52 protein-coding genes, 1 tRNA gene and 1 pseudogene (1 of these 54 only partly in view) are annotated in these 56775 nt (G+C 68.3%); 23 read left to right on the top strand and 31 right to left on the bottom strand.

Features of this window, described 5'->3' with window-relative positions:
• On the top strand, positions 1-821 hold the 3' portion of the coding sequence (locus ON41_RS30410) for a lipase family protein (RefSeq protein WP_040751527.1). Its footprint begins 568 nt before the window's first position; 821 of the gene's 1389 nt are visible here — the last part of the coding sequence; its start codon lies off the left edge, out of view; the stop codon is at positions 819-821.
• Between the two features lie 78 nt (positions 822-899).
• Here ON41_RS30410 and gnd read toward each other — a convergent pair whose 3' ends face one another.
• Positions 900-1928, bottom strand: coding sequence for a phosphogluconate dehydrogenase (NAD(+)-dependent, decarboxylating) (gene gnd, locus ON41_RS30405; protein WP_040751549.1), 1029 nt, complete (start codon positions 1926-1928; stop codon positions 900-902).
• A 291-nt stretch (positions 1929-2219) separates the two neighbouring features.
• Between gnd and ON41_RS30400 the strand changes: the two genes are divergently transcribed.
• Positions 2220-2873: a trimeric intracellular cation channel family protein gene (locus tag ON41_RS30400; RefSeq protein ID WP_051162824.1), complete on the top strand. Its 654-nt coding sequence runs from the start codon at positions 2220-2222 to the stop codon at positions 2871-2873.
• 325 nt (positions 2874-3198) lie between these two features.
• Positions 3199-4254: a hypothetical protein gene (locus tag ON41_RS40700; RefSeq protein WP_174411377.1), complete on the top strand. Its 1056-nt coding sequence runs from the start codon at positions 3199-3201 to the stop codon at positions 4252-4254.
• A gap of 96 nt (positions 4255-4350) precedes the next feature.
• On the opposite strand, the gene ON41_RS30390 is transcribed toward ON41_RS40700, so the two are convergent.
• From ON41_RS30390 to ON41_RS30380, 3 genes are all read right to left on the bottom strand, one after another.
• A complete protein-coding gene (locus ON41_RS30390) occupies positions 4351-4749 on the bottom strand; it encodes a hypothetical protein (RefSeq protein WP_040751525.1) in 399 nt (132 codons plus the stop codon).
• A gap of 198 nt (positions 4750-4947) precedes the next feature.
• Positions 4948-5373: a PPOX class F420-dependent oxidoreductase gene (locus ON41_RS30385; protein ID WP_040751523.1), complete on the bottom strand. Its 426-nt coding sequence runs from the start codon at positions 5371-5373 to the stop codon at positions 4948-4950.
• A gap of 27 nt (positions 5374-5400) precedes the next feature.
• The gene (locus ON41_RS30380) at positions 5401-5910 is read right to left on the bottom strand and encodes a dihydrofolate reductase family protein (RefSeq protein ID WP_276325761.1); all 510 of its coding nucleotides are present in this window, start codon (positions 5908-5910) and stop codon (positions 5401-5403) included.
• 145 nt (positions 5911-6055) lie between these two features.
• Here ON41_RS30380 and ON41_RS43510 point away from each other — a divergent pair, with 145 nt between their 5' ends.
• A complete protein-coding gene (locus ON41_RS43510) occupies positions 6056-6181 on the top strand; it encodes a hypothetical protein (RefSeq protein WP_276325760.1) in 126 nt (41 codons plus the stop codon).
• A gap of 113 nt (positions 6182-6294) precedes the next feature.
• Here the strand turns inward: ON41_RS43510 and ON41_RS30375 are convergent, their stop codons facing one another.
• The 4 genes from ON41_RS30375 to cynR form a co-directional block, all read right to left on the bottom strand.
• On the bottom strand, positions 6295-6822 hold the full coding sequence (locus ON41_RS30375) for a DUF4822 domain-containing protein (protein WP_040751522.1): 528 nt from the start codon (positions 6820-6822) through the stop codon (positions 6295-6297).
• A 75-nt stretch (positions 6823-6897) separates the two neighbouring features.
• Complete coding sequence (locus ON41_RS30370) at positions 6898-7398, bottom strand: nucleoside deaminase (protein WP_040751521.1); 501 nt, start codon at positions 7396-7398, stop codon at positions 6898-6900.
• 20 nt (positions 7399-7418) lie between these two features.
• Complete coding sequence (gene cynS, locus ON41_RS30365; protein ID WP_040751520.1) at positions 7419-7889, bottom strand: cyanase; 471 nt, start codon at positions 7887-7889, stop codon at positions 7419-7421.
• Between the two features lie 146 nt (positions 7890-8035).
• The gene (gene cynR / locus ON41_RS30360; protein ID WP_040751519.1) at positions 8036-8923 is read right to left on the bottom strand and encodes a transcriptional regulator CynR; all 888 of its coding nucleotides are present in this window, start codon (positions 8921-8923) and stop codon (positions 8036-8038) included.
• Positions 8924-9030: 107 nt separating this feature from the next.
• Between cynR and ON41_RS30355 the strand changes: the two genes are divergently transcribed.
• Positions 9031-9822, top strand: coding sequence for an ankyrin repeat domain-containing protein (locus ON41_RS30355; RefSeq protein WP_040751518.1), 792 nt, complete (start codon positions 9031-9033; stop codon positions 9820-9822).
• Between the two features lie 300 nt (positions 9823-10122).
• Here ON41_RS30355 and ON41_RS30350 read toward each other — a convergent pair whose 3' ends face one another.
• Positions 10123-10995: a DUF3592 domain-containing protein gene (locus tag ON41_RS30350; protein ID WP_040751517.1), complete on the bottom strand. Its 873-nt coding sequence runs from the start codon at positions 10993-10995 to the stop codon at positions 10123-10125.
• 90 nt (positions 10996-11085) lie between these two features.
• Positions 11086-11565, bottom strand: coding sequence for a hypothetical protein (locus ON41_RS42785; protein ID WP_218003579.1), 480 nt, complete (start codon positions 11563-11565; stop codon positions 11086-11088).
• Positions 11566-12378: 813 nt separating this feature from the next.
• Between ON41_RS42785 and ON41_RS30340 the strand changes: the two genes are divergently transcribed.
• Positions 12379-12449 (top strand) — tRNA-Gly (locus ON41_RS30340).
• Between the two features lie 763 nt (positions 12450-13212).
• Positions 13213-13779: a dihydrofolate reductase family protein gene (locus ON41_RS30335; RefSeq protein WP_040751515.1), complete on the top strand. Its 567-nt coding sequence runs from the start codon at positions 13213-13215 to the stop codon at positions 13777-13779.
• A 46-nt stretch (positions 13780-13825) separates the two neighbouring features.
• Here ON41_RS30335 and ON41_RS30330 read toward each other — a convergent pair whose 3' ends face one another.
• Complete coding sequence (locus tag ON41_RS30330; RefSeq protein ID WP_040751514.1) at positions 13826-14683, bottom strand: oxidoreductase; 858 nt, start codon at positions 14681-14683, stop codon at positions 13826-13828.
• Positions 14684-14812: 129 nt separating this feature from the next.
• Here ON41_RS30330 and ON41_RS30325 point away from each other — a divergent pair, with 129 nt between their 5' ends.
• Positions 14813-15364 carry a TetR/AcrR family transcriptional regulator gene (locus ON41_RS30325; RefSeq protein ID WP_040751513.1) on the top strand — a complete coding sequence of 184 codons (552 nt, stop codon included), beginning with the start codon at positions 14813-14815 and terminating at the stop codon, positions 15362-15364.
• Between the two features lie 5 nt (positions 15365-15369).
• Here the strand turns inward: ON41_RS30325 and bfr are convergent, their stop codons facing one another.
• Together bfr and ON41_RS30315 are read right to left on the bottom strand one after the other, a co-directional pair.
• Entirely contained in the window at positions 15370-15852 is a 483-nt protein-coding gene (bfr, locus tag ON41_RS30320; RefSeq protein WP_040751512.1) for a bacterioferritin, read from the bottom strand.
• Positions 15853-15933: 81 nt separating this feature from the next.
• Positions 15934-16128, bottom strand: a complete 195-nt coding sequence (locus ON41_RS30315; RefSeq protein ID WP_040751511.1) for a (2Fe-2S)-binding protein — start codon at positions 16126-16128, stop codon at positions 15934-15936.
• Positions 16129-16362: 234 nt separating this feature from the next.
• Between ON41_RS30315 and ON41_RS30310 the strand changes: the two genes are divergently transcribed.
• Positions 16363-17874: an alpha/beta fold hydrolase gene (locus ON41_RS30310; protein ID WP_040751510.1), complete on the top strand. Its 1512-nt coding sequence runs from the start codon at positions 16363-16365 to the stop codon at positions 17872-17874.
• A gap of 51 nt (positions 17875-17925) precedes the next feature.
• On the opposite strand, the gene ON41_RS30305 is transcribed toward ON41_RS30310, so the two are convergent.
• From ON41_RS30305 to ON41_RS30290, 4 genes are all read right to left on the bottom strand, one after another.
• Positions 17926-18111, bottom strand: coding sequence for a hypothetical protein (locus ON41_RS30305; protein WP_040751509.1), 186 nt, complete (start codon positions 18109-18111; stop codon positions 17926-17928).
• Positions 18112-18270: 159 nt separating this feature from the next.
• Positions 18271-18597 (bottom strand): hypothetical protein, encoded by a 327-nt coding sequence (locus tag ON41_RS30300; protein WP_040751508.1) that lies wholly within the window; start codon positions 18595-18597, stop codon positions 18271-18273.
• A 93-nt stretch (positions 18598-18690) separates the two neighbouring features.
• Entirely contained in the window at positions 18691-18987 is a 297-nt protein-coding gene (locus ON41_RS30295) for a hypothetical protein (protein ID WP_040751507.1), read from the bottom strand.
• Entirely contained in the window at positions 18974-19198 is a 225-nt protein-coding gene (locus ON41_RS30290) for a hypothetical protein (protein WP_040751506.1), read from the bottom strand. The genes ON41_RS30295 and ON41_RS30290 overlap by 14 nt, the downstream gene beginning before the upstream one ends.
• Before the next feature lie 70 nt (positions 19199-19268).
• Here ON41_RS30290 and ON41_RS30285 point away from each other — a divergent pair, with 70 nt between their 5' ends.
• The 4 genes from ON41_RS30285 (at position 19269) to ON41_RS30270 (ending at position 22818) form a co-directional block, all read left to right on the top strand.
• Positions 19269-20054, top strand: a complete 786-nt coding sequence (locus tag ON41_RS30285; protein ID WP_040751505.1) for an alpha/beta fold hydrolase — start codon at positions 19269-19271, stop codon at positions 20052-20054.
• Positions 20055-20086: 32 nt separating this feature from the next.
• Entirely contained in the window at positions 20087-20830 is a 744-nt protein-coding gene (locus tag ON41_RS30280; RefSeq protein WP_040751504.1) for a crotonase/enoyl-CoA hydratase family protein, read from the top strand.
• A gap of 125 nt (positions 20831-20955) precedes the next feature.
• Positions 20956-22062 (top strand): glycoside hydrolase family 183 protein, encoded by a 1107-nt coding sequence (locus ON41_RS30275; RefSeq protein ID WP_040751502.1) that lies wholly within the window; start codon positions 20956-20958, stop codon positions 22060-22062.
• Between the two features lie 36 nt (positions 22063-22098).
• Positions 22099-22818 (top strand): class I SAM-dependent methyltransferase, encoded by a 720-nt coding sequence (locus ON41_RS30270; protein ID WP_051162816.1) that lies wholly within the window; start codon positions 22099-22101, stop codon positions 22816-22818.
• On the opposite strand, the gene ON41_RS30265 is transcribed toward ON41_RS30270, so the two are convergent.
• The gene (locus tag ON41_RS30265) at positions 22804-23406 is read right to left on the bottom strand and encodes an alpha/beta hydrolase family protein (RefSeq protein WP_040751501.1); all 603 of its coding nucleotides are present in this window, start codon (positions 23404-23406) and stop codon (positions 22804-22806) included. The two genes, ON41_RS30270 and ON41_RS30265, sit on opposite strands and share 15 nt — an antisense overlap.
• A 223-nt stretch (positions 23407-23629) precedes the next feature.
• On the opposite strand from ON41_RS30265, the gene ON41_RS30260 reads away from it, so the two are divergent.
• From ON41_RS30260 to dcd, 3 genes are all read left to right on the top strand, one after another.
• Positions 23630-25456 carry an acyl-CoA dehydrogenase gene (locus ON41_RS30260; protein ID WP_040751500.1) on the top strand — a complete coding sequence of 609 codons (1827 nt, stop codon included), beginning with the start codon at positions 23630-23632 and terminating at the stop codon, positions 25454-25456.
• 195 nt (positions 25457-25651) lie between these two features.
• A complete protein-coding gene (locus ON41_RS30255; RefSeq protein WP_040751499.1) occupies positions 25652-26734 on the top strand; it encodes a glycoside hydrolase family 183 protein in 1083 nt (360 codons plus the stop codon).
• Positions 26735-26787: 53 nt separating this feature from the next.
• Complete coding sequence (gene dcd / locus ON41_RS30250; protein WP_040751497.1) at positions 26788-27366, top strand: dCTP deaminase; 579 nt, start codon at positions 26788-26790, stop codon at positions 27364-27366.
• 72 nt (positions 27367-27438) lie between these two features.
• Here dcd and ON41_RS30245 read toward each other — a convergent pair whose 3' ends face one another.
• The gene (locus tag ON41_RS30245) at positions 27439-29091 is read right to left on the bottom strand and encodes a purine-cytosine permease family protein (RefSeq protein WP_040751495.1); all 1653 of its coding nucleotides are present in this window, start codon (positions 29089-29091) and stop codon (positions 27439-27441) included.
• Between the two features lie 130 nt (positions 29092-29221).
• Positions 29222-29749, bottom strand: coding sequence for a YdcF family protein (locus tag ON41_RS30240; RefSeq protein ID WP_040751494.1), 528 nt, complete (start codon positions 29747-29749; stop codon positions 29222-29224).
• 139 nt (positions 29750-29888) lie between these two features.
• Here ON41_RS30240 and ON41_RS30235 point away from each other — a divergent pair, with 139 nt between their 5' ends.
• On the top strand, positions 29889-31211 hold the full coding sequence (locus ON41_RS30235) for a UDP-glucose dehydrogenase family protein (protein WP_040751493.1): 1323 nt from the start codon (positions 29889-29891) through the stop codon (positions 31209-31211).
• Positions 31212-31449: 238 nt separating this feature from the next.
• The gene (locus ON41_RS30230) at positions 31450-32829 is read left to right on the top strand and encodes a DUF7159 family protein (RefSeq protein WP_040751491.1); all 1380 of its coding nucleotides are present in this window, start codon (positions 31450-31452) and stop codon (positions 32827-32829) included.
• A gap of 486 nt (positions 32830-33315) precedes the next feature.
• Here ON41_RS30230 and ON41_RS30225 read toward each other — a convergent pair.
• The 3 genes and pseudogenes from ON41_RS30225 to ON41_RS30215 all read right to left on the bottom strand — a co-directional run.
• Positions 33316-34587, bottom strand: a pseudogene (locus ON41_RS30225) (YibE/F family protein); the annotation flags it as partial.
• 400 nt (positions 34588-34987) lie between these two features.
• Positions 34988-36247, bottom strand: a complete 1260-nt coding sequence (locus tag ON41_RS30220) for a pyridoxal phosphate-dependent aminotransferase (protein ID WP_051162812.1) — start codon at positions 36245-36247, stop codon at positions 34988-34990.
• A gap of 22 nt (positions 36248-36269) precedes the next feature.
• Positions 36270-37598 (bottom strand): NsdA family TPR-like regulatory protein, encoded by a 1329-nt coding sequence (locus ON41_RS30215; RefSeq protein ID WP_083905737.1) that lies wholly within the window; start codon positions 37596-37598, stop codon positions 36270-36272.
• 255 nt (positions 37599-37853) lie between these two features.
• Between ON41_RS30215 and ON41_RS30210 the strand changes: the two genes are divergently transcribed.
• Positions 37854-38303 carry a hypothetical protein gene (locus tag ON41_RS30210; RefSeq protein WP_040751487.1) on the top strand — a complete coding sequence of 150 codons (450 nt, stop codon included), beginning with the start codon at positions 37854-37856 and terminating at the stop codon, positions 38301-38303.
• Between the two features lie 217 nt (positions 38304-38520).
• On the opposite strand, the gene ON41_RS30205 is transcribed toward ON41_RS30210, so the two are convergent.
• Complete coding sequence (locus tag ON41_RS30205) at positions 38521-39366, bottom strand: lytic polysaccharide monooxygenase (protein ID WP_246829628.1); 846 nt, start codon at positions 39364-39366, stop codon at positions 38521-38523.
• A gap of 481 nt (positions 39367-39847) precedes the next feature.
• Complete coding sequence (locus tag ON41_RS30200; RefSeq protein WP_040751485.1) at positions 39848-43045, bottom strand: (Fe-S)-binding protein; 3198 nt, start codon at positions 43043-43045, stop codon at positions 39848-39850.
• A gap of 471 nt (positions 43046-43516) precedes the next feature.
• Here ON41_RS30200 and ON41_RS30195 point away from each other — a divergent pair, with 471 nt between their 5' ends.
• The 3 genes from ON41_RS30195 (at position 43517) to ON41_RS30185 (ending at position 46251) form a co-directional block, all read left to right on the top strand.
• A complete protein-coding gene (locus ON41_RS30195; RefSeq protein ID WP_051162810.1) occupies positions 43517-44293 on the top strand; it encodes a DUF8020 domain-containing protein in 777 nt (258 codons plus the stop codon).
• Between the two features lie 127 nt (positions 44294-44420).
• Positions 44421-45251: a DUF8020 domain-containing protein gene (locus tag ON41_RS30190; protein WP_051162808.1), complete on the top strand. Its 831-nt coding sequence runs from the start codon at positions 44421-44423 to the stop codon at positions 45249-45251.
• Between the two features lie 343 nt (positions 45252-45594).
• Positions 45595-46251: a DUF8020 domain-containing protein gene (locus ON41_RS30185; protein ID WP_040751541.1), complete on the top strand. Its 657-nt coding sequence runs from the start codon at positions 45595-45597 to the stop codon at positions 46249-46251.
• 7 nt (positions 46252-46258) lie between these two features.
• Here the strand turns inward: ON41_RS30185 and ON41_RS30180 are convergent, their stop codons facing one another.
• From ON41_RS30180 to ON41_RS30155, 6 genes are all read right to left on the bottom strand, one after another.
• A complete protein-coding gene (locus tag ON41_RS30180; protein WP_040751483.1) occupies positions 46259-47098 on the bottom strand; it encodes an NRDE family protein in 840 nt (279 codons plus the stop codon).
• A gap of 135 nt (positions 47099-47233) precedes the next feature.
• Positions 47234-48577, bottom strand: coding sequence for a S1 family peptidase (locus ON41_RS30175; RefSeq protein ID WP_051162806.1), 1344 nt, complete (start codon positions 48575-48577; stop codon positions 47234-47236).
• 145 nt (positions 48578-48722) lie between these two features.
• Entirely contained in the window at positions 48723-50090 is a 1368-nt protein-coding gene (locus tag ON41_RS30170) for a S1 family peptidase (protein WP_040751482.1), read from the bottom strand.
• A gap of 178 nt (positions 50091-50268) precedes the next feature.
• Positions 50269-51447, bottom strand: a complete 1179-nt coding sequence (locus tag ON41_RS30165) for a hypothetical protein (RefSeq protein WP_051162804.1) — start codon at positions 51445-51447, stop codon at positions 50269-50271.
• 47 nt (positions 51448-51494) lie between these two features.
• On the bottom strand, positions 51495-54128 hold the full coding sequence (locus tag ON41_RS30160; RefSeq protein ID WP_040751481.1) for a LuxR C-terminal-related transcriptional regulator: 2634 nt from the start codon (positions 54126-54128) through the stop codon (positions 51495-51497).
• A 6-nt stretch (positions 54129-54134) separates the two neighbouring features.
• Positions 54135-55805, bottom strand: a complete 1671-nt coding sequence (locus ON41_RS30155; RefSeq protein WP_040751479.1) for an Hsp70 family protein — start codon at positions 55803-55805, stop codon at positions 54135-54137.
• 278 nt (positions 55806-56083) lie between these two features.
• Here ON41_RS30155 and ON41_RS39380 point away from each other — a divergent pair.
• The coding region (locus ON41_RS39380) for an IniB N-terminal domain-containing protein (protein WP_218003578.1) at positions 56084-56775 on the top strand (692 nt) is incomplete at its 3' end.

Below are 56775 nucleotides of genomic sequence, written 5' to 3'. Positions count from 1 at the left end.
GGTCGGCGCTGGGACCGCTGGCGCTCATGTTCGGCAAGGGCCACGCGGTGATGATCTCCGACGTCGGCAACGACGCGGATCGCAAGCCGCACGGCGTCTTCGCGGGTAAGTTCGCCGCGCACACCCAGCTCGACGGCGCCCGCGCGGCGCTGAACTTCCGCGAGGCGGGCCTCGATCCGCAGGCGCAGATGGCGCTGTTCGGTATCGCGGGCGGCGGCGTCGGCGCGGCCTTCTCGGCGGAACTCCAGGGCGACTACGCGCCGGAACTGAACGTGAAGTCGACCGTGCTCGAGGGCATGGTCGTCAATCAGCGCAACTTCATGCGCGTGGCCGACGGCGGCGTCGGATCCGGATTCGCCTTCGCCACCCTGCTGGGCCTGGAGCCGAAATATCCGGAGATGGCCCTGGATTCGCGGCTGAACCCGGCGGGTCTCGGCGTCGCCAATCTTTTCCGGACGCAGTGCCAGGACGCGTACTTCGGCATGCCGTTCGTCCCGCTGAACGCGCTGTTCAACTCCGGGGTCAACCCGGCCGACGAACCGGCGTTCCAGCACGTGTTCGACGACAACGAACTCGGTAGATCGGGCGCGCCGAAGTCCAAGGTGCTCATCACCTCCTGCGCCAAGGACGACTCGTTCATGTCGCTGGTGCCCGCCGCGGACTCCCGCCACCTCGCCGACACCTACCGAGCCCAGGGCACCGACGTCACCTATCAGCCGACCGACTGCTCCATGGTCAAGATGCTCACCGACATGTACGGCTGGGGCACCGACCTGTTCGGCATGCAGACGATCGACTGGCTCGACAGCAATTTCGACTAGCTCACCCTTTTCCGGTACGCCACCACCCAAAGGAACGGCCCCCGATCAGCGGATGATCGGGGGCCGTTCCTTATCTATCTACTTACCCGGCAGCTCGTTGTGCCCGCCGAACGCCTTGCGCATCGCCGACAGCACCTTGTCCGCGTACAGCGACTCCCCACGCGAGGAGAACCGCTGGTACAGCGCGGCCGACAGGACCGGCGCCGGCACACCCTCGTCGATCGCGGCGTGAATGGTCCAGCGACCCTCGCCGGAATCGGAGACCCGGCCGCCGAACGTGCTCAGCTCCGGATCGGCGTGCAGCGCCGCCGCGGTCAGGTCCAGCAGCCAGGACGCCACGACCGAACCGCGCCGCCACACCTCGGTCACCTCGGGCACGTCGATGTCGTACTGGTAGTGCTCGGGATTGTCGAGCGGCGTCTCCTCGGCGGAGTGCTTACCGGCGTCGGTCTTGCCGATATTGGCCTTGTGCAGGATGTTCATACCCTCGGCGTAGGCCTGCATGGCGCCGTACTCGATGCCGTTGTGCACCATCTTCACGAAGTGGCCGGCGCCGGCCGGGCCGCAGTGCAGGTAGCCCTGCTCGGCGGGCGACGGCTCGCCGGTGCGGCCGGGGGTGCGCTCGGCGGCGTCCACACCGGGCGCGATCGCCTGCAGCAGCGGCTCGAGGTGCTTCACGGTCTCGGCCTCGCCGCCGATCATCAGGCAGTAGCCGCGCTCCAGGCCCCACACGCCGCCCGAGGTGCCGATGTCCACGTAGTGAATGCCCTTGGGAGTGAGTTCCTTCGCCCGCGCGATGTCCTCGTGGTAGCGGCTGTTGCCGCCGTCGATGATGATGTCGCCCGGATCGAGCAGCTCGGCGATCTGATCGATCACCGCACCGGTGGCGCCGGCCGGGATCATCACCCACACGATGCGCGGCTTCTCCAGCAGCGCGACGAAGGCCTTGTAATCGGTGGTGCCGGTGAAGCTCTCGCCCAGTTCGGCGGTGAACTCCTTGATCTGGTCCTCGTGCCGCGAATAACCGACCGCGGTGTGCCCGTCGCGGACGATGCGCCGCACGATATTGGCGCCCATCCGGCCGAGCCCGATCATTCCAAGCTGCATACTCATCTCCTCGAGTCGTCCGAGCTCCGGCAGGTCCGAGCTCTGCTGGCGATGCCTGGCGGCCCACCGTGACCCTACGTGGTGACCCAGGTGGCCGCCCGCACCGCAACCTCTTCGATTGTGCTCGGTGACTCCCCGGGGAATTTCTCAGGCCCATGTGTAACGCCCGAGCCGATGTACCGATATTCAGGTCGGCCCCGCGCTGTTGCCAGACCCCCGACCCGGCAACCGCGCGGGGCCTTTCTCGTGGACCCGGATTGTTTGCCAGGCGGCGGCTGAGATCATGTCGGCATGTTGCATGTGCTGTATCTGGTGGGTATCGCGGCCTTTGCCGCGAGCGGCGTGCTGGCCGCCCACCGGGCCGATATGGATCCGTTCGGCGGCCTGGCGCTCGCCTTCGCCGCCGCCATCTCCGGCGGCACGCTGCGCGACGTGATCCTCGACCGTCACCCGCTGTACTGGACGCACGACTGGGTGCTGCTGACCCTGATCATCGTCGTGGCCGTCGTGACGATGGCCTACCTCCGGTTCCGGCATCTGCCCCGCCGATCGCTGCTGGTGGTCGATGCCCTGGGCCTCGCGGTGGTGACGGTGATCGGCGCCCGCGCGGCCATCGAGTCCGAGGTGACCCCGCTCGCGGTCCTCATCCTGTCGGTGATGACAGGGGTGACCGGTGAGGTGATCCGCGACGTGCTCTGCGGTGAGTTCCCGCCCTTGCTACTGCGCGAGGAGGTCTACGCGGTCGCCGCGTTCGCCGGTGCCGGATGCTATCTGGCCATGCACGCGGCGGGCGTCTCCGACGGCCCCGCGGCCGTCGTCTCCGCCTGCCTGGTGTTCGTATTGCGTATCACCGCAATCTATTTCGGAGTGCAGCTGCCGCGCCCGCGGACCGGAGGCTCGATCCGGCTCGGCGGCCGGCTCCGGATCCGCCGTCGGCACGGATGATCGCCCTGGTGGGCACGGTCGCGGCGTCCTGACTCGTGTCCGGTGCGGACGCAACGGTTTTCACCCCTACGCGGGGCGAATTGATAACCTCGGCCGCTCCGGACCGACACTTCGCTCAGCGAATTCGCTTGATGCGTGGCAGAATTCGCCGCACTGCGGGTCGGGACCTAGCAAGATCATGAATGTGGTCTCGATCACATTGATTTGCGTTAACGTGTTGCCGCAAGGATACGATCACTCGCGCACGTGGCCACCCGGCTGCGGGGGGCCGTCGAGTAAAAACGGATGAGGGTGGTGTGACGACGTGCAAGGTCGGCATCGGAAATTGAACGCAACGACGCGACGGGTCCTGCTGCCCGCGGTCGGTGCCATCCCGCTCGCATTGGCGGTAGTCGCCTGCTCGAGCTCGACCGACCAGGCCGTCAAATCCTCTACGTCCACGGCGTCTTCGACAGCGGGTACGCCGTCGACCCAGCAGTCCACCTCGCCGAAGCTCCCCGATACGGCCGTCCCGCCGCCCCGCGACGAGTCGGTGAAGCCGGACCGCCCCGGCCCCACCAGCACCTCGCAGCCCGGCGTCGCGCCGCGCAGCCCCGGCGCCGACAGCCTGTTCTCCCCGCGTCCCGGCGGCCAGGTCCAGCCCGGCGTCACCACTCCGGCCCCGCCGCGCCCCGCCCCGCCGGCCCCGGATTACGTTGTCCCCCCGAACTTCCGGCCCATCCCCAAGGACAGCGCGCCGGGCCGCTCGGCCCCGGGCATCAACTGGCAGAACCTCCACGCTCCCGCCCCGGTGGAGCCGGTCGCCCCGATCGCCCCGCCCCCGCGCACCCTCCGCGTCGGTGATTTCACCTCGCCGGTGCCCGACAATGTGCCGGACGATGCGCTCTACGGCTTCAACACGACCGTTGCCCAGGGCGAAGCGGATATTGCTACCGGCCTGAAATCCGTTGGTATCAGCGGCACTCGGTCGGACAAGGTAGCCGCAGGCACCCTGGCGGGTGCCGCCGCCGGAGCCGCTGCTGCCGGTATTCCGGCGGCCGTCGTCGGCGCGGTGCCGGGTGCGGTGGTCGGTGCGGCCGTCGGCGGGCTCATCGGTGCCGGCGCAGGCCTGGTGGCTGGACTTCCAGCAGTTCCTGTTGGCGGTGTCGGCCTGCTTGCGAGCCCCGCGGGTGCCGCAATCGGTGCCGGTGTCGGTGCTGCTGTTGGTGGCGCGATAGGCGCTGCCGCTCTGGGGATTCCGGCCGCGGTCGCAGGTGGCGTCGTCGGGGGTGCCATCGGTGGCGCGATCGGTGCGGGTGTGGATAGCGCACCCGTCAACGAGGTCCCGACGCCTGACGATGCCCCGGCTCCCGTCGATGTCCCGGTCGAGGCTGGCGTCTGATCCGCTTCTGCAAGTGACACATTGACTGAGGGCGGTCCGAAAACGGGTCGCCCTCAGTCGTTTTCACACCATCTGCGCTCATGAAGCTCTCGGCGCTCAGAAGATCTCGACCGACAAATTCGAATCGTCTTGAGCCTCGAGAACATCGTGGAGCATCGTGACGACGACATGCACGACGTGGTCGCGGTCGAGCCCGGCTTCGTCCGCCCGCAGCACGTAACCCGCGCCGGAATCCACGAACCCCGCACTGCCGATCACCGCGAGCTGCCTCTCGGTGAGGGCCGACTCCGGCTCCGTCCGCATCCGCCCGCGCAGCCGCTGCCGCCAGGACCGATGGCTCTCCCGATTCGGCAGCACCACTTCGATGTCGAAGACGCCCTGCGCCGACGAAAGCCATTGCACGATGCCGGAACCCGCGTCGATCACCGCCGTGCCGTCGCCGAGCGCGACCGAGCGATCCACCGCGTCGCCCACGAAATCCTGTAGCGAGCCCATATCGTCCTCCCCCGCGCCGGTCGACCGGCATCCTCACCGAACCGGTCGACTCATCCTTCCCCGCGCCGGTCGATCGTCCATGACCGTCGGCCTCGCTGCCGATGCTAGCTCGCCCGCCGCCCCCGACTCCACGCCCGGCGGGCCACCAGTTACGGGGGCACCGCGGCGTAGCCACCACGCCCGCGGATCGACCCGCTGTCAGCGAATCCGCTCGCCGTACACATGCTCGACGGCCAGCCGCATCAATACCCGCCGATCGGCCACCATGACCGACCGATACTCCTCCCAGTCGGGATGTTCCCCCGCGGCGGCCCGGTAGTAGTCCACCAGCGCCTCGACCTCCGGCCCCTGCGGATCGGTCCCCGGCCCCGTCAGCGTCACCGCCCCCTCCGCCGTAGCCCACGACCACCCATCGGCACTCGTGACCTCCAACGCCGCCCGCGGATCCCGCCGCAAATTCACCGTCTTGGCCCGCCCCTCGGTCATGGACACATAAATAACATCGGCGTCCCGGTCGTAATACGGCGTCACAGGCGAAAGCTGCGGCCGCCCATCCGCCTTGATGGTCGCCAACACACCCAGCCGGCTCTCCGCCAGCAACGAACGAGGATCGAAGGAGGTCATACCGAGATCATGCCCTGCGCTTCGACGTCAGTCCTTGCGCACCCGATAGATGATTTCCACCCCACCACCCTCCAGCGGCCGCGAACTCTCGAATTCCAGGCCGGTCGCCGGATTCAGTGACTCGGTCAGCCGCATGCCTCCGCCGACGAAGAACGGCAGCACCACGATCTCCAATTTATCGAGAGCGCCCAGGGCCCGATAGGTCTCGATCGTGCCCGGCCCACCGATGAGATGCACATCGCCCCCGCGATTGACCGCCCGGATCTTCTCCAGCAGCCGCACCGGATCCTCATCGACGACGACATCGTCCGGAGTCCCCTCGGGCCGATGCGACCCCAGCACGAAAACCTCCAACTCCGGCCACGGCCACCGCTCCGCGCTCAACGCCGGCTCGAACGTCGTCCGCCCCATCAACGCCGCCTCACAAGTCCGCAAGAACTCCGCAACCCCATGACTCCCGGGCCCGTGCACCGGATCGATAACCTGCGGCGGCCACCCATCCGGAGTAGTCACATACCCATCCGCCGACATACACATCCGAGCCAAAACCTGCATGAGTCCATCCTTCTGCCGAGTTACAGAGGAGACCGCATCTCGCACCCGAACTCATCGGTACAAGGTAGGTATTACTCGCGGGCATGCGACCGCAGAATGGTTCGGTGAACGCGAGGAGCCTCTGGATATGAGGAGCTATGAGCGACTGGACCCGATCGAGCGCGGCGAAGCGATCGCGTGGGTGACCGAACGCGCCCTGGCCCTCTCGGACATCTCGCCCGTATCCACCGGGTTATCGACCGTGAGCGCGTAGTGCCTGTCCTGCAACATCTTTCGAACGACCCCGAGATCGGTGGCCGAGCCGACGACACCTTGGACGACATCGCGATGTTCGCAACACCTGGGCCGGGAGTCGCCTGAATCCCGTTACTTGGCCGGTTCGGCGTGTGTCGTGGGGGTGTGGACGATGTCGTAGTAGACGGTCTTGTCGTCGGCGGTCGGGTAAACGCGGTAGGTGAATTCCTTGTCGGTGAGGGTGACGATGTCGACGGTGCGGCGCGACTGTTCCTGGCCCGCATCGTTTTTCGCGATTATGGTGCGGGTCTTGCCGTCCGCGGGCACCGACCAGTCGCCGTGCATCTTCGGCGAATCGTCGAGATTGACCATGGTGAAGGTGCCGTCCGGCTTGAAGTAGGCGAATCCGACGTAGTTCTTGACGTGATCGTCGGTCAGCGCCACGGTCCCGCCCTGTGCGTCTCGTGCGGAGGTGGTCTCCCACGGAGTGGCGGCTAATGTCGCCGATGGCGAACGCGGGGCTACCAGCGTGGAGCCGGTGGCCACCGACGTCGCGGCAGCCGGGGTCGACGTCGAGTCGTCGCTGTCATTACTGCTGCTGCACGCGGCGAGAGCGCCCACCGCGGCGAGCGCGGCCAGGGCTGAGGCGAGTGTCTTCATGTGATGTCCCATCGGTATAGGGGAATTGTCAGCTAACTTACAGAGAATGGCCTGCGCGCAGCCGAACTCGCACGATCAACGCGCGGTCGGCGCGCCCGGCACGGTCCGCTCGCCGTTGTTGCGCTGCTGCCACAGCCGGTAGACGTCGACCGCGTCCGCGCGCGGCTCGTGCCGCATGGGCAGCCGGCGCTGATCCCAGGGCTTGCCGAACTCGTCGTAGAAGGTGTTGAACTCGAAGTACTTCCGGTTGTCGACGTAATGCGGCTCGTAGGCGTCGCGGGTGGTCAGGAAGACGACCTCGTCGGGGGAGCAGTAGTAGAGCGCGCCCAGGCACATCGGGCACGGCAGGGCCAGGATGTAGATCGTGGCGCCGGTCAGATGCTCGGTGCCCAGCCGGGTGCAGGCCTCGCGAATGGCGAGGATCTCGGCATGCGCGGTGGGATCGCTGGTCTGCGCGACCCGGTTCGGGCTTTCGGCGAGGATCTCTCCGTCCTTGACGACGACGGTCGCGAACGGCCGCCCGCCCTCCTCGACATTGCGCCGCGCCAAATCGATGGTGTGTTGCGCGAAATCCATTGTGGTCCTTATGCGATCGGTCAGTAGGGCCGGCTGGGCAGGTACTTACCGTCGAGAGTGATCACGGCGCGTTCGCCGCCCTCCGGATCGGCCACCTTGCGCACATCGAGCCGGAAATTGACGGCGCTGATGATGCCGTCGCCGAATTGCTCGTGCACCAGCGCCTTGAGCGTCGTGCCGTACACCTGCAGCATTTCGTAGAAGCGATAGATCGTCGGATCCGTAGGAATGCCACCGGGAATGGATCCGCGTGTGGGAATCGTCTGCAACAGTGCCGCGGCCTCGTCACCGAGGCCGAGGAGTTCGGCGACCGCGACGGCAGCGGACTCCGGCAGCGGATGCTGACCGAGCACCGCGGCGGTCACGAAGGCGGGCGAGTAGCCGGCGGCGTCGGCGATCTGCTGCCAGGTCAGATCCTTGGCGATCTTGGCCTCTACCGCCGTGGCGGCGAGCGCTTGCCGGGCCGCCGGGTCGAATTGTGCATGCACCATGGCGCGGGTCCTTTCGTTCCGGCGTACCGCCGACGGAAATATGCGGATCCGGCTTCGATGCGCCGAACCCCTGACCCATGGTCATCTGCCTGTAGCTATAGAGTCCAAGACTTGTCTTCCATGGTCGCGATTGTTCGTGACAATAGTTAGCGGTATTCGCCCGCGACCTCGTGGACGACCTGCGCGAACGCCCGGGCAGCGGCCGAGTGATACGCCGTGTGTCGCCGCAACAGCTCGACCGTCCGGCTGGGCAGGGCCGGGGAGAGCGGCACCGGCCGCAGCTCGTCGTACACGCGCGTGATCGCATCCGGCAACACGGTGGCCAGCGAACCGCGCCGGGTGAACTCGAGCAGCGCGCTGATCGAATTCGCCTCGACCGCGATATCCGGCTCCACCCCGCATTCCGCGAAATAGGCGTCGATATGCCCGCGCGTCGCGAAGTCGCTGCTGAGCAGGCCCAGTGAAGCGCGGGCGAGCCGCCCGACCGGAAGCGCGCCGGCCGTCTCCCCGAGCGGATGGGACGGCCCGACCACCAGGCCGAGCGTCTCGACGAACAGCGCGGTGTGCTCGATCCCCGCCGCATGCGGGCCACTGAAGGCGATACCCAGATCGAGCCGGTCGGCGATCAGATCGGCCTCGATCAGATCCTGGGTCGTCTCCCGGACGGTGAGGGCGATACCCGGATGCTCGGACCGAAACCGGTGCACCAGCGGCCCGACCAGATAGGCCGTGAAGGTCGGCGTCGTCGCGATCCGCAACTGCCCGCGGCTCAGATCCTGCACATCGTGCACCGCCCGCTCCCCGGCATCCAGATCCCGCAGCGCCATCCGCGCATGACCCGCATACACCTCACCGGCATCGGTCAACCGCACCGTCCGCCCCGACCGATCCAGCAACACCACCCCGAGCCCCCGCTCGAGCTGCTTGATCTGCTGCGACAACGTCGGCTGCGAGATATGCAACGATTCCGCCGCCCGCGTGAAGTTCCCATGATCCGCAACCGCGAGCAGATACCGAATATGCCGCAGCTCCATCGGTCGACTATAGGCCGTGTCGATCATCGTCATGGGATATCCGTCTTGGACGCTATAAGCGCTGCTCGGCATCGTGGTTGTGAGTGCTGAGCGGAAGGAACCGGACGATGAAACACCCCAACCCGCGCTTGGCGGCGACCGCCCTCGCGCTCGCCGTACTCGCCTTCACCGCTGCTTGCGATGCGAGCGGATCAGCCGAGCATTCGTCCACCTCCGCACTCTCGTCGGAGCAGCCGAACTCCACACCGGCCGACGGCGTTCCCGGGCCCGGCGATCCCGTCTCCACCCAACCTGCGCCCGACAACCCGGCGCTGGGCGGAGAATTGGTCGCCGCAGCCGCCGCCAATGACGCACCCCGAGTGCGCGAACTCATCGCCCGCGGCGCCCCCGTCGAAACCCGCGGCGACCACGGCAGGACACCGCTGGTCTCGGCCACCGAGAACCATGCCACCGCTGCCGCGCAAGTCCTGGTCGCCGCCGGCGCCGACGTCAACGCCAAGGACGACCTCCAGGATTCGGCCTACCTCTACGCCGGCGCCGAGGGCCTGGACGACATCCTCGAGCTCACCCTCACCCACGGCGCAGACCTGCGCAGCACCAACCGCTTCGGTGGCACGGCCCTCATCCCGGCCAGCGAGCACGGCCACATCACCACCGTCCACCGGCTCATCACCGCAGGCGTAGACGTCAACCACATCAACACCCCACGCTGGACCGCCCTCCACGAGGCCATCGTCTACGGCGACGGCTCTCAGCGTTATCAACAGGTAGTCACAGCCCTGCTCGACGCGGGCGCCGACCCCTCGATTCCCGACGGTTCCGGCCGAACCGCCCTCGACAACGCTCAGCGCCGGGGCCAATCAGCCATCGTCGCAATTTTTCACGATCGTTCGGACTGAGCGAAAAGCGGCCATACCGGTACCGGCGCTTATGGCACGAAATAAACTGTGTGCCAATAAAACTCGATGGGCAAACGCGGATGGTCGCGAATACTCGGTAGTTGCCGGGGCATTCGGGTGTTTCGATAGCCACTGTGGAGAATCTGCCTGACGAACTGCGCGAACGAGTATTGCGTCTCAATGCCGACCTCCTGCTGGGATTCTCCAGGCCCGATGAGGCCGTCTGGCCCTGGTTCGCGGAAGCGCTCAGGGCTGAGATGCGGAACCTCGCCGAAGGCGTTGTCCGCGCCGCGGATGCGATCATCGCCCGCCCCACAGCGCCCCCGCTCCGACCGAGACCGCAGCCACTCCTATGAGAAGAGCGCCGACAGTGCAGGCGATATCGATTGTGCGGGAGCGATATTCGGTTGTGAGGTCCAGGGTGAAGTCGGCCGGATCCTCGGGAACGTAATGGATCGTGACGTTGCGGCCGTATGACTTGGCGGGGTCGGGCAGCCCTTCGTCGCAGTAGGCGATCACTGCCGCGCCTTCGTGGGTGGTGAAGCTGACGACCGGCATGTGGCGGGTGAAGGTACCGCCGTCCTGGTCGGTGTCGATGTCCTCGAGGACGGCGATGACGCGGCCCGGGACGGCCGGTCGGGAGGCCAGCTTCTCGATCCGGTGGTTCGTCCGACGCGTGTTCTCGGGGAGGTAACGCGCGGCGAGGAAGGCCAAGGGAATGCCGAAGCCGAGCAGTGCCCACGGCCAGCCCCACTCGATCGCCGCCGCGACCACCAGCCCCCCGTAGATCAGGAAGACCGCGAAATTCGGCCAGCCGAGCCCATATCTGCCGTCCCAGGGATCGCTGGTGAACCGGTAGGCGTGCGGACTGCCGGGCGGGTAGAGAACGCCGATCTCCCGGCCGACCCAGGCTGCGTCGATCCGCTCCCCGCACTCGCCGTCGTTGGTCACGGTGACGTCCTGCCCGCTGTCCGGGTCACGAAAAGAGACCACCACGGATATCCCGTCACTCTGGGAGGTCCGGTGCCGCGGCTCCCGGACACGCTGAATCCGGCCCACAACCCGGACCTTCCGCTGGGCCCCCGTCACCCCGGCCAGCGACCGGCCGTACCCGACCAGCGCCACCATTCCCCACACCCCGCACCACAGCGCCGGATACACGTGCCAACCCATGCGCCCTCCTACCGATCTCGGAATATGGTTGCCGCGGAACCGATCCCACGCAATTCCCGGCCGAATGTGAGCGCCGATCGGGCGCTGGGATCAGCGTGCCGGGACGCGGCGCACCACCGCACCATGCTCATCCGCCTCCAGCAAGGCCGCACCGTCCGCACCGGTCACCGCGACCCTGATGGTGAGGCCGCCGGTGAGTCGTTCGACGGTGATCTGCCAGGTCTGCGGCGAGCCGACCCCGAGCCCGGTGGTGGCCTCCTCGACCAAGTCGGGAATGCGTTCGCAGGGAAGGGAATTCGGGTCGAACTGTCGAGCCGGCGTGCCGGACGGAGCGAACATGATCGACAACAGACGCTCCTGCACGACGACGACCAGAGCGGGGCGTCCGTCCTGCTCCCGGCCGAGTGACTCGATGGCTGGCCGCAGCGCGCCCTCCTTCAGCAGCGACTGCCCCGGCCCCAGCGTGATCGTGCCGGACCCCGACGACACGACCGTGGTCGACGACGTGGAGGACGGCGGCTGCGCCACGGCATCCCGATCGAAGAGATCCGCCCGGAACAACAGCACCACCCCGCGGCACCCAGCAGCAGACCGAGAAGCGTGACGAATCCGCCGGCACATCCTTCGGGAGCATCACCGTTCAGCGCAGGTCCGGACGCCGAATCGAGGCGCGCCCCGGCCGCCCGCTCCTCCCACTCCGGCGTCGGCCGCTTCACGATCCTCACCCGCCACGGCCGATCCGGCGGATACGTGACCACCACGATTCCGCGCGGCCGATAGTCCGGCAGCTCTACCAGATTGATGTCCTGCCGGATCTCCACCCGGTACGGCGTCTCACCGTCCGGCGCGACAGTGAGATCGAAATGCACCGGCACATCACTCGTCTCACCCCGCACCGCCCGCAACGACTCGATCATCGCGAGCGCGGTACGAGGCACAACAGCCGCCTCCCGCACCCGCCGCCGCCTCCCCACAAGGAAGAAACACAGCCCATACACCGAGGCCACCCCCACCCCCACCACACACAACAGCACGTTCTCGGCAATACAGCCCACGACGAACGCCGCCACCGACGCCCCGCCCACCCCACCCGTCAGAAACCCAACCCCAAGGGCCACAGTACTTTTGCGCGTGGGCGGCGCACCCACGGTGAGCGTCATACGCTGATTGTGACGTGCGCAAACGACCAGCGGTAGATCTCGGGATGATCATTCCACCCCGGACCAGCGTGATGACCGACAAGACCCCGGCGACGCCGGCCCACCAACCACTCCAAGCCGCTGCCCCCAACAGCATCCTCGCAGCTCACAGTCAGATTGATCAGGGATATTGCAACCAGCCCCCGCCGATCTGCTATCGTCTCTCCAGCGCCTTCAAGGCAGCGCCGGTGTAGTTTAGTGGTAGAACATCAGCTTCCCAAGCTGAGAGTGCGGGTTCGATTCCCGTCACCGGCTCTCTATTCCACTCATAAATCTTCGTAGGTCAGCCTTCGTGTGCGGGGCCTCTTGGCTCCGTGCACCGTTCGTATCGTGGCGATGCATGTCCTCCCTCGGCTGATGATGTTGTGGGAAGAGGCCCGCCCCTAATCCGGTTACTCACCGGTGAATCTATTCGCCCTGGCACGTACGCTTCGCTCCGTGGGGCCGACGCTTGTCCTGTGGGGCGTGGACAACACGATGATCGCGAATGGCGGGTGTCGAAGGATGGCTACGCCCGTGCAACAGATCTCGCTGCCCGTGGTCGGGCGCTGGCCGGAGTACGGGAAGCCCTGGATGCCCTCGCGCGGGCCCTCCGTTGGAATGGGGCATCGGAGCGTTCGGCGACGTGCGAGCTGGGCTCGAAGGAGGGGCCAAGGTCGCGGCTGTTGCTACCGGCAGCGATCGCGCAGACGTTCTCGCCGAGGCCGGCGCCGATGTAGTTCTGCCCTCTCTGGAGGACACAGCGGCGTTTCTCGCGACAATCAAACTAGTGTTGGAGGTCTGAGTTCGCCTCCGAGAACTTGCTCCAGAACGTCGATTCCGTGATCAGTGAAGCGGTCTCCCGGCCGGCTTCGGTTCCGTCGAGGAATTCGGCCGGATGCTCGACGTGGTTCTCGGCGGGATCCGAGACCCGTGCCTCCCGATAAAACTTCGGGTCCGATGTCGAGAACGTAGCGGCGGCTCCGTCCCAGGGTTACAGCGGCCGAATCGGGCCGCGTGACGAAGGAGGATCACCGCTATGCGCAAGCTCGTAGTCCAGCAGTGGGTTACCGTCGACAACATCGCCGCGGAGGAGGACGGCGGGCTGAGTTTCGTGTCGGGGGAGCCCTTTTCCGAGAAGACCGACAAGGCATTCGAGGCCAGCGTGATGGGGCTCATCGACTCGGTCGACACCCTGATTCTCGGAGCGAACACCTACGCCCAATCCAAGGATTACTGGCCGTCCGCCACCGAGCAGGGCGAGTACGGCGAGAAGCTCAACAACCTCACCAAATACGTCGCCTCGTCGACGCTGGACGATGCCCCCTGGGGCGATTTCCCCGCCGCGACCGTAACGCGCGATCCGGCCGCCACCATCCGGGAGCTGAAGGAATCGAGCGGCAAGGACATCTGGCTGTGGGGCAGCCTGACGCTCATGCAGTTCCTGCTGGACGCCGGTCTCATCGATGAGGTCCGGATGCTGGTCTGCCCGACCACGCGGGGCAAGGGCAGGCGAGTCTTCGAGGATCGGCGAGACCTGAAACTGGCCGAGGCCACCGCGTTCGACAACGGCCTGCTACTCCTGCGCTACGAGATCGACAAGTGATTCACTCACCGACCGCACGCGGGAGAAACCGTATCTGATCGAGGGGCTACCGCGATGTCGAGACCGGCTGGGCGGCAGGGAAATCGGTGGACCGGCTCACCTCGGCCCATGCCTCCGTCTCGGCGGCGCGCAGTTCGGCGGCCTTGCGGGCGGAGGTCAAGGCGTCGGTGCCGAGCAGGAGGCGGCGGGGTGGCTTGGGTTGTGTGACAACGTCGATGACGGCCTGGGCGGCGCGGGCGGGGTCGCCGGGCTGGGTGCCGTCGGTGTCCCGGCGGTAGCGGTTGACGGCGCCGACGGTCTGGTCGTAGTCGGGGCCGACGGGGTGGAGGGTCATCGAGGAACCCTGCCAGTCGGTGCGGAAGCCGCCCGGTTCGACGATGACGACCTCGATGCCGAATGGAGCTACTTCGGCGGCCAGGACTTCGGAGAAGCCCTCGACCGCGAATTTGGCTGTCTGATAAGCGCCCATGCCCGGCGTCCCGCCGACTCGTCCACCGATGGAGGAGAATTGGACGAACACACCGGACCGTTGGCCACGCAGTACGGGTAGCGCGGCCCGGGTGACATTCACGACGCCGAACAGGTTCGTCTCGATCTGCGCTCGGAAATCGTCCTCGGCCATTTCTTCGATGGGTGCGCTGTTGCCGTAGCCGGCATTGTTGACGACCACGTCGAGGGCGCCGAACGCGTCCGTCGCCTGCCGCACCGCGCGCGAGGCCGCGGCGGCGTCGGTGACATCGAGTGCGACGGGCAGGATCCGCGAGCCGTAGCGGGCCGCGAGATCGTCGAGGTCCTCGGGCCGGCGGGCGGTCGCGACTACCTGATCACCGTAGTCGAGAACCGCCTCCGTGAGTCGGCGTCCGATGCCGCGCGATGCTCCGGTGATCAACCAAGTCCTGGTCATGGTCCGTTCCTCTCCGTCCGTCGAGGCGCTGTATCGCCCATAAATGTCACGATGATGTGACTCTTATGAAAGCTATAGCCATACAAGGGCAGCGGAAATTCCCGAATCTGACACGAATATGGTGAAGCCATGAGAGCGGACGCCGCGCGCAACCTGGAACTGGTCCTGAGTACCGGGGCGCGCCTGCTCGCCGACGACCCCTCGGCCAGCATCGCCGCCATCGCCGCGGCGGCGGGGGTGGACCGCCGCACGGTCTATCGCCGTTTCGCGTCGCGTGAGGAATTGCTCGCGGCGGTGTATCGAGCGCGCTACGACGCGGTCGAGGAGGTCATCGCCGCGGCTCGGCTGCGCGAGGCGCCGGTCGCGGTCGCGTTGCATCGCTATGTGGAGGGAATCATCGCGGTCAATCGGCAATGGCCGGTGGAGACGTTCCGCATGATGTCCGAGAAGACGATTCGCGCGCGCAGGCAGCATTTCATCGACGAGGTCGACGCGTTTCTGCGGCGAGCGACCGACGAGGGACTGCTGCGCGCCGATCTCCCGCCCGGCTGGATAGGCGCGCTGTTACCGCAACTGATGCTGCGCGCCGCGGAGGATCTGCCGGATATGAGCGCTGCCCGCGCCGCAGACGTGGTCGTCGATACGATGCTCCACGGCCTCGGCGCGGGCGAACGCGCCTGAAGGGGTCAGTCCCCTTCCGGGGTGTCGGTGAAACGCTGCAGGTACAGCTGCTCGCCCAGCTTCTCGACCAGGTCGAGTTCGGTTTCCAGGTAGTCGACGTGGCCTTCCTCGTCCTCGAGAATGGTCTCGAAGATTCGGGCCGACGTGACGTCTCCGCGTGAGCGCATCAATTCGATGCCGCCGCGCAGTCGGGTCACCGCCTCCATTTCGATCTGCAGATCCGCCCGCAGCTGTTCGGGAACGGTCTGCCCGATCCGCAGGACATTGAGCTTCTGGTAGTTCGGGAGCCCCTCGAGGAAGAGAATGCGGTCGGTGAGGATTTCCGCATGCTTCATCTCGTCGATGGACTCGTAGCGGGTGTGCTTGGCGAGTTTGGTGAAACCCCAGTTCTCCTGCATCTTGGCGTGCAGGAAGTACTGGTTGATCGCCGTGAGTTCGGCCGTCAGCTGCTCATTGAGCAGCGCGATGATTTCCTTGTCGCCTTCCATAGCGAGTTATGGTGTCACGACTCACATTCGGCTTTTCTATAAGGCGAACCTGAGTATGGTAAGGCAGCCCTGAATACGGCGTCAGGCCGCCGGGGCCTCCGCGGTCGCCGACTCGGTGCGGGCGCGGCCGATCACCTCGGCCAAGCGGGAAGTGCAGGAGCCGCAGCCGGGCTTCCAGCCACACGCCGTCTTGACCTGACGGGTCGAGCAGGCGCCGGCGGCAACACAGCGGTGCACGTCGTTCTCGGAGACGGCGTTGCAGATGCAGACGTACACGGCGGGCCTCATAGCGCAGGAACAAGGTCGGCGAGGTTAGCCTCAACTTATCGAGGTAAGCCTCCCCTAAGATATAGCATCCCAGGGTCGGTGCCTGTCAATAGGCTGGGCGAATGTCACCGGCCGGTGAATCTGAGGCGGGGATGTTTCGAAGTCCCCTCGCGCTCTGGTCGTGGCCGAATACCGTTGGGGGCGTAGCGTTCCCTGTGGACTCGGACGGCGAGGGGAGAGGCGATGCGGGCACGGTGGGTTCGGCGGGTCGTTCTGGGGATGGTGCTGATCGCGGGTACCGCCACGCTCGTCGCGGTTCCGGCGACCGCGGACGACGTCCCGGCCGGTCTCGAGCGGTTCTACCACCAGGGGCTGGACTGGAAACCGTGTAACGACAAGGCGCTCGACGACGCCGGGGCGCAGTGCTCGACCGTGGTCGTCCCGCTCGACTACGCCCGCCCCGACGCGCGCACGACGACCGTCGCCCTCTCGCGCATTCCGGCCACGGATCCGGCGCGCCGCCGCGGGATCATGCTCTCCAATCCTGGCGGTCCGGGTGGTCCGGGGCTGAACATGATGGTGACGGTCAAGGACCGGCTGACCCCGGACGTGCGCGCGCAATACGACCTGATCGGCATGGACCCGCGCGGCATCGGCCGCTCGGACCGGATGAACTGCGCGATCCCGCTGCCGACCATGCTCTTCTCGGCCGGGTTCGACCTGTTCGGCTACGCCCGCGACACCACGCTGGCCGCGGCCCTGGCGACCTCCTGCGTGGCGCCCGATCCGGAGAAGGCGCGCTCCACCACTACCCGCAATATCGCCCGCGATATGGACGTCATCCGCGGCGCGTTCGGCGAGCGGACGATGAATTACTACGGCGGCTCTTACGGGACCTATCTCGGCGCCGTCTACATGCAGATGTTCGGGGCGCACGCCGACCGTTTCGTCCTGGACAGCGCGGTCGACCCGGAACGCTACTGGCTCGGCATGTTCCAGGACATGGGCCCGATCAACGAATACGCGCTGGACGACTGGGCGCGATGGGCGGCCCGCCACGACGCCGACTACCACTTCGGCGGTACCGCGCCGCAGGTCCGCGCGTATGTCGAGGACCTCGTCCACCGGGCGGCCGCGCATCCGGTGGTCAAGGATCTCTATCTCCTCGACGAGCACACGGTGCCGATGATGCTGTTCGCCCTGCTGGTGAATCCGAAGTTCAACGCGGATCTCGCCGATGTCCTGGGGATCATCGACGACGGCGTCTCCGGCCGGTTCACCGATATGCAGCGGCTGAAGTCGAAGATCACGGGCGCGGTGCCGACCGAGGTGCCCGGGATGGCGGGAATCATGTGCGGCGACAAGGCGGCCCCGCGCGATCCGGCCTGGTACTACCGCAATATCGACGCTGTCCGGGCGACGCAGCCGGTATTCGGCGCCTTCGCCAACAACATCACGGCGTGCGCGTACTGGCCGGATCCGGTCGAGCCGCCCACCGATGTGCACAACTCGGTGCCGGCCCTGATTCTGGCCACCGTCCACGACACGCGCACGGCGTATCCGGAAGGTCTTGCGCTGCACGAGGATCTGACCGGCTCACGGCTGGTGACCCTGGCCGACACCCGCATCCACGGCGCCTTCCGGGTCGGCCTGAGTCCTTGCGTGAGCGACAAGGTCAACACCTATTTCGCGGACGGAACCCTCCCCGCCGCCGATACGACCTGCGAGCCGGACCCCAGTTACTTCCCCGAGTAGGAATGGCGCGATAAAGCTACCGGCGAGTCTTCGGCAAACCGATCCGGAAAATCATCCCGCGCGGCGCGGGGGAATGACCCAGAAATCGGTGTCGGGGATCGGGGACAGCGGGCGGGTGTCCTCGACGGGGTCGACCCGGAGCAGGGCGATGAATTCGTCGAGGCTGTAGCCAGCTGCGCGGATAGTGGAGAGCAATTGCTCCGCGGGTGATACCGGGGCGATCGGTCCGAACATCATCCTCCCCCTGGGGACGTCGTCGAAGCGAGTGCGACAGCGGGCCGCGGGGGCAATCGCGGCCCGCCCTGCAGGTGTCTCCCCACGGAGACGCCGCCAGCTTAGCCAGTGTTCAGCTAACTGCGCGTCATTTTCGCCTGGAAATATTCGGGCGGCGCGAATCTACTTCAGGCAGTCCTCGACGATCTTCTTGGTGGCGTCGCGGGCCTTACCGGCGTCGTCCTCGCTCAGGCCCATCGCGGAGGGGTCCGAGGTCTGCGCATTGTTGCCGGGCTTGGTCATGATCTCCAGGCCGTCCTGCGAAATGCCCTGGTCGACATAGTGCTTGGCGGCGCAGTCGGCCATCTTCGCGTCCTTGAGGCCGCTGTCCTGCAGCGACTTGGACAGATCCGCCTCGGAGATCTTCGCGTGGTCCGAGTGGTCCGAGCCGCCGCACCCCGCCAGCAGCGGCAGGGCGATGAGCGCGGCGGCAAGCAGCGAAATCCTCAATGGTTCCTCGATTCTCGCAAGATGGTGTGTCGGGCGGCGGCACAACCGCCGTCGTGATCCTGCCGTATCGCGCGGTCCGGGAACAGTCGTGGCTCAAAGATCCATCGCGGCGCGCAGCGCGGTGTCGAGCCGCTCCTCGGTATCGGAGTCGATCTCGCCCACGCGGTCGGCCAGCCAGCCTCGGTAGATGCGGCCCAGATTGCCGGCGTGCACCCAGCCGTGTCCGGGCACGGAGACGGCGAGGATGTCGAGCGGGTCCTCGTCGAGGACCTCGGCGGCGATCAGCCAGGGGCGCGGGGACTCGTTGATGCCGTCACTCGAGATCAGGACGACGGTGCGGCGGCGGGGCGTGCCGTGCGGGTTGTAGATCCAGACCTCACCCCTGCGCACGCATCTCCTTCTCGGCCAGGGCCAGTTCGGCCTCGTCGGCGGCGGCGATCTCGAGCGGGTCGGGGCCGGGGGTACAGCCGGTGCGGACGGCCTCGCGCCGGGCCGCGCGAGAGATCCACGCGGACGGGGACATTCCGGCCCGGGCGGCGGCTTGTTCGGCGTACGACCAGGCCGCCGCGTCCAGGGATAACGTCACCTTACGGGTAGCCATACCATTTATCGTACCGCTTGCCGTCCGCTTCCTGTTGGCATCGTGCCAATCGTTGCTTAGGGTGGGCGCCATGCTGAACCACCGCCGTATCGGCGCGGGCGAACCGTTGGTCCTGGTGCACGGCGTGGGCAGCCACTGGCGGGTGTGGGAGGCGGTCCTCGACACGCTCGCGGAGTCGTTCGAGGTGATCGCCGTCGACCTGCCCGGATTCGGTGATTCGCCGCCCCTCGAGCGCACCACGGTCGACACCCTCACCGACGCGCTCGCGGCCTTCCTCGACGAGCAGGGACTGGACCGGCCGCATCTGGCGGGGAATTCCATGGGCGGGCTGATCGTGCTGAACCTCGGCGCGCGCGGCCTGGCGCGCTCGGTCACCGCGTTCTCGCCGATCGGGTTCTGGTCCACCGCCGGGCGGATATGGTGCCAGCGGTCGCTGGGCGGGTCCAAGGCGGCGGGCCTGCGCGTGAAACCCGCGCTGCCCGCGGTGCTCGGCACCCCCGCAGGCCGCACCGCCTTCCTCGGCCTGGTGTTCGGCAAGCCGTGGGCCGTCGAGACCCGGGTGGCGCTCGAGACCGCGCACGGCGCCATGTATGCGCCCGGATTCGATTGCGCCCTGGCCTCTTTCGCGGAGGCGCGGTTGCAGGACGGCGGGCGGCTGGATCGCATTCCGGTCACTGTCGCGTGGGGTAATCGCGACATCCTGCTCACCTACGCCACGCAGAGCCGGAGGGCGCGGACCCGGCTGCCCGGCGCCCGGCACGTGACCCTGCCCGGCAGCGGCCACACCCCGTTCTTCGACGATCCGGACCGGTGCGCGCGGATCCTCCTCGATCAATTGGACGCTCGCCCGGAATGAGAGACTGACCGAGACCGGGAGGAGGCCCCGCGATGAGCAACGTATCTCTGACGATCGACGGCGACCGCGCCTATGTCGCCCTGGATCGGCCCGACAAGCACAACGGCCTGACCATCGACATGCTGAGCGACCTCGTCGAGGTGGCCCGGGTCGTGGGCCGCCGCGACGACGTCCGCGCGGTGATCCTGTCCGGGAACGGGCCGAGCTTCTCGAGCGGCCTGGATATCGCGAAGGCCGTCGGCGATCCGCTGACCATCGTGCGCAACTTCGTGCCGATTCCCTGGCTGGGCACCAACACCTTCCAAGAAGCGTGCTGGGCGTGGCGGCGGCTGCCGCAGCCGGTAATCGCGGCGGTGCACGGCCACTGCTACGGCGGCGGGTTGCAGGTGGCGCTGGCGGCCGACATCCGGTTCGCCACTCCCGACGCGGATTTCTCGGTGATGGAGGTCAAACACGGCCTGATCCCGGATATGACCGGCGCCGCCACGCTGTCGCGGCTGATCGGCATCGACAAGGCGCTGGTGCTGACCATGACCGCCGATCCGGTGGACGCCGCCTACGCCGAGCGCATCGGCCTGATCACCGAGGTGGCCGCCGACCCGCTCGCCGCCGCGGAGAAGCTGGCCGACCGGATCGCCGCCCGTTCGCCGCACGCGGTGGCGAGCGCCAAGCGACTTTTCGACCGGAGTTGGCAGGCGGGCGTGCGGCGCACCCTCGGCATCGAGCGGGCCACGCAACTGCCGCTACTGGTGCGTCAGGCGCTGTCGAAGAAATAACAATTCCGGCCGGATTTTGTGCATTACCCCGAAACTCGGTGACGTAAACGCATTTCGCCGAGTTCCGCTGCTAGCATTCCCTCCGCTTCACCCCGTTTCGCTGCGAAACCGGAGGGCTACCGACCTTGACCAGGACTGTTTCCATGCTGCTCGCCGCGATGGCGGGTGCCTCGGCCGCGCTTCTGGCCGTCACCTCGCCGGCCGTGGCCAATCCGAATGCGATCAATCCGATACCGGTACTCAATGGCACCAACGGCCTGCCGCAGTTGCCCGGCCGGTCGCGGGCGGTATTTCAATTGACGGGTATGGCCTCGCCGAACAACACCGAGAACTACAACGTGCTCGGCACCGATCTGGGCATCATGTGGGACAACGGGAACGGCGAGATGCTCACCGCCTTCGGCGATACCGCCGGGGTGGGCCTGCCGAATCTGCTGGCCGGCAGTACCTGGGCGTGGCGCAGCAACATCCTGGTGCGCAGCCACACCCAGGATCCGTCGGGCGGCATCTATTTCGACAGCGTGGTGCGGGACGTCTTCGGCCAGGCCCGGGACCTGATCCCCAGCCCGAAGATCCCGTTCATCGAGATCAGCCGCATCCCGACCGCGGGGATCGCCGTGAACGGCGTGCAGTACATGAGCCTGATGTCGGTGCAGAGCTGGGACGAGGTGGGGCAGTGGACCACCAACTTCTCGGGACTGGCCGCCTCGGCCGACAACGGTGAGACGTGGGCGGACCTGGGCTTCACGCGGCGGCCCAACGAGGGCGGCAACGCGAAGTTCCAGATGAACGCCTTCACGAAATCGGACGGCTGGGTCTTCGAATACGGCACGCCGTCGGGACGCGACCACTCGGCCTATGTGGCGCGGGTGCGGGAGAACGACATCCAGAACCTCGGCGAGTACGAGTACTGGGACGGCGAACGCTGGGTCAAGGGCGACGTGAACGCCGCCGCCCCGATCGCCGGCGGTGTCGGCGAGTTGTCGGTGATGTGGAATCAGTACCTCGGCCAGTACGTCATGCTGACCACCGACCCGTGGAATTCGGTGGTGATGCGCAAGGCGCCGTCACCGGAGGGTCCGTGGAGCGATCCCGAGGTCCTGATCGACACCCGCGAACTCCCCACCGCCTACGCGCCCGCGATCTTCCCGTACCAGACCGGTCGCGACCTCTATTTCCTCACCACGGTCCACAGCCAGTACAACGTGGTCCTGATGCGCACCACGCTGTAGTCCGCTCCCCGGCGACGGCACCATAGACTCGGTTCCATGGAGGCGGCCGACTGGGACGCGCGGTATGCGCAGAGCGAATTGGTGTGGGGCGCACCGCCGAACGGCACCGTGGTCGAGCATGTGTTCGGGCTGGAGCGGCGGACGCCGTTGCTTCCGGACGCGCCCGGTGCGGAGCCGCCCGCCCTGCCGCGGGCGCTCGATCTGGGCTGTGGCGAGGGGCGCAACGCCCTGTGGCTGGCCACGCACGGCTGGGAGGTCCGGGCGGTGGACTTCTCGCAGGTCGGCATCGATAAGGGGCGGACGGTCGCGTCGCGGCTGTCGCGGTCGGTGCGTGGCCGCGTCACCTGGCAGTGCGCCGACGTCACCGATCCGGACGCGGCGGGCATCACCGGCCCGTTCGAGCTGATCCTGCTGGCCTACCTGCATCTGCCCGCCGAGCAGCGCCGCGGCCTGCTGCAGCGGCTGGCCGACATGCTCTCGCCCGGCGGCACGCTGCTCGTCCTCGGCCACGACTCCACCAACATCACCGAGGGGCACGGCGGGCCGCAGGACCCGTCGATCCTGTTCACGCCGAACGACATCATGGCCGACCTGGCCGAGGGCGTCGACCACATCCGCATCCGCGTCGCCGACCGCATCCTCCGGCCCACGGAGGCGGGCGATGCCATAGACGCCCTGGTCGTCGCGACGAGAACCGTCCCCGACCTGGAACAGCAGGCGGTGGAAGCCGGGCCCGCCGACTCACCCCTTGGCTGACCAGCGGCGCAACCACGGTTCGACAGTCTCCGTGATGAGGTCGAAGCCGCCGCGGAACGAATGGGGCTGGTTGGGGACGACGGTGACCTGGGCGGCGTCGGCGGCGTCCGGGATGCCGAACGGGTCGCGGGCGCCGTTGATCACCAGGACGTCGATCGGCCGCGCGGCCAGCAGCTCGTCGCGGCGGGTCTTCTCCGGCTTACCCGGTGGGTGCAGCGGGAATGACAGGGCCACAACGCCTTTCACGCGCGCCTGGACCGCGGTGCGGCAGGCGACCCGGGCGCCGTTGCTGCGCCCGCCCTGGATCAGCGGAACCCCGCGCACCCGCTTGCGCAGCGCGGCCACGACCTCGAGCCACGCCGCGTCCTGCACGGTCGCCGAGCCGGGCGCCCGGCGCCCCGCGACCCGGTAGGGCTGTACGACGCGGGCCACGGCCCCGCCGAGATCCACCGCGCGGTCCCGGACGGCGAGGAGATCCTTCGCGTCGACCCCGCCGCCCGAACCGTGTGTGAGCAACAGCAGAAACGCCGCCCCACGCGGCCGGTCGAGTTCGATCTCCGCAGGTCCCGCACTGGTTTCGAGGCGCACGCCTCACGGTAACTCGCCTCGCGGCGCGCGTCCGGGCGCACCGCCGTAACCGCACCGCACTGTTCATCGCGTCACATCGGTTGCGCATTCCTTGGAAACTTGCATTACCCGTCGGTAATATACGGTGTAAGTTACCCGCGAGTAGCAGGCTGACGGCTACCCGATGGAGACAACGGGCGGGAACGGCACAACCGGACCGCACCTAACCTCAACGGAGAGAAAAATGGGTCACTACAAGAGCAACGTCCGCGACCTGGAGTTCAACCTCTTCGAGGTCCTGGGCCTCGGTTCCATTCTGGACGGCGGGTCGTTCGGCGACCTGGACACCGACACCGTCAAGGAGATGATCAGCGAGGTTCGCCGCCTCGCCGAGGGTCCGCTGGCCGAGTCGTTCGCCGACGCCGACCGCAACCCGCCGGTCTTCGACCCGGAGACGCACACCGTGTCGCTCCCCGAGTCGTTCAAGAAGAGCTACCGGACCCTGCAGGAGGGCGGCTGGGACTCCTACGCCGTCGCCGAGGAGCTGGGCGGCATCAAGGTTCCGCGCGCCGCCTACTGGGCGATCGGCGAGCTGGTGCTGGGCGCCAACCCGGCCGCGTTCATGTACGCCGCGGGCCCGGGCTTCGCCAACATCTTCTTCAACAACGCCACCGAGGAGCAGAAGGGCTGGGCCAAGATCGCCGTCGAGAACGGCTGGGGCTCGACCATGGTCCTCACCGAGCCCGACGCCGGTTCGGATGTCGGCGCGGGCCGCACCAAGGCGGTTCAGCAGGAGGACGGCTCCTGGCACATCGAGGGCGTGAAGCGGTTCATCACCTCGGCCGATGCCGACGATCTGTTCCCGAACATCATGCATCTGGTGCTGGCTCGCCCCGAGGGCGCCGGGCCGGGCACCAAGGGCCTGTCGCTGTTCTTCGTGCCGAAGTTCCACTTCGACCACGAAACCGGTGAGCTGGGCGAGCGCAACGGCGTGTTCGTCACCAACGTCGAGCACAAGATGGGCCTGAAGGTCTCGGCCACCTGTGAGGTCACCTTCGGTGGCCACGGCGTCCCGGCCAAGGGCTGGCTCGTCGGTGAGGTGCACAACGGCATCGCGCAGATGTTCGAGGTCATCGAGCACGCTCGGATGATGGTCGGCACCAAGGCCATCGCCACCCTGTCGACCGGGTACCTGAACGCGCTGGACTACGCCAAGCAGCGTGTCCAGGGCGCGGACCTGACCAAGATGACCGACAAGGCGGCGCCGCGCGTCACCATCACCCACCATCCCGACGTACGCCGGAGCCTGGCGATGCAGAAGGCGTATGCGGAGGGGTTGCGCGCGGTGTACCTGTACACCGCGGCGCATCAGGACGCCGTTGTCGCCGAGCAGGTTTCGGGTGCGGACGCCGATCTGGCCGCGCGCGTGAACGATCTGCTGCTGCCGATCGTGAAGGGCGTCGGCTCGGAGCGGGCCTACCAGTACCTGACCGAGTCGCTGCAGACGTTCGGTGGTTCGGGCTTCCTGCAGGACTACCCGATCGAGCAGTACATCCGCGACGCGAAGATCGACTCGCTCTACGAGGGCACCACCGCGATCCAGGCGCAGGACTTCTTCTTCCGCAAGATCGCGCGTGACCGTGGTGTGGCGCTGGCGCACGTGGCCGGGCAGATCCAGAAGTTCATCGAGCGCGAGGGCGGCAACGGCCGGCTCAAGGCCGAGCGCAAGCTGCTGGCCACCGCGCTGGAGGACGTGCAGGGCATGGCCGCGACCCTCACCGGGCACCTGATGGGTGCGCAGGAGAACCCGGACGAGCTGTACAAGGTCGGTCTCGGGTCGGTGCGGTTCCTGCTGTCGGTCGGCGATCTGCTGATCGGCTGGCAGCTGCTGCAGCAGGCCGAGGTCGCGATCAAGGCCCTCGACAACGGGTCGACCGAGCCGTTCTACCAGGGCAAGGTGGCCACCGCGCAGTTCTTCGCGCGTAACGTGCTGCCCGAACTGACCGCGACGCGCGCGGTGCTGTCCAACCTGGACAACGACATCATGGAGCTCGACGAGGCGGCGTTCTGATCGCACGTCCGCGCTGAGCGCCGGAAAATAAGGCCCCGCAACCGGATTCGCACCGGCTGCGGGGCCTTGTTTTCGTAACGATTCACAGCTGTGACAGCGATGTGATCTATGTTGCCGTGGACACGCCTCACATCGATCACGCGGAACGGGCACAATACCTTCGGCGTGACCTGAAACCGGAAGGGGAACGGAAGCATGAATCGACTGACCGCACTCGCGGGAGCTTGCGCGGCGGTCGCGCTGCTGACCCTGTCGGCCTCGCCGGCGGGAGCCGACCCCAACAACATCAATCCGATCCCGGGGCTCAACGGTGTCAACGGGCTGCCCCATCTCGGCGGCGCCACCCAGGCCGTGTACCAGATGACGGGCATGGCCTCACCGAACCGCACCCAGGACAACAACGTGCTCGGCGCGGATCTGGGCATCATGTGGGACGACGGCCGCGGTCAGATGATGACCGCCTACGGCGACACCGCCGGCCTGGGTATGCCGAACCTGCTCGCGGGCAGCGTGTGGGCGTGGCGGTCCAATGTGCTGTTCCGCAGCCCCGCGGGCGCCGATCCGGCGGGCGGCATCCGCTATACGAGCTTCGTCGACAACCCCCTGCCCAGCCCGAAGATCCCGGGCATCGAGATCAGCTTCATCCCGACCGCCGGCATCTCGGTGGGCGGCGTGCAGTACATGAACATGATGTCGGTGCGGGAGTGGGGCGCGAACGGCCACTGGGACACCAACTTCTCGACGATGGCCGTCTCCGGTGACGGCGGGCAGACGTGGGCGCAGCTGCCCACCACCCGTCGCGCGGACGAGGGCGGCTTCCACAACTTCCAGCAGGCGGCGTACCTCAAGGCCGACGGTTACGTCTACCGCTACGGCACCCCGGCCGGGCGTGAGAACGACGGCTTCGTCTCGCGCGTCAAGGAGGCCGATATCGCCAATATCGACGCCTACGAGTACTGGGACGGCGGCGCCTGGAAGCTGAACGACGTCAACGCGGCCAAGCCCATCGTGGGCGACGTCGGCGAGCTGTCGGTCATGTGGAACCAGTATCTGGGCCAGTACGTCATGATGACCACCGACCGGAACAACTCGGTCGTGATGCGCACCGCGCCTTCGCCCGAGGGGCCGTGGAGCCCGGCGCGCGTCCTCATCGACACCCGCGAGCTGCCCACCGCGTACGCGCCGATGATCTACCCGTACCAGACCGGCAGCGACCTGTACTACCTGGTGACCATGCACAACCAGTACAACGTCGTGCTCATGCGGACGCCGCTGTAACCATCGGGCGTGCGGTTGCCGCGGCCCGCGGCGGGGTCATTAGGCTCTTCGGCGTGCTGCTATCCGATCGCGACATACGTGCCGAACTGGCCACGGGACGGCTCGCGCTGGAGCCGTTCGACGAGAAGCTGGTCCAGCCGTCGAGTATCGATGTGCGCCTGGATCGGATGTTCCGGGTGTTCAACAACACGCGGTACACCCACATCGACCCCGCCCAGCGGCAGGACGAGCTGACCAGCCTGGTCGAGCCCGGCGACGACGAGCCCTTCGTCCTGCATCCGGGCGAGTTCGTCCTCGGCTCCACCCTCGAGGTGTGCACGCTGCCCGACGACCTGGCGGGGCGCCTCGAGGGCAAGTCCAGCCTCGGCCGCCTCGGCCTGCTGACCCACTCCACGGCCGGATTCATCGACCCCGGCTTCAGCGGCCACATCACCCTGGAACTGTCCAACGTCGCCAACCTCCCGATCACGCTGTGGCCCGGCATGAAGATCGGCCAGCTGTGCCTGTTCCGCCTCTCCAGTCCGGCGGAGAACCCCTACGGCAGCAGCGCCGCGGGCTCGAAGTACCAAGGTCAGCGCGGCCCCACCCCCTCCCGCGCCTACCTGAACTTCGTTCAGCCGACCCGCCCCTGACCCCGCACACGGCGAACGCCGCAGTCGGCCGTCGGTACCGGCCGAGTGCGGCGTTCGCGCGTGTGGTCTGTGCTACCGCCCCTCATGGTCCGGCAGCACATGCCCGCCCGACTTGTCCGTCGACAACGCCAGCGAGCTGATGTATTGGATTTCGCCTTCCGGGCCCGGGATCGCGGAGGCGATCATGTCCGGGCGTTCGAAGTCCAGGCCCGTGACCGCGCAGGGGAGGGTTTCGCCGGAGGGGTTGCCGTGTTCGTCGAACATCGGGAGGTCGATTCCGTCGTCGGTGCGGCGGAGGTAGTACTTGCCCTTGGTGGCCAGGGCCGTGAGCGGGGTGGCGACGAAGGCGATGACCACGGCGACGATGGGCGAGTACGGCTTCAGGGTCTCGCCGAGGACGCCGAAGAAGGTCATGATCGACAGGACCGCGGACAGGCCGAAACCGACCAGGCCCACCGGGTTCACGTTGTAGAGCATGCCGCGGCGGAATTCCGGCTGTTTGGGGGAGATCTTCAGCAGGTATTTGTTGATCGCGATATCCGTTGCGACGGTGACGATCCAGGCGATACCGCAGTTGGCGTAGAAGCCGAGGATGTCGTTGAGGAAGTCGAACATATTGGCTTCCATCAGGATCAGCGCGATCGCCAGGTTCAGGCCCAGGAATACCAGCCGGCCCGGGTAGGTCTTGGTGACGCGGGTGAACGAGTTCGTCCACGCCAGCGAGCCCGAATACGCGTTGGTCACATTGATTTTGATCTGGCTGATGACCACCAGCACCACCGCGAGCGTCATTGCCAGCCAGGACGGCACCATATCCTTGTAGATCTCCAGGAACTGATGCACCGGCTGATTCGCGATGCCCTGCGCGCCGGGCAGATTCGCGATCAGATAGACCGCCAGGAATAGGCCGACCGCCTGCTTGATCGCGCCGAAGATCACCCAGCCGGGCCCGGCCAGCAGCATCCAGCCCCACCACCGGCGCGCGTTCTCCGGCGTCTTCGGCGGCATGAAGCGCAGATAGTCGATCTGCTCGGCGATCTGGGCGATCAGTGACAGACACACCCCGGCGGCCAGCAGCGCGCCGGTGATACTCACGCCGGCCCCGTCCTTACCGCCGTATTCGAAGAACGCGCCGACCGAATCCGGATGCCGCACAACGAGGAACAGGAACGGCAGCACCATCAGCAGCAGCCACAGCGGCGTCGTCCAGACCTGCAGTTTGGCCAGCGTATTCATGCCGTAGATCACCAGCGGGAAGATGATCAGCGTCGACGCCAGATAACCGAGCCACAGCGGGATGTGCAGGCCCAGTTCCAATCCCTGCGCCATGATCGAACCCTCGGTCGCGAAGAAGATGAACGTGAACGAGGCGAATACCAGATTGGTGACCACCGACCCGTAGTAGCCGAAGCCGCTGCCGCGGGTGATCAGGTCCAGGTCGATGTTGTAGCGCGCGGCGTAATAGGCGAGCGGGAACCCGGTCAGCATGATGAGGACGGCGAAGATGCCGATCCCGAGCAGGGCGTTACCGGTCCCGTTGGCGATGCCGATATTGGCGCCGATGGAGAAATCCGCCAGATAGGCGATACCGCCGAGCGCGGAGACGCCGACCACCGCCGGGCTCCATTTGCGGTAGCTGCGCGGCGCGAAGCGCAGCGTGTAATCCTCCAGCGTTTCCTTCGTCGCCGCGACGGAGTTCGCCGGGCGGGTATCTACGTCGACCACAAGTACTCCTCAATCCGGCTCGTTAGAGCAGGCTCGAAGACTGAGGGTCGTGGGTGAATGTAGAGTCGGCTTTTCGTCGCCGTTACGGACCCGTTACGTCACATCATGGGATGAGAAGCCGAGCTTCTGATCAGCAACTCTCGGTGAACGCCTTCAGATACCCCGCCGACTGGTAGGCGAAGTTGTACGCCCAGCGCGGGAGCGAGATGTGCGGCCGCGCGTCCGCCAGCAGGATGTCGCCGTCCCAGCACTTCCCGAGGATGTACCGCGCCCGCGAGATGTGCGGCGTCCACGTCACCACGATCACCCGATGCCAGCCGCCGGCCCGGGCCCGCGCCGCGAGTTCGCGCCCTTCGCCGAGGGTCGTGCGCGGCCGCGGATCGAAGCATTCGACCCGGAAGCTGTAGCCACCGTGACAGATCCGGTTCATCAGCGGGCTGTGCTCGTAGGGATCGGAGAACACCACCACCGGCGCGTATCCGTCGCGGGCCAGGCGCAGCCCCAATTCCTCGCGCCCATCGTGCGCCCCGCCCAGCACCAGAATCGCATCCGCTCGCGCGGGCTCGTCCACCTCCGGCCGCACATACACCGGCCACAACGCCACCACGAGTACGGCGACGACCACCCCCAGCACGCCCACCACCCGGCCCCACCGCACCCGCCGATGCTATCCCCACCACCGTGGTCGCCCCTCGCAAAGCCAGCTGAGCTGGGGGTTTCCTCGTGTACATCAATTGTTGCCCGGGGACTCGCCCAGATGTGGGGGTGCGGCCAACCGTGGCGCTTACCAATCGATCATGCGTCTCACGGTTTTCGGGACTGGATATCTGGGAGCCACCCATGCCGCGTGCATGGCGGAGCTCGGGCACGAGGTAGTGGGGGTCGATGTCGACCCCGGTAAGGTCGCGAAGCTGTCCGACGGTGTGGTGCCGTTCTACGAGCCCGGGCTCGAGGATGTGCTGCGCCGCAATCTGGACGCCGGGCGTCTCCGGTTCACCACGTCCTACGAGGAGGCGGCCGCGCACGCCGACGCGCATTTCCTCGGTGTGGGGACGCCGCAGAAGAAGGGCGAATACGCCGCCGATCTGAAATACGTCCATGCCGTGGTGGATTCGCTGGCGCCGATGCTGGAACGCCCCGCGGTGATCATCGGCAAGTCCACCGTCCCGGTCGGCACCGCCGTGGAACTGGGCCGCCGCGCCCGGGCCGCCGCGTCCGTCGACGTCGAGGTGGCGTGGAACCCCGAATTCCTGCGCGAGGGCTTCGCCGTGCGGGACACGCTGCGCCCGGACCGCCTGGTGCTCGGCGTGGACCGCGACCGCGAGAACTCCTCGTGGGTCGAGGAACTCGTGCGCGAGATCTACGACGACCTGCTCGTCGCCGAGGTGCCGTTCCTGCTGACCGACCTGGCCACCGCGGAACTCGTCAAGGTCTCCGCGAACGCCTTTCTGGCCACGAAGATCTCGTTCATCAACGCGGTCTCCGAGGTCTGCGAGGCCACCGGGGCCGACGTCACCGTCCTGGCCGACGCGCTCGGCTACGACGCCCGCATCGGCCGCCGATTTCTCAACGCGGGACTGGGTTTCGGCGGCGGCTGCCTGCCCAAGGACATTCGCGCCTTCATGGCCCGCGCGGGCGAACTGGGCGCCGACCACGCCCTGGCCTTCCTCCGCGAGGTCGACAACATCAACATGCGCCGCCGCGCGAAGGTGGTCGATATGGCGGCCCGCGCGTGCGGCGGCTCGCTGCTCGGCGCGAACGTCGCGGTGCTGGGCGCGGCCTTCAAACCGGAGTCCGACGACGTGCGCGACTCGCCCGCGCTGAACGTGGCCGGCATGATCCAGCTGAACGGCGCGGTCGTGACCGTGTACGACCCGAAGGCACTGGAGAATTCGCGCAAGGTCTTCCCGACCCTGAACTACGCCACCTCCGTCACCGAGGCGTGCGATCGCGCGGACGTGGTGCTCGTGCTCACCGAATGGGCCGAATTCACCGCCCTGCGCCCGCGGGATCTGGACCCCGTGGTGCGCGGACGGTCCATCATCGACGGGCGCAACTGTCTCGAACGCGCCAGCTGGCGCGACGCCGGATGGGTGTACGCGGGCCTCGGCACGTCGTAGGGTGGCGAACAGGTACAGTGACCCACACCGCGCGACATGAGCGATGGGCCGGAGGAGGCAGTCTACGCAACCACGAAGGCCCCGCTGACGCGGCAATATACTCGGTATGAGCGATGGGCTCGGAGGCAAGTTGTGCCTACCGCAGAGGGCCCGTGCACGCCACAATGAGCAGAGTGTGAAGCGCGCCGACCATCCGTGTTCCGAGGATCGGGGTGAGGTGAAACGAGATGGGCAGCAGATGAGTTCGGTACTGGGAGTCTCGGTGGGGGCGGGCGCCGTTCGCGTCGCGTGGCCGCATGCCGGGAATTCCGCCGACCATTTCGCGCCCGATCGTTTCGATCTGCAGACCGTGCCCGTGGGCGACCAGCGTATGGAGGATGTGGCCGCCGAGACGGTCGCCGGCGTGCTCGCCGCCGATCCCGATGTCGCGGCCATCGCCGTCACCTACCGCTCCGAACAGTACGCCAAATCCGTGCGCGCGGCGCTGGCCCGCCGCCAGCTCACCAACTACGAGCTGGTCCCGGAAGTCGTGGCGGCCGTGGAGTTTCTGCAGGCCTCGGGGGAACTGTCGGGCCTGCGCACCATCGCCCTGTACGACCTCGGCAGCGCCGGGTTGTCGGTGAGCGTCGTCGACGTCGCCAGCCGCCAGGTCCGCTACAGCGAGCGCACCAGCGATATCAGCGGCGACTATCTGGATTCACTGATCCGCGAACAGCAGATCGCCTCGGGGCGGATCGCCCATCCGGCCGATCCCGACGGCCTGGCCGCGCTGGACGAGCTGTGCCGGCAGGCGAAGGAGCAGCTGTCGGCGACCACCGCCGTGGCGCTGCCGTCCGAGCACGGCCTGGTACTGCTCTCGCAGGAGAACTTCGAGGCGCTGATCATGCTGGCCGTCGAGTCGTCGGCGCGGATGGCCCGCGATGTCATCATGCGCTCCGAGCAGGGCGTCCAGGCGGTGGTGGTGATCGGCGGCTGCGCCCGGATACCCATGGTGGCACGGGTTCTGGAGCGCTGGCTGAGTATGCCGGTCACGGTGCCCGCGCAGCCGGATTCGGTGGTGGTGCGCGGCGCGGCGCTGCTGGCCCGGCCCACCCGCACGGCCGCGCCGCCGGTGTCGTTCGAGGCCAAGACCGAGCAGCTGGCCATCGTCCGGCCGGAGGACACCGCGGCCAAGGGCAGGCGCGGCCTGTTCCGCGGCCGCGAGTCGGCGCGCGGTCCGGTGCGTGACCTGGCGCTCGGGCGCCGGCGCGAGCTGAGCGTGGCGGGAATCGCGGCGGGCGCCCTCGTGGTCGTCGCCGCCCTCGGGCTCGGCCTCGGCTGGGGCCCGCAAGTGCTGCAAGGGGATTCGCACAGCAACTCCGCCCCGAGTTCGGCCACCACGAGCGCCCCGCGCCCGGCGGCCCTCGAACCCTCGATCGCCCCGCCCCCGAGCGACACCACCAACGCCTCGATCGCCGCACCCCCGCCGGTACGCCAACAGGCGCCCACCACCGAAGCGGACGCACCCCCGCCCGGCCCCAACACCATCATGGTCCCGGGCCTCCCCCCGATCGTCGTCCCGACGATCCCCCCACTCCTCCCACAATTCCCCCCACCCGGCCAGCCACCCCGCCGCTGAGTTTTTCGTCGGCGCCGCTGTTCCCCAGCGCCGGGGCAGCGCTCGGCGGCCGAGCCGTTCACTTGCCGCCGAGCCATCGGCGCGTGGGCTCTCATTCCCGGTTCACGCACCCTTTGCGTGTTCTCGCACCCTTTCCAGCGTTATGGAGAGGGTGCGGGAGTGTGCAAAGGGTGCGGAAGTGGGCGGTCAGTAGGGGCCGGGGCGGTGGCCGTAGTCGGGGTCGTCTGTCGGGCGGGGGCGGTTGGGGTTCGAGTGGCGGGGGGAGTAGGGCGGGTCGGTGTGGGGTGGGTAGGTGCGGCGGGGGCCGTCTGCCGGAGGGCGGGTGGGGAGGCCCTCGGGTGGGGTGGCGTCGTCTTCGAAGGCGTCGAAGGATTTGATCGGGGCGGAGGTCGGGGCAGCTCGGCGGCGGGGGCGGTTCGCGGCCGGGCGGGCGGGGCGGCCGGTGTCGTTCGCCGAACGGCGTTGGCTCGCTGGGGGATTCGCGCCCTTCGAATGGCGGGAGCGGCGGGCGGCGGGTGCGGGGGCGGGGCGGTGGCCGAACGGGCGGGCGAGCAGGACCGCGATGACCGTGGTCAGGGGGACCGAGAGGGCCAGGCAGATGCCGCCGACCGCGGAGCGGCTGATCTCGATCGCGACCGCGTCGCCGGTCAGGACGTCGCGGAACGAGCGGCCCGCCACCGAGAACAGCAGCAGCAGCGGCAGCGCGCCGCCCGCGTAGGCGAGGACCAGCGTGTACACCGTGCTGGCGATGTGGTCGCGGCCCACGCGCATGGCCGCGGCGAAGATCTCGCGGCGCGAGGCCTGCTCGTCGAGGGCGGCCAGCTCGAACGCCGCCGACGCCTGGGTGATGGTGACGTCGTTGAGCACACCGAGCGAGCCGATGATGAATCCGGCCAGCAGCAACCCGGTGATGCTCACATGCTGGAGATAGGTGGCGACGTTGGCGTTCTGCTCCTCCGACAACCCGGTGAGATGGGTGACCTCCAGCGTCACCCACGACAGCACCGCCGCCAGCACCATCGCGCTCAGCGTCCCCAGCAGGGCCGAACTGGTCCGCAGGTTGACGCCGTGTGCGAGATAGAGCACCGCGTAGAGAATCAGCGCTCCCGACACCAGGGCGACCGGGACGGCCGGTTTGCCGTCGAGCATCGCCGGCAGCAGGAACACCACGAGCACACCGAACGCGAATCCGAGACCGAGCACGGCCCGCAATCCGCGCCAGCGCGCCACGGCCACGATCACCACGACGAAGACCAGCGCGATGACGGTCAACGGCAGGCCGCGCGCGTAGTCGTCGAACGAGTAGATCGTGGTGCCGCCCGGATCGTTCTGCCGGACGATCCGGAGGTCGTCACCGACGCGCAGGTCCGGTTGGCCTGGACCGGGCGCGATCTCGAACAGCGTGTGCTTGCCCTCGTCCGGTCCGGAGGTGATGGCCACCAGGCTGCGCTGGCAGTTGTATCCGGTGTTGCGCGGCGCGTTCGGGGTGTCGTCGAAGACGCGTCCGTTGGACAGGCTGCCGCAGGGGCCGAGGTCCTGCGAGGTCACGGTGCCGGCCTCGGTGTGCACCGCCCCGCCGCCGCCGTTCTGCATCGGCAGCGGGATGTCCACGTGCTGATTGCTGGGCCACAGCCAGACGGTGCCGATCAGCACGAGCACGCCGATGCCGGTCAGTAGCCCGACCACGACCCGCGCCGCGGTGGCGCCGATCGCGATCGGCCCGGAATGGTCGTGGTGGTGATGATGGTGGTCGCTCACCCGATCCCTGCCTGTCCGCTCGTATACCTGACCGCTGCGAGCCTAATTGGTATCGATTGTCGACATCGTCAGGGCGGGCGCCCCGCGGGGGCTCGGCCGCGGCGTATCGGAAACCGTACCGGCACAGGCGAATTCACGGGGCTTGCGAAGTAAGGAAGTGGGAGGGGCGGCGGAGAGCAGGGGGATGTCTCCGCCGCCCGGGGGATCCGACAGCCCAGGGGGGTAGGCGGTCGAACCCAGGGCCGAGCGGCCCAGGGGGGTAGGCGGCTCGGCCGGGGCACTCTCAGTGCCGAGGACCACTGTACACAAACGGCCGATCTTTGCGCTAGCTAAGTCTTTAAAACCGCATAGTTTTCGTACTCACGGTCTGTTTTTGCGGGGGTTGAAAGGCACAGCGTTCCTACTGGCGATAACTGGCCAGGAAGTTGCCGAAGCGTTCGATCGCCACCGCCAGATCGCGGGCCCACGGCAGGGTCACGATGCGCAGGTGGTCGTGCTGCGGCCAGTTGAATCCCGTGCCCTGCACCATCAGGATCTTCTCCTGGAGCAGCAGATCCAGGATCAGCTTGGAGTCGTCGTGGATCTCGTGCACCTCGGGATCCAACCGCGGGAACGCGTAGAGCGCGCCCTTCGGCTTGACGCAGGAAACACCCGGGATCATGTTCAGCTTCTCCCAGGCCACGTCCCGCTGCTCGAGCAGCCGGCCGCCGGGCAGGATCAGATCCTCGATGCTCTGATGCCCGCCCAGGGCGACCTGGATCGCGTGCTGCGCGGGCACATTCGGGCACAGGCGCGAGGACGCCAGCAGGTCGATGCCCTCCAGGAAGCCGGCGGCGTGCTCCTTGGGCCCGGTGATCACCAGCCAGCCCGAGCGATAACCGGCCACCCGGTACGCCTTGGAGAGGCCGTTGAAGGTCAGGGTCAGCAAGTCGGGCGCCAGCGTGGCCAGCGAGATGTGCTTGGAATCGTCGTAGAGGATCTTGTCGTAGATCTCGTCGGCGAGCAGGAGCAGCTGATGCTTGCGCGCCAGGTCGACGAGCTGCTGCAACACCTCCGCCGAATACACCGCGCCGGTCGGGTTGTTCGGGTTGATCACCAGCAGCGCCTTGGTGCGGTCGGTGATCTTCGACGCGATATCGGCGATATCGGGCTGCCAGCCGTTGGATTCGTCGCACAGGTAGTGCACCGGGGTGCCGCCGGCGAGGCTGGTCATCGCCGTCCACAGCGGGTAGTCCGGGGCGGGGATCAGCACCTCGTCGCCGTTGTTGAGCAGCGCCTGCATGGTAATGGTGATCAGCTCGGAGACGCCGTTGCCCAGGTAGACGTCGTCGACGTCGAACTCCGGGAACCCGGGCACCAGCTCGTAGCGCGTGAAGATCGCGCGCCGGGCGGGCAGGATGCCCTTCGACTCCGAGTACCCCTGCGCATGCGGCAGCGCGGCGATGATGTCGCGCATGATGACGTCGGGCGCCTCGAACCCGAACGGCGCCGGGTTGCCGATATTGAGTTTGAGGATGCGGTGCCCCTCGTTCTCCAGCCGCGACGCGTGTGCGTGTACGGGACCCCGGATCTCGTAGACGACGTTCTGGAGTTTGGTGGACTGCTCCAGAGCGCGCGGCGGCCGATGGGGTGACTGGCTGGTAGGGCTCACCTGTCCAATGGTGCCATTGCGCCGGTGCTCGTCAGGTGGGCGGGATCATCCCCCGCGCCGCGCCGGCCCCGCAGAACTCCTCGATGCGTTCGTCCAGCCTGCGGGCCTCGACCGCGTCCTGGAACTCGGGATCCGCGATGCGGCGGCGGACGCCGCTCAGGCGCTCTTCCAATTGTGCGATGCGTTTGTCCTCGGCCAGCTCCAGGACCGGGTGCAGGGCGCTCGCGGCGCCGTCGAGACTGCCGTTGATCAGGTGCGCGGTCGCGTTGTCGACGCGGGCGAGCGATTCGGCGCCGTACGAGCGGCGCTCCTCGGGGCCGTTCGCGTACAGATCGATCGCGCGCTGCGTCGCCTGTAATGCGGGTGCGGCCTGGCCTAGGTGGATGTAGGTGGCGCCGGCGTAGTACTGGCTCTTCGGCTCGTTGAATCCGAAGACGCCGCCGACCTCGTCGTGCAGGTTGTCGGTGGCGGTGGATTCGCGGGCGGTATCGGCCGCGCCGATGCAGCGCTCGGTATCGGCCGGGCTGCCCAGCTTGGCCCAGATGCGGGCCTCGATATTGTGCAGCCGCACCCGGGCCGTCGCCGATTCGGCGTACTGCTGACCGTTCTGCGCCAGCACCACCGCCCGGCGCGGGCGCTGCGATCCGTATTCGATCAGTGCCTGCATGCCGCGGGTCCAGGCGCGTAATCCGTTGTGCCCGCACAGCTCCGCGTACGCCCACGCGGCCCTGGCCTGTTCGCCGGCGGCGTCGTGATAGCCGAGGTCGGTACTGGCATTGGCCAGGAGCCCGGACAACGTCCCGGCCAGCAGATACAGATGGGTTGTGTCCGAAGGCCTCTGGTGACCCTCCAGCAGCGTGTACACCCGCCTGCGCACCCGAAGCATCTCCACCATCATCGGCACCGGTGGGACGTGGACATAGTCGTTGGCGATGCGCGTCACGTCGGCGTCGAGTTGCTCCAGAGCGGTGGCACCCACATTACTGACTTCGGCCCGACCGGCATGTTCGCTGGCTTCATGGGCAGCCGCCATGATCAGATCCCTCTCCGAAATCTCTGCTAACGCATCACCTCTCATCGCACCGGTGTCAACCAGAGCCAAAAGTTCCGCGTCGCTCGAATACTTGGCGCGCGCCGGATTCTCGAGGCACGCATCGATGTCGGGCGCGGGCCGGTCGATCAGTGGCTGATCGATCAAGGCCGCGAACCGTGCCCGCACGACTTCGTCGGACCTGGCAAGGGATGTATCCAACGCGGCCTGGTTGACCGGACGGGGATGTACCCGAGCGCCGCCCGCTTCCCATTTCGAGACCAGGCGTTCGTGGACACCGAGGTGCGCCGCGAACTCCCGGATACTCATCCGCTTGGCATCGCGGAGGGCACGGGCCTCCTTACCTGACCACTGCCGGACCACGATGTCATCCCTTCCGCACGAACTCCGTACTCCAGAGTACGAGTGCGTGGTGATCGCGGCCACAGCCGAAACCGAGCTGGTATCAGGGATTTCCCCAGCTCTCGGAGCAGAGGCAGCGGAAGGGCAGCGCAAGGAGGGCGTGCGGGCGTTTCACATCGGCCACGCGGGCGCGAAGCTGAGAGAGGATCGAGGGAGCTCGTCGTGAATGTGGAGAAACTCAGGACCGTCGAGGATTGGGTGGCGTTCTACCAGCACGAGTACGGCCTGCCGGTGAGCGAACGGGGTGGCTTCGTCATGCTCCCGATCACCGTGGGCATCGGCATCGTGCATCTGCCCACCGCACGCGCCGAGGCCGTTCGCGACTGCCTGTCCGAACAGGACATGGCGGGCCCGATGCTCGCTCGTCAGATCCGCTGGAGCTTCCTGGTGACGCCCGACAGCCGTCCCGGCGCCCAGGTGCTCGACGTGCTCAACCGTTTGGACATAGGCATTCCCGCCATCGGTAGCGCCGTGATGTTGCCGACCGGTCTCGGTCGCTGGACCAGGGAAGGGTGCCACTGGGTCCAGCCGCCGAGCCGCGACAACGAACTTCCACCCCTGTCGGTGGTCATCACGACGGCACTGGCGGTGGGAGGCGGGGGCGAGGACTGACCGCAGACCGGTCCTCACCCTCCCGCACCGGGTCCGCCCCACTTGGCAGTCGACGGGGCGGACCCGGATATGGGCTACCCGAAGTGGGTTCCTCGGGCCCGGCCGAGGGGGACCGGGCCCGAGGGCACCGGCGGCGCACCGATGATGATGGTGAAACCCGTTGTCGTCCTGCCGGGTCGGCTGCCGCCGGTACGTCGGGGGCCGTCCGCGAGATGGGTCAGGCGGCCTGCCAGAGGGCGGGGGCGCTCTCCGGATTCCAGTTGGGGTCGGTGGCCTTGTGGGCCTGCAGGCAGCTGTAGGTCTTGCCGTTGTAGGTGACCTTGTCGCCGACCGCGTAGCTGGTGCCCTGCGCCCAGTTCGAGGCCGAGGGGTTACCGCTGGTGGGCGGCTGCGGCGTGGTGGTCGGGTGGTCGTGTTCGCTGGTCGCCGGGGCACTGGTGGTCGGCTGCGACGAGGTGGGCTGCGACGGCGTCGTCGGCTGGGCCGAGGTGGACGGCGCCGGGGTGGTGGTGCCCGGCGGCGTGGTCGTGCCGCCGCCCGAGGATCCGTCTCCGCCGCCGATGTTCAGGTCGACGCAGGAATAGAAGGCATTCGAGGTGTCGGCGATGTTCCAGACGGCGAGCAGCTTCTGCTTACCGCTGAACTTGCTCAGGTCGACGGAGTGGGTGACCGTATCGCCCGGCAGCTCGTTCTTGCCGTCGACCTTGGCGACCTGGGTGTCGCCGATGAAGTACTCCCAGTCGGAGGTCTTGTGCTGCGCGGTGTTGGTCCAGGTGAAATCGACCTTGCCGGCGACGTCCTGGACCTTCCAGCCCTTGCTGTCGTCGTCGAGTTCGGGGTACTTGTTCGCCCCGCAGTTCTTCAGTCCCTTCGGGCCCTCCACGCTCTGCGGTTCGTAGGTGATGTCACCGCAGGACACCTCGCCCTTGGCGCACTGCGCCTGGCGGCTGAGCGGGGAGGAGATATAGCCGTGCGCCCCCGCGGTGGCGGCGGGCAGGACGGCGAGGACGATCGGCGCGATCCCCGCGGCCGCGCCGACTAGGGACAGCATTCTTTTGCTCACTGATGCTCCTTGTGAGAGATTGTGGACAGCGCTACCGGCACACGCTGCCGTGATCACTACGTGATAGTGGCGTGATGATCCAGATCATTTTGCAGGATAGATATGCTCTAAAACCCAGGTGATCTAAAACCTAGGGTGCAGCAATCCGACAGTCAAACGCTCGATGGGGCCTGCGTCACAGGTGGGCCGTTGTCCAGTCTTCGACTAACCTTTCGAGCTGCTGTGATAGCTCGAGTCGATTGCCGACTGTGGATGATGAGAAACTTCCGGTCGGTCGTTATGTTTGCTGTCCAGCAAACTTTTCGACTTAACACGACGCTTTATGGTCCGGGAAACCCGGCGGCATCGAAAAGTGCACTCGTAATGTGCGTGAGTTTTGTGCAATTCTACAATTGCCTGCGCCGGGGCGGCCCCGGACGAAAAACGAGGGTGGCGTCGCCATCGCTGGCGACGCCACCCTCGGGTGACTACTGAGAGCCGGTCAGTTCTTCCGGCCCGGAGCCTTCGCCCCGGACTTGAATCCGAGACCCCCGGGCTTGGCGGCCGGCGGCTCGGCGGTGCTGCCGTTGCCCCCGCTCGACGGCGTCTCCGGGGCGGCGTCCTCCGGCTCGGGTGCGGACTCGGGCTCCGGGGCGGGCGCCTCGGTGGCCGGAGTCTCGGCGGCGGGAGCGGGTTTCGGCGCTCCCGGCGCCTTCGGCCCGGGCTTCTTGAAGCCGGACTTCATGGCGAGGCCCTTGGGCGCCACGGTCGGCTTGGATTCGGTCGGCGCCTCCGATTCCGGTGCCGCGGCGGTGGATTCCGTGGCGGAGGCGTCCGCGGCCTCGGTGGGCTCCGGCTGCTCGGCGGCGGGTGCCTTCGCGCCCGGTGCCTTCGCTCCCGGCGCCTTGGCAGCGCCCTTCATGGCCAGGCCCTTGCCGCCGGGTGCCTTCGCCGCGCCCTTCATGCCCAGGCCGCCGGGCTTGGCGGTCGGGGTCGCGGGCGCCTCGGTGGATTCCTCCGCCGATTCCGTGGCGGGAGCCTTGGCTCCCGGTGCCTTGCCGCCGCCCTTCATGGCGAGACCCTTGCCGCCCGGTGCCTTCGCCGCGCCCTTCATGCCCAGGCCGCCCGGCTTGGCCGCCGGGGTCGCGGGAGTGTCGGTGGATTCCTCCGCCGATTCCTTGGCCGGTGCCTTCGCGCCCGGTGCCTTCGCGGGGCCCTTCATCGCCAGGCCCTTGCCACCGGGTGCCTTGCCGCCTCCCTTCATACCCAGCCCCTTGCCGGCCCCGGCGTTCGCCGGGGAAGCGGAGGAAGCCGGGGCAGACGAGGAAGCCGGGGAAGACGACGAAGCTGGGGCAGAGGAGGAAGCCGGGGCGGAGGAAGCGGCGGCGGTGTCGGTAGCCGCTGCGGATGCCTCCGCGGCAGCGGGTTCCGGCGCGGCCTTCTTGGGCTCCTGGACGACCTTCAGGTTCTCCGACAGCGTGCCGGACTCGACCCGGTCGATCGACTGCAGCATCAGCTGTGCCACGTCGACGACCTCGACGCCCTGGCCGACCTCGCCGGAATCCTTGCGCGCGGTGACGCCGTCGGTGAGCATCACGCGGCAGAACGGGCAGCCGGTCGCGATCAGCGACGGCGAGTTGCCGCCGTCCAGGGTGTCCAGCGCCTCGTCCACGCGATCGATATTGATGCGCTTACCGAGCTGCTCCTCCATCCACATGCGCGCGCCACCGGCGCCACAGCACATGGAACGCTCACCGTGCCGGGGCATTTCGGTGACCGTCGCACCCGAGGCCCCCATCAGCTCGCGCGGCGCGTTGTAGATCTTGTTGTGCCGTCCGAGGTAGCAGGGGTCGTGATAGGTGACCTTCTCCGAGACCGGCTTGACCTGCACCAGCTTCTTCTGCCGCACCAGGCGGTTGAGCAGCTGGGTGTGGTGCACGACCTCGTAGTTGCCGCCCACCTGCGGGTACTCGTTGTTCAGCGCGTTGAAGCAGTGCGCGCAGGTGACGACGATCTTCTTCTTCGCGTTCTCGACACCCTCGAACACCGAGTTCAGCAGTTCGATGTTCTGCATCGCCAACTGCTGGAACAGGAATTCGTTACCCGCGCGGCGCGCCGAGTCGCCGGTGCAGGTCTCCTCCGCGCCCAGCACCATGAACTTCACGCCCGCGGTCGCCAGCAGTTCGGCGACGGCCTTGGTGGTCTTCTTCGCACGGTCCTCGTACGCGCCGGCGCAACCGACCCAGAACAGGTACTCGTACCCGTCGAAGCTGTCGGCATCCTGCCCGAACACCGGAATGTCGAACTCCAGCTCCGACATCCAGTTCAGGCGGTCCTTGGCGTTCTGGCCCCAGGGGTTGCCCTTGTTCTCCAGGTTCTTGAACAGGCCCGCCAGCTCGGACGGGAACTCCGACTCGATCAGCACCTGGTAGCGGCGCATATCGATGATGTGGTCGACGTGCTCGATATCCACCGGGCACTGCTCCACGCACGCGCCACAGGTCGTGCACGACCACAGCACCTCGGGGTCGATGATGCCGCTGACGTCCTCGCCACCGACCAGCGGGCGCTCGGCCTCGTCCTTCGCGGTCTGCGAGATCTTCGCCAGCGCGGCCTCGTTCGGCTTGCCCTCGGCGTCCACCAGGCCGACCTCGTCGCCGCCCATATCCTTGCGGCCCCCGGCCAGCAGATACGGCGCCTTCGTGACACCGTGATCGCGCAGCGACATGATCAGCAGCTTCGGCGACAGCGGCTTACCGGTATTCCATGCCGGGCACTGACTCTGGCAGCGACCGCACTCGGTGCAGGTGGTGAAGTCCAGCCAGCCCTTCCACGAGAAGTCCTCGACCCGGCCGACACCCAGCGTGTCGGTGTCGGGATCGATCTCCTCCATGTCCAGCAGCGGCTTCCCCGCCGACATCATCGGCTTCGCCGCGCCCAGCGCGACACCGCCGTCGTCCTCACGCTTGAAATAGATGTTGAAGAACGCCGCGAACCGGTGCCACGCGACACCCCAGTTGATGTTGCGGCCGACCAGCAGCAGGAAGGTGCTGCCCGACACCATCTTGACGAAGGCGAACACCGCGACCATCGCGACGCTGCTCGGCAGCAGCTTGGCCACCTGCATGGTGAAGAAGTCGCTCCACGCGTTGGCGTGGCCGTAGGTGGCGATCTTGCCGGCCTTCACCAGCACCATGCCCAGGCCCTCGATCAGCACGATCAGCTCGATCGTGTAGGCCGGGCCGAATCGCGAACCGCTGAACCGCGACAGCCGCTGCGGCACCCGCGGGTGGTTGAGCTGGCGGATGACGATCAGCACCGCGATGCCGATCACGGTGGCGATGCCGAGCACCTCGTCCATCAGGTGGTAGATGCCCCAGCCACCGACGACGGGCCAGTGGAAATCGGGATCGAACGTCTGCGGATAGGCCTCGAAATACAGGATGAAACCGGCGAGGAAGCCGATCATCACCAGCCAGTGCGCCCAGCCCACCGTGCGGAATTTGTTCATCCGCGTGTGGGCCAGGAATTCGACGAGCATCGTCTTGATTCGGGGGAGGAACGGCCGCCACCTGTCCGGGGCGGACTGCCCGATCATGATGGAGCGGACCATCTTGCCGACGCCGCCGAAGAATGACGCCCAGGCCAATAGGCTGAACGCCACCCCAATCGTGCCCAGCGTCACTGTCAGGGCATTCATGTCGCGACCTTCCTTCGAGTCAACGAGCACCCGACGGCAGGGCTGTTGCCGTCGGCGGTTGCACGCATCTTAACTTCCGGTAAGTTACTCGCCGGTAACTTATCTGTCCACCCTATGATCTCTGCCGGGGCGCGCCGCAGCTTGCTGGGCTCGCCTCGCAACCGCCGTGTGACAGGACTCACGGAAATCCCCGCGATGCTGGGGTTTTCCACGGACGTAGTTCGGCTATCACGGTAAAACCCGGCAAATCCGGTCCATAACCCAGGACACGCTTAGTTCCACTGGCGGGAAACGGTTCTCGCGTCCGGCCAGTCTGTGATCTAGGCTCACTTCGTCCTGCCTGCTTTGTTCAGCTTCATACCGCTCGGGGAGGGTCTTGCAGGTCGCTCGGACGGAGCAGCGACTTGAGGGATGCGTGGGCTCTCGCGGAGAAGTTGTGCGTGGCACCCTGATGATGGATTGGATAACCGAATGAAATTCCGCAGCACTACTGCGGTCGGCGCCTTGGCGATCGGCGCCCTCACTGTGGGTTTGGGTACTGCCCACGCCGAACCCGCTGCACCATCCGAGAAGACCATCGGCTACTCGGTCAAACAGGAGGACAAGTCCTCCGTAGCCCGTCTCGGAGCCGGAGGAACCTTCGAACTGTCGAAGGCGGAGACACCCGCGGCGGCGGATGCCACGGCCTCGGAGATCGCGGGCAAGCCCGCGGAGGACGCGCCGACCCTGGTCACTCTCAAGGACGACGCGGGAAGCACCGTGATGAGCTTCCCGCTGGCGTACTCGATTGCCGGGCAGCAGATTCCGGTCAAGGCGGAGGTGCGCGACGACGGCAAGACCCTGGCGGTCACGCCCGAGCGACCGGCCGGATTGCCGACCGACCAGCCGCTGAACGTGAAGCCTGTCGTCAAGCCGGTGGCATCCAATATCGAGAATCAGCGGGCGCTGGGTGAATTCTCCACCTACTTCGGTCTCGCGACCGCGATCGGCGGATTCGTCGGCACCGCCATCGGCGCGGTGGTCGGCTGTGCCCTCGGTCTGATCGGGGTCATCGTCGGATGTCTCGTCGGTCTGCCGACCGGCGCGGCCATCGGCGGAATCCTCGGGACCGTCGTCGTCGGTGGGCCGACGTTGGTGGCCGCGGGTGTCGACCTCATGAACACCCTGAACGCGCCGAACGGCACCACCCGGTACACGGACGAGGCCATGAAGCAGCAGCAGGAAGTCGTGCAGCAGAAGCCGAACTAGTCTCGGCTCCTCCCCGAACCGGCCCGCTCGCCTTCGCGCGAGCGGGCCGGTTCGCGTTCGACTAGGCTCACGTCCTCGTATGCACTGTGCATGTGCGGTGTGACCTGATGAGGGATGGGAAGACCGAATGAAGTTCCGCGCACTGACCGCGGTCGGGGCGACGGTCATCGGGGCGATGACCGTTGTCGCCGGTCCGGCGGCCGGAGATCCCGCGCCCGAGCTACCGGACGCCGGATTCGTCGACTACGCGACCAAGATCGTCGACAGGACGATCGTCACCAGGCTGAAGGGGGGAACCTTCGAGCTGGTCGACAAGCCGGGCGCCGTCTCCGAACGGGTCCTCGACCTGAAGGACGAGACGGGACACGTCGCGCTGGAGATGCCTCTGAACTTCCGCCTGTCCGGGGTGCCGGTCCCGGTCGCGGCGGCGGTGAAGGAGGACGGCCGGGTCCTGGAGATCACGCCGGAGCAGCCCGCCGACGTGGATCGCGTCCACCCGGTGACCTCGGTGCATCCGATCGCCTCGGATCTCGAGAATCAGCGCGCGATCAACGATTTCGTCACCAAGATGAGTTTGGGTGCGGGGATCGGCACGGTGATCGGCGCCGTCGTCGGCGTCGCCATCGGCGTTGTGCTCGGTGTGCCGATCGGCGCTGCGGTCGGGTGTGCGGTGGACGCCGCCACCCTGTGTGTCCCCGGCCTTGTGGTCGGTGCCGTCGCGGGTCCCATCCTGGGCGCCTTCGCGCTCGGCGTCATCGGCGCGGCCATCGGCAGCGGGCCGACGGTCACCAGCTCCGGTGTCGACATGCTGAACACCCTCCAGGCCCCGCCCGGTACGACGCCGTGGGCGGACCTCTCGGGACCGTCCGACGTGCGCCCGCCCGCTCCGGCAGCTCCTGCCCCTCCCGCGCCTGCTCCCGCCGCACCCGGCGCTCCAACCGTGCCCGGTCCGGCCTAGCGCCGCAACAACACTCGTTATCCGGCATGCGGCATCCCTGATTCCGGCATGCCGCCTCGCCGATTCCGGCATGCCGCATCCCTGATCCCGGCATGCTTTTGGCCGGGATCCACCATCGGCACCGTGGATTCCGGCCGAAAGCATGCCGGAAAATAGTGGTGTGTGCGCCGGAATAGTGGTGTGCGCTGCCGGGGAAGGCGTCGGGCAAGGCCGGGTGCTGCTGTCGCGCGAATTCGGTCACGTGGGGCATCGGGGTCGGCTATGTTTACGACGTTGTTTGTGCATCTTCACAATCGGTCGGGGAGAGATGCGCCGCCGAACCTGATGAGGGATGGAAGATCGGATGACGATCCGTAGCGGCGTCGTGGCCGCTCTGACGGTAATCGGCGCTCTGGCCGTAGGTTTCGGTACCGCGCACGCCGCCCCGGCTCCCGACCGGCAGATCGGCTATTCCGCCGCGGTGGCGGGCGAGACGGTGACGACCGAATTGACCGGCGGCACATTCGAACTGGTCGACAGCCCGGGCGCGACACCCGATGCCCCGCGGACGCTGGTCGATATCAAGGATTCCGCCGGCGTCGTGGCCCTCGAGTTCCCGCTCGATTTCCGTGCCGGCGGGCTGCCCGTTCCGGTCCGGCCCGTGCTGCGTGACGGCGGCCGGGTGCTCGAGCTGATTGTGGAGAAGGCGGCGGGCGCGCCTGTCGCACCGGTCGCCTCGCCGATCGAGAACGACCGGGCCATCAACGATTTCACGTCCAAGCTCGGTGTCGCCGCGGCCATCGGCGGCCTGATCGGGGCCGTCGTCGGGGGTGCCGTCGGCTGCGTCGTCGGCATCTTCTTCCTGTGTGTGCCGGGGGTCGTGGTGGGCGGTGTCATCGGCGGCGCGCTGGGCGCGATCGCGGGTGGCGGGCCCAGCGTGGTCGCCAACTGGGTGGAACTCATGAATACGTTGCAGGCCCCGGACGGGACGACGCCGTGGGCCGACCGGCAGGACGGCTGACCCGCGGTCAGGCGGGCAATTCCAGCGTGCCGGTGAACGACGTCTCGCCCGTGCGCCGCCCGGTCCGCCCGAACGAGCGCTCGGTCATGCTGAAGGAGCCGTCCGTGCGCACCAGAAAGACGGTGCTGCAGCGCGTTCCGTGCATGGTGTCGGCGACGAAGCGCGCCGAGACCGCCCGTTCGCGGGGCAGCGGCAGGCCGGTATCCGGTAGTTCGTCGTCGGGCGCGAGGGTGCGGTCGGCCAGCACGTCCAGATAACCCGCGACATCGGCCGGGTCGGTCGCGATCACCGAGCGCAGCGCCAGCAGGCCCGCGCGCACCTTCGGCCATACCGGAGCCCCGGTATCGGTGCGAACGGCGGTGTCCGTCGCGTTCAGGGAGCCGAGCAGGGCCCCGTTGGACAGCCCGTGCAGGCCCGGGGTCAGCTCCCGGGGCGTTCCCGCGCTGCGATTGCTGTGCCACCACAGCGTCTCCAGATCCGAGACCACCAGGTTGTAGCCGTTGTAGTCGTCCGGGGCCGCCGCGACGCCGCGGACGAACTTCTCGGGACCCACCTCGCCGCGCAGATAGTCCATCAGCAGCGCGCCGCGCGAGCGGGCGTCGATGCGCGACTCGTTCGGGCCACGCACATTCGTCACGGCGGCGAAACGGTGCTGCGGTCGCATCATGCCCAGCCAGGTGCCCGGTACGGGCCCGGCCGCGCCGAGATCCCGCCCGGCCAGCAAACCCGGCGCTTCCGGCCACCACCGCATCGATTCGGTTGCGCGGGTATAGAACTCGTCCCGGTTGGCCGCGACGATCAACCGATATTCCGGATGAGCCCGCCAGCCCACCAGCACAAGACACATGACTCCAGCATGCCCGACGGCATCCGGGCGTGGATACGGCCGTGCACTGCCGCTGAGCTGCCCGTTGACGGGACAACGAAGAGGACGAAAAGGGCCGACGGCATATCTGCCGTCGGCCCTCGTTCGGTCCGTGGACTAGCTCGTGCGCACCCGCAGGCCCGGGTTGTCGGAGAGCACGGTGCTCACCGGCTGGGCGAAGATCTGGGGGGCGTCGCCCGTGATCGCGCCGATGATGTTGGGGATCTCGCAGATCGGGTAGTCGGCGACCGACGAGGCGCTGGCGATGCCGAGCGCCATGGTGCCCGTGACCAGCGGCCCGCCGCTGTCACCGGGGAGGGCGCAGATGTTGGCCGAGAAGGCCTGGGTCTGCTGCCGGTCCTCGATCTGCACGGTCTGGTCGATCGCGTTCACCACGCCGCAGGAGAAGCCGGTGCGCGAGCCCGACTTGCAGACCGGAGCGCCCACGACCGGGGTGGCGACACCGGTGATCGCGATCGGCGCGCCCGGCTGGCGAACCAGGTTGTTGGAGAAGCGGTCCCGCGCCTCGTCGTTGATGGCCACGACCGAGTAGTCCTGCGCGTCCAGCACCGACTTCTGGAAGGTGCCCAGCTGCGCGCCCGTCTTGTTACCCGGCAGCAGCTCGAACATGCCCGGGGCGTTGGCGGTGCCGGCGGCCGGGATGTTCGGGTCGCAGTGGCCCGCGGTGATGTTGACGACGTTGTCGTTGCGGTCCAGGCCGTTGAAACCGGCCGAGCAGACCAGCTTCATCTTGCCCGCCACCGAGGCGTAGCCGTCGCCGGCCGCGATCGGGGCGGGAGCCTGCTCGCCGGCGACCGGGGTCGCCTGTGCCACCTCGGACAGCTCCGGGCCCACCGGCGGTGCGGGCATCACGACGACCCGCGCCGGGTCGACGAAGCCCGGCATCGGCAGGCCGACCTTGTCCACGCGCACGGCGATGCTGTTGTTGACGGTATCGACGACCACGCCGCGCACGGCCTTGGCCACCGGCTCCGGCTGGGTCGACAGCCACTGCTGGAAGGCGTTCTTCTCGCTGCGCAGCACCGTCTCGCTCTTGGCGACGTCCTTGACCTGGAAACCGGCGTCCTGAGCGGACTTGCGGGCCGCATCCGAGCCCTGCCCCTGCGCCAGCGCCACCACGGCCCGGCCGGCGTCGTCGAGCCACGCGCCCGCGAACGCCTGGGGGAACTGCCGCTGCGCGTTGGTGGCGAACGCACCCACCTGCTGCGCGACCTCCGCCCGGTGCATGTACTCGTCGGGGGAGATCTTCAGGTCCCTGGTCACGGCCGCGATCAGGTCGGTCGGCAGGTTCGGGGCCGGGGCCGGTTCCGCGGACACCGTCGCCGCCATGGGTCCGAAGACCAGCGCCGCGGCCGAGGCGACAACGGCGGTTTTACGGAGACGGGTGCGGGAGTTTCGCCCCTCGGCGGGCGACGTAAGACGGATGCGTGGCAGGAGCATGAGCCGACTATATGGGTTCTGGGCGGTTATGCCTACTCATCCTCGAATTTGATCGAGACGACATCTCGGCACACCGCCACGCCGCCCCGGCGTTTCGCGAAAAATTCATCCGTGGTTCGGCTTTCACCCGGCCGTGAACCGGCTCCTACCCGGCGTTCTGGCGGGTGCGCACCGAGATTCCGGAGCCCAGTCCGCCACCGGACGCGGCGTCGATATCGCTGAGAATCGCGCGGATCGGAATGCCGAGCGAAGCGGTGCCACCATATTGCGCCAGGCCGATATTGGCCTCGTTGCAGTCCGGCGCGTCGGCCGCGTTCGACCCGCTGGTGATGCCCAGCGCCAGCGTGCCCGACACGATCGCGCCGCCGCTGTCACCGCCGAGGGTGCAGGCCGAACTGGCGAATCCGCGCACGGTCTTCGAGGTTCCCTCCGCGGTGAACAGCTGCGTCTCGACACGGTCGGCCACGATGAAACCGCAGGTGAATGTGGAGGATTGGCCGGACTTGCAGATCGGCGCGCCGATGACCGGGTCGGCCGTGCCCGTCACGCTGATGGTGGTGCCGTTGGCGCCGCGCACCGACGGCTGGTCCATACCCGCCCGCACCGCGCGCTCGCTCAGCTGGATCACCGAGTAGTCCAGGCCGCTGCTGCCGCCGACGTGGGCCCGCACGAACGAGCCCAGTTTGGGGCTTGCCTTGAGGTTGCGGACGTCGGGCAGATAGACGTCGGCCGCGCCGTCGCCCTTGTCGAGATTCGGATCGCAGTGTCCGGCACTGATATTCAGCGCGTTACCGGCGGCGTCGACGCTGTTGAAGCCGAACGAGCAGACGTCGACGGTCTTCAGCGCCGCGTCGTCGAGCGAGGTCGGCGCGCTGATGTAGGTGTCGCCGCCCATCGGCCGCCGCTCCACCGGGCCGCCGCCGTCGGGCGAGAGCACGACCTTGATATTGGCGATCAGGGTCGGCAGGTTCAGCATGTGCCCGGCCGGGGTGTTGGCGACCGTCAGCACCAGCTGGCTGTTGAGGAAGTCGATGGCCACGGAGTTGATGGCCGTGGAGAGTTCGCGCGGCAGGCCGCCGACCCAGCCGACGAGCTGGTCGAGCGAGGTTTCCAGATTGTCCGCGGAGATCGGCGACATCCGGGTCTGGTAGCCCGCCGAGGCGGCGGCGTGCGCGGCGTCGACCGAGGTGACCGCCATGACCGGCTTGCCGTCCGGTCCCAGCCACGCGCCGGCGAATTCGTCGGGACGTTCGGAGCGGAAGCCGCGGGCGTAGTCGCGCAACTGCTGGGCCCGGGCGGCGCGGTCGAGGTATTCGGCCGGGGTCATCTTCAGGTCGCGGCCGATAGCCTGCGCCATTTCCGGCGGGAGCTGATCGGCGGAGAGCTGCGCCTGTTCCGGCGCGGGTTCTGCTAACGCGGGAGACGTACCGAACCAGGGACCTACGAGAACAGTCGAGGCGAACGCGGCGGCGGCAGCTTTGACCGAGGCGCGACGCGCCGGCAACTTGCGCATGAAGTCCCTTCGTCAGGCACGGTGCGTGCCAGGTGAATCCGCGAGGAGTTAAGCCGTTGTGCGGCAACGATCCCCGTCCTACAACAGACCGAGCGTCCGGTCTGGAGCCGTTGACCCGGGTCAGCGCTTCACTTTAGGGCACAAATGCGCAGACTTCGCTACGAAACGATCACGGAGTTCAGTAATACGGTCCCGGCTGCGTCGGTATCCAGGTCGGGAAGGGCAGCGACGGGAACAGCGGCGGCGTCGTCGTTCGGTGCGGCGTCGGCGTGGGCCTGGTCGTCCGGTGCGGTGTGGTGGTCGTCGTCGGGGGCGGCGGCGGAGGCGCTTCGGATGTCGGGGGCGGCGGCGGAGGCGGCTCGGTGGTCTCGGGCTCCGGTTCGGGCGTCACCGCCACCGTCGGCGCGGGGGCCACGAAGACCGGGGGCGGCGGCGGGGCGGCGGACGTCGGCGCGGGTTCGGACCGCGCATTCGGTAGTGGCGGAACGGGAGTCGAGGTGTCGTCGCGTAGCAGCAGCGCCACGACGACGCCGCCGAAGATCAGGCCGAGCACTCCGGCCGCGGCGATCAGCAGCGGCGTGCGGCGCAGGCGGCGTGGTTCGGCCGGCGGTGGCGGTGGGGCGGGTTTCTCGGCCTCGGCGGTCGCCGGTGGTTCGGCCGGGGGAGGTTCGGCGGCCGCGGGGATGGCCGCGGAATACGCCGCGGGCATCGCCGCCGAGTACGCCTGCCTGGTCGCGTCGTCGTCCTGCAACGCCGGCAGCACGTCGGTGACGATGAGCGCGTTCTCGGCGTGGGTCGGATCGGGCGGGGTGGTGCCCGCCGGGGTGGCGAGGACGGCGGCGAGGGCGGCGCGCGCGGCGTCGCGGGCATAGCTGCGGCCGTCGATCGCGCCGGTGGGCTTGTGCTCCGGGGCGGGCAGATCGCCCTCGCTCACCAGTGCGACCGACCGCAGGCCCAGGTAGTCGAGGGCGTCGCGCAGGGCGCTCACCTGCTGGGCGGGCCAGTCCGCGGGATGGGTGGCGTAGAACTCGGCGGGGCCGCTGAGATGGTCGGCGGCCAGGTTGATCAGGCAGAACAGTGCCGTCGCGACCAGATCCTCGGCGCGGTACGCCTCACCGGCGTCGACGGAGATACCGGCCGGATTCCCGACCGCCGCGAAGAAACCGCGGATCGAATGGGAGTGGCCGGTCGGTGGATCGCCCCCCAGTGAGGCATCGCCGTCGTCGGACATGTGCAGGACCGACTCGCGGACGATGTAGTGGGGTTCGGGCGTGTCTTCCGCTGTCTCGCCGGCTCCCGCGACGATTGCCGCGACGCATTCGTCCTCGGCGATGCGCAGGCCCACCCCTGTGGCCATCTGTCTCTACCTCGCTTCGGTGCGTCCGGGTCGGCTCCGCACCGAAGTCACACGAGCAGTGAGCCGTGGCCCATGGCGCGGAGCATCGACAATAACTCCGAGCGCGACCCGGCTCCGATCCGACGCCGGATCCGCGCGACATGATGCTCCACCGTCTTCGCCGAGATGTACAGCCGAGCGCCGATTTCCCGGTAGGTGAGGCCCAGCAGGACCAGCTCGGCGACCTCGCGTTCGCGCTCGCTGAGCAGGGTGTCGCTGCCCGGCGGCGGTTCGGGCCGCGGGTCGGCCGCGGGTTCGGGCGCGCGCACGGGCAGTCGCGGCGGGCGGGCCTCGGTGCGAATCGTGCGGGCCAGCTTCAGCAATGTGGTCGCGGCGGCCGAGTCGTCGGCGGCGAGCGCGGCCTCGCTGGCCAGCCGGGCGGCGTCCCAGACCATGCCGATGGCGGCCAGCCGGCGCGCCGCAGCCGTCACGTCGTCGACGGCGACCGAGCCGCGCAGCGCCAGCACCCAGGTGCGGCCGGCGTCGGCCAGCGCCGCGGCATGCGGATCGCCCGCCTGCGCGGCCGCCTTCAATCGCTGTGCGGGAGGGAGCAATTCGTCGGGCCGCTCGCGGGCGATGGCCGCCTGGATCGCGTACCAGTGGAAAGCGTTCGACCACGCGGGGGGATTGCCCAAGCGGTGCAACAGTTTTCCGGCGGCGTCGACCAGGGCGGTCACGCGGCTCTCGTCGCGCAGCCGGATTCCGGCCAGCCACAGTTCCCCGATCGGCAGCAGGGCGAGCAGGTCGGCGCCGATATCGTCGAACAGCGGATGCGCGGCCTGCCAGGCCAGCGCCAGCGCCGCGGAGTCGCCGCCGCGGCGGGCGAGGCCGACCAGGACGCCGTGGGCGAGCAGGCGGTCACGGGCCGGGAGCGTGTCGACGGCGAGCGACGCGACCAGGTGTGCGGCCGCCTGCTCGTCGCCGCCGAGCAGGGAGGTCCAGGCCGAGAGCACGAGCAGGTGCGGATCGTCCGCCGTCGGGGACGTCGCCGATTCGATGGCCCCGCGCAGGGCGTCGGCGGCGCGGCGCGGTTCGCCCATGCTCAGGCACAGCAGGGTCGCGATGGAGACCGCGGTGCAGGGCGGGAACCGGTCGGCGGCCTCGGCGGAGGCGAGTTCGGCGCGTGCCGCCTGGATGAGGTCCGAGGCGGCCGCGAGCGCCGAGTTGCGGTCGTGCGCACCGGTTTCCGACGCGATGTCCGGATCGTCGGGAACCGGGGCCGCAGCGAGACCATCCGCCGACACCGCCGCACCGAGCGAGCGGGCGAGCGCGGTCGCGATCAGGCTCGCGGGTGCGGTCGTGCGGGTGGGTGGCCACTGCGCGGACGACGCGGACATGGCCTCGGCCGTCTCGATCTCGCCCGCCAGATAGAGCACGGTGGCGCCGACCGACCAGTCGCCGCCGACCCGCAGCGGTCCGAGCCACGAATACAGTTGCGCCGCACGGGCGGCCAGGCCGCGCCGCGTCCACACTCCGGCGCAGACCCGCACGGCCGCGGCGAGTTCGGCGGCCGGGACGTCGGCGTGGTTCAGCAGCGGTTCGGCCAGTCGGAGGGCGAGGTCGGGATTGCCGGTGCGGGCGGCGGCCTCGGCCCAGCGAATCGTGGTCGGGATCCCCGGTTTCCAGCCCGTCCCGGCGCCGCTGGCGGCGGCGGCCCGGTAGTAGCGGACCGCCTCGGCGCCGGCGGATTCCGCCGCGGCGCTGAGGTAGGTGGCCAGCCTCGCGTCCCGGACGCCGGATTCCGCCAGCAGCAGCGCGGTGTTGTCGCGCAGCAGGCCGGCCTCGAGCCGAGCTTGCAGGAGACGGCGCTGCACGGTCAGGAAGCGCCGGTCGCCCACGAGCGTGCGCAAGGGGCCGACGGCCAGTGCGAGCAGCAGATCCGCGTCGGTCACCAGCGCGCTCGCGCGGGCGCGGTCGATGAGGTCGAGCGCGTCGGCCGCGGGCGTGTCCAGGACCTCGGCGAGTTCGGCGGGGTCCAGGCCGGTGCCGGTGGCCGCGATGACGAACGCGTCCAGCAGGTGTGGATCGGCGTGGTCGAGTAGCGTTCGCGCCCAGGCGGTTACGGCCGTGTCGACGGCCGCGAGGCTCGCGTCCAGCCGCGTCGTGCACGCCGCCGCGAGGGCCGCGACCACGCCGCCGTGGATGCCCGCGGTGCAGGCGTGAATGTGCTGGGCCACCGAGCGCGGCACCGTCATCCCCAATTCCCGTGCGAACGGGGCGATGTCGGCCACGCCGAGGGTGCGCAGATCGATGACCCGGCCGCGGCGCGCCACGGCGTCGGTGAAGGCGCGCAGGGCGGGATCGTGCGGGCGCGGGCGGGTCGCGATCACCATCGTGCAGGTCTCGGATTCGACGGCCGCGCACAGCTTCACCAGTTCGCCGGGATCGACGGTGTGTGCGTCGTCGACGACCAGGGTCGGGCGCGGCCGGGGGTAGCCGGCGGCCTCGGCGACGGTGTCGCAGACGGCGATTCCGCGGGCGCGCAGGCGGTTTCGCACCGCCGCCAGCAGGGTCGACTTGCCGGTGCCGGAGCGGCCCCGGATCAGGTAGACGAGAGGGTCCGCCCGCGCGGAGTCCAGCTCGCGGAACATCTCTCGGACACCGGGCAGGGACTCGTGGGCTATCGCGGCTGTACCTGTCACCGAACCTCAACCACCTGTACGTTCGAGGATCCGGCCCGGGGCGTCGAGCACCGTGCCGAGGGTGTCACCCGTCTGATCGAGGGTGTTGCCCAGGGTGTTCCCCAGGCCGCCCGGCTGTGCGGGCGCGGTCGGTGCGGAGGGTAGTGACGGGCCGCCCGGCGGTGCGGTGGGTGCCGAGACGGGCGGCGGCGCAGGGGCGTTCGGGGCCGCTGGTGCGGCGCCCGGGTTGTTCGGCGCGGCCGGAGCGGCTGCCGCGGGCGCGCCACCCGCCTCCGGTGCGGACCCGGGAGCGGGTGCCACGGCGGCGACCGGTGCGGCCGCCGCTGTGGTGCCGTCTCGCTGGGCAATTCCGGCGGCTGCTGATGTCGCCGCGCCGGCTCGTGTGGTGTCGCCGGATTGTGCCGTCGTCGTGCCGTCGGCGGCCGCGGGAACGGGACTGGAAGAGGCTGGGGGCGTGGATGTCTGGACGGCGGTGCCCAGGGCGAGCGTTCCGGTGGTGAGCGCGGCGACCGCCACGGCCACGCCGCCGATCAGGGCGAGCCGTTTCCAGGCGCCGCGACGCGAATCGTCCGCGGTATCCACCGGCAGGGACGGCAACGCGGTGTCCTCCGTCCGTTCTGTGGGGCCCGTGCCTGCGGTCGGCTTCTGGGGGTCTGTTTCCGCGGTCGGCTGTTTTGCCGGGACCAGCGGAGTGGCAACGGTTTCCGTCGACTCCTCCGCCAGGTCGACCGCCAGTAGGGCCGCGCCGTGTGCTGCGGCCGTGGCCGCCGAGGTCGGTGCGACGGTCGGCGGGATGCCGAATTCGGCGGAGATCAGTTCGGTGAGCAGGGGAATCGCGCCACCGCCGCCCGCCAGCAGGATCCGGCCCACCGCGTCGGGGGTGATACCGGCGCGACGCAGGGCCTCGTGGACGAGTGCCATCGACTCCGTCAGCGGCGGGCGCAGCAGTTCCTCGAGATCGTCGCGGACCAGGCGGATATCGCGCGCGGGGCGGCCCGGGTAGCTGACCTCGACGACCGTCGCGGTCTTCTCCGAGAGTTCTCGCTTGGCGGCCTCGCAGCGGTGGCGCAGGGTCGACAGCTCTCGTTCGACCACCGGATCGAAGGGGTCGAAGTCGTTGTCCCCCAGCGTATTCGCGAGGACGTCGCGCAGGAGCAGCAGATCGAATTCGGTGCCGGAGACGTCCTCGGAGCGCACCGGTTCGCCGCGCGGATCGCCGGTGGGGCCGGCCACCGAGACCGTCAGACCCGTGCTGCCCAGGTCGTATACGACCGTGTCCCGCTCGGACGGGTCGTGCTCGGCGGCCAGTCGGTGCACCGCGGTGGCCTCCGGGACGAGCGTCACCGCGTCGAGTCCGGCGCGCTCCAGGGCCTCCCGCTGCGCGGCGACGGCGTGCGGCCGCCACCAGGTCGGGTATGCCACGACGGTGGCTGCCGGGGTGTTGCCGTCGAGCGCCGCGATGATCGCTGTGGCGACCAGATCGGCCGCGGCGACCGGCACTCCGTCGGCGGTCAGGATGTCCACGGGATCGCCCACGCGGGACAGGAAACCGTCCGAGACGCCCGGCGGCGCGCTCGGCCGCACGCGGGCGTCGAAAGCGCCGTACGCACCGGATGTCGTCACGGCGACCGTCCGGGACGACCCGACGGTGATGCCGAGCGCCAGGCCCTGAGCCATTCGAGAACCCCTGTCGTCCGAACCGCGAGGTGATACGGGTCTTGCCGGAAGTTGCGTGGTCGTCGCGACCTACCGGGCCTTTCGGTTGCTGAGGGGTGGTCGTTACTCGCTTCGGGCAAGTACGGGGAAATTCCCCTAATGACCTTGGTGCCCCCAGCGCCGGCGGGGCTCGAGGGAGGGGGGTTCGCCCCGTTTCGCGTAACGGCGAGCCTTCCTAGCGTGAAAGGCAATTCAGTTGCTGCGGATCCGAGGTCCGCCGAACCAGGAGACGATGTGCGATGAGCCCCAACGCGATTCTCGAGTTCATTCTGAGCTTGCTGCGCGACCACGAGGCCGCCGTAGGCTACTGCGCCAACCCCGCCCAGGCCCTGGCCGCCGCGGGCCTCGTGGAGGTGACGCCGGAGGACATCGCCGCGGTCGCGCCCATGGTGGCCGAGTCGGCCCTGGTCGCCGGCGGCTCCCAGCTCGCGGCCATCGTGGCGGCGGGCGGCGGTGCCGGTGCGAACGCGGGCGGTGCCGCGACCGCCGCAGTGAACCTGGGCACCGAGGTGGCGCTGGGTGCCGGCGCGGCCCTGGGCACGGGCCTCGAAGGCACCGCGGGCTCCGGCCTGGAACTGGGCCTGTCCGGTGGATCCGGCCTCGACGTGGGACTGGGCGCCGCCGCCGACCTGGGTGCGGGCCTGTCGGCCGGTCTGGGCGCCGCCGCGGGTGCGGGCGCGGATCTGATCGCCGGTGCGGGCGGTGCGCTCGACGTCGGCCTGGGTACCGCCGCCGGTGCCGGTGCCGACGTGGTCGCAGGCGTGGGCTCTGCACTGGGTGCGGGCCTGTCGGCCGGCTTGGGTGCCGTCGCAGGGGCTGGGGCCGACGTCGTCGCCGGAGTAGGTGCTGCGGCAGAGGCAGGTGCCGACGTGATCGCAGGCGTGGGCGGTGCGCTCGGTGCGGGCCTGGGTGCCGTCGCCGGTGCCGGAGC

This window comes from Nocardia transvalensis NBRC 15921, assembly GCF_000308875.1.
GTDB lineage: Bacteria > Actinomycetota > Actinomycetes > Mycobacteriales > Mycobacteriaceae > Nocardia > Nocardia transvalensis.
This window is presented reverse-complemented; position numbering and strand designations above follow the sequence as displayed.

Bases quoted from the DNA above. Each gene is read 5' to 3' on its own strand.
- gnd (WP_040751549.1), bottom strand. From the start codon at position 1,928: ATGCAGCTTGGAATGATCGGGCTCGGCCGGATGGGCGCCAATATCGTG.
- ON41_RS30400 (WP_051162824.1), top strand. From the start codon at position 2,220: ATGTTGCATGTGCTGTATCTGGTGGGTATCGCGGCCTTTGCCGCGAGC.
- ON41_RS30390 (WP_040751525.1), bottom strand. From the start codon at position 4,749: ATGGGCTCGCTACAGGATTTCGTGGGCGACGCGGTGGATCGCTCGGTC.
- ON41_RS30385 (WP_040751523.1), bottom strand. From the start codon at position 5,373: ATGACCTCCTTCGATCCTCGTTCGTTGCTGGCGGAGAGCCGGCTGGGT.
- ON41_RS30380 (WP_276325761.1), bottom strand. From the start codon at position 5,910: ATGTGTATGTCGGCGGATGGGTATGTGACTACTCCGGATGGGTGGCCG.
- ON41_RS43510 (WP_276325760.1), top strand. From the start codon at position 6,056: ATGAGGAGCTATGAGCGACTGGACCCGATCGAGCGCGGCGAAGCGATC.
- ON41_RS30375 (WP_040751522.1), bottom strand. From the start codon at position 6,822: ATGAAGACACTCGCCTCAGCCCTGGCCGCGCTCGCCGCGGTGGGCGCT.
- ON41_RS30370 (WP_040751521.1), bottom strand. From the start codon at position 7,398: ATGGATTTCGCGCAACACACCATCGATTTGGCGCGGCGCAATGTCGAG.
- cynS (WP_040751520.1), bottom strand. From the start codon at position 7,889: ATGGTGCATGCACAATTCGACCCGGCGGCCCGGCAAGCGCTCGCCGCC.
- cynR (WP_040751519.1), bottom strand. From the start codon at position 8,923: ATGGAGCTGCGGCATATTCGGTATCTGCTCGCGGTTGCGGATCATGGG.
- ON41_RS30355 (WP_040751518.1), top strand. From the start codon at position 9,031: ATGAAACACCCCAACCCGCGCTTGGCGGCGACCGCCCTCGCGCTCGCC.
- ON41_RS30350 (WP_040751517.1), bottom strand. From the start codon at position 10,995: ATGGGTTGGCACGTGTATCCGGCGCTGTGGTGCGGGGTGTGGGGAATG.
- ON41_RS30335 (WP_040751515.1), top strand. From the start codon at position 13,213: ATGCGCAAGCTCGTAGTCCAGCAGTGGGTTACCGTCGACAACATCGCC.
- ON41_RS30330 (WP_040751514.1), bottom strand. From the start codon at position 14,683: ATGACCAGGACTTGGTTGATCACCGGAGCATCGCGCGGCATCGGACGC.
- ON41_RS30325 (WP_040751513.1), top strand. From the start codon at position 14,813: ATGAGAGCGGACGCCGCGCGCAACCTGGAACTGGTCCTGAGTACCGGG.
- bfr (WP_040751512.1), bottom strand. From the start codon at position 15,852: ATGGAAGGCGACAAGGAAATCATCGCGCTGCTCAATGAGCAGCTGACG.
- ON41_RS30310 (WP_040751510.1), top strand. From the start codon at position 16,363: ATGCGGGCACGGTGGGTTCGGCGGGTCGTTCTGGGGATGGTGCTGATC.
- ON41_RS30305 (WP_040751509.1), bottom strand. From the start codon at position 18,111: ATGATGTTCGGACCGATCGCCCCGGTATCACCCGCGGAGCAATTGCTC.
- ON41_RS30290 (WP_040751506.1), bottom strand. From the start codon at position 19,198: ATGGCTACCCGTAAGGTGACGTTATCCCTGGACGCGGCGGCCTGGTCG.
- ON41_RS30285 (WP_040751505.1), top strand. From the start codon at position 19,269: ATGCTGAACCACCGCCGTATCGGCGCGGGCGAACCGTTGGTCCTGGTG.
- ON41_RS30280 (WP_040751504.1), top strand. From the start codon at position 20,087: ATGAGCAACGTATCTCTGACGATCGACGGCGACCGCGCCTATGTCGCC.
- ON41_RS30270 (WP_051162816.1), top strand. From the start codon at position 22,099: ATGGAGGCGGCCGACTGGGACGCGCGGTATGCGCAGAGCGAATTGGTG.
- ON41_RS30260 (WP_040751500.1), top strand. From the start codon at position 23,630: ATGGGTCACTACAAGAGCAACGTCCGCGACCTGGAGTTCAACCTCTTC.
- ON41_RS30255 (WP_040751499.1), top strand. From the start codon at position 25,652: ATGAATCGACTGACCGCACTCGCGGGAGCTTGCGCGGCGGTCGCGCTG.
- ON41_RS30235 (WP_040751493.1), top strand. From the start codon at position 29,889: ATGCGTCTCACGGTTTTCGGGACTGGATATCTGGGAGCCACCCATGCC.
- ON41_RS30230 (WP_040751491.1), top strand. From the start codon at position 31,450: ATGAGTTCGGTACTGGGAGTCTCGGTGGGGGCGGGCGCCGTTCGCGTC.
- ON41_RS30215 (WP_083905737.1), bottom strand. From the start codon at position 37,598: ATGAGTATCCGGGAGTTCGCGGCGCACCTCGGTGTCCACGAACGCCTG.
- ON41_RS30200 (WP_040751485.1), bottom strand. From the start codon at position 43,045: ATGAATGCCCTGACAGTGACGCTGGGCACGATTGGGGTGGCGTTCAGC.
- ON41_RS30195 (WP_051162810.1), top strand. From the start codon at position 43,517: ATGAAATTCCGCAGCACTACTGCGGTCGGCGCCTTGGCGATCGGCGCC.
- ON41_RS30190 (WP_051162808.1), top strand. From the start codon at position 44,421: ATGAAGTTCCGCGCACTGACCGCGGTCGGGGCGACGGTCATCGGGGCG.
- ON41_RS30185 (WP_040751541.1), top strand. From the start codon at position 45,595: ATGACGATCCGTAGCGGCGTCGTGGCCGCTCTGACGGTAATCGGCGCT.
- ON41_RS30180 (WP_040751483.1), bottom strand. From the start codon at position 47,098: ATGTGTCTTGTGCTGGTGGGCTGGCGGGCTCATCCGGAATATCGGTTG.
- ON41_RS30175 (WP_051162806.1), bottom strand. From the start codon at position 48,577: ATGCTCCTGCCACGCATCCGTCTTACGTCGCCCGCCGAGGGGCGAAAC.
- ON41_RS30170 (WP_040751482.1), bottom strand. From the start codon at position 50,090: ATGCGCAAGTTGCCGGCGCGTCGCGCCTCGGTCAAAGCTGCCGCCGCC.
- ON41_RS30165 (WP_051162804.1), bottom strand. From the start codon at position 51,447: ATGGCCACAGGGGTGGGCCTGCGCATCGCCGAGGACGAATGCGTCGCG.
- ON41_RS30155 (WP_040751479.1), bottom strand. From the start codon at position 55,805: ATGGCTCAGGGCCTGGCGCTCGGCATCACCGTCGGGTCGTCCCGGACG.